At 69.1% G+C, this 57,671-nt stretch carries 45 protein-coding genes (2 of these 45 running past the window's edge); 29 read left to right on the forward strand and 16 right to left on the reverse strand.

What is annotated here, in order from left to right; translation table 11 throughout:
- From KEG57_RS28215 to KEG57_RS28230, 4 genes are all read right to left on the reverse strand, one after another.
- Window positions 1-1,495: the beginning of a DUF4215 domain-containing protein gene (locus KEG57_RS28215; RefSeq protein WP_272425721.1), read on the reverse strand. 1,670 nt of this gene lie to the left of the window's left edge; 1,495 of the gene's 3,165 nt are visible here — the first part of the coding sequence; the start codon lies at window positions 1,493-1,495; its stop codon lies off the left edge, out of view.
- A 220-nt stretch (window positions 1,496-1,715) separates the two neighbouring features.
- A complete protein-coding gene (locus tag KEG57_RS28220; RefSeq protein ID WP_272425722.1) occupies window positions 1,716-2,084 on the reverse strand; it encodes a VOC family protein in 369 nt (122 codons plus the stop codon).
- Between the two features lie 421 nt (window positions 2,085-2,505).
- Entirely contained in the window at window positions 2,506-3,594 is a 1,089-nt protein-coding gene (locus KEG57_RS28225) for an alpha/beta fold hydrolase (protein WP_272425723.1), read from the reverse strand.
- Window positions 3,595-3,712: 118 nt separating this feature from the next.
- Window positions 3,713-4,486: a hypothetical protein gene (locus KEG57_RS28230; RefSeq protein ID WP_272425724.1), complete on the reverse strand. Its 774-nt coding sequence runs from the start codon at window positions 4,484-4,486 to the stop codon at window positions 3,713-3,715.
- Window positions 4,487-4,935: 449 nt separating this feature from the next.
- Between KEG57_RS28230 and KEG57_RS28235 the strand changes: the two genes are divergently transcribed.
- Both KEG57_RS28235 and KEG57_RS28240 read left to right on the forward strand, forming a co-directional pair.
- Window positions 4,936-6,246, forward strand: a complete 1,311-nt coding sequence (locus KEG57_RS28235) for an AAA family ATPase (protein WP_272425725.1) — start codon at window positions 4,936-4,938, stop codon at window positions 6,244-6,246.
- 9 nt (window positions 6,247-6,255) lie between these two features.
- Window positions 6,256-7,971, forward strand: coding sequence for a tetratricopeptide repeat protein (locus KEG57_RS28240; RefSeq protein WP_272425726.1), 1,716 nt, complete (start codon window positions 6,256-6,258; stop codon window positions 7,969-7,971).
- Here the strand turns inward: KEG57_RS28240 and KEG57_RS28245 are convergent.
- Window positions 7,968-8,828 carry a HEPN domain-containing protein gene (locus tag KEG57_RS28245; protein ID WP_272425727.1) on the reverse strand — a complete coding sequence of 287 codons (861 nt, stop codon included), beginning with the start codon at window positions 8,826-8,828 and terminating at the stop codon, window positions 7,968-7,970. The two genes, KEG57_RS28240 and KEG57_RS28245, sit on opposite strands and share 4 nt — an antisense overlap.
- Window positions 8,829-8,959: 131 nt before the next feature.
- On the opposite strand from KEG57_RS28245, the gene KEG57_RS28250 reads away from it, so the two are divergent.
- Window positions 8,960-9,685 carry a hypothetical protein gene (locus KEG57_RS28250; protein WP_272425728.1) on the forward strand — a complete coding sequence of 242 codons (726 nt, stop codon included), beginning with the start codon at window positions 8,960-8,962 and terminating at the stop codon, window positions 9,683-9,685.
- Between the two features lie 131 nt (window positions 9,686-9,816).
- On the opposite strand, the gene KEG57_RS28255 is transcribed toward KEG57_RS28250, so the two are convergent.
- From KEG57_RS28255 to KEG57_RS28265, 3 genes are all read right to left on the reverse strand, one after another.
- Window positions 9,817-11,136: a nucleotide sugar dehydrogenase gene (locus KEG57_RS28255; protein ID WP_272425729.1), complete on the reverse strand. Its 1,320-nt coding sequence runs from the start codon at window positions 11,134-11,136 to the stop codon at window positions 9,817-9,819.
- Window positions 11,133-11,861, reverse strand: coding sequence for a tyrosine-protein phosphatase (locus tag KEG57_RS28260; protein ID WP_272425766.1), 729 nt, complete (start codon window positions 11,859-11,861; stop codon window positions 11,133-11,135). The genes KEG57_RS28255 and KEG57_RS28260 overlap by 4 nt, the downstream gene beginning before the upstream one ends.
- 88 nt (window positions 11,862-11,949) lie before the next feature.
- Complete coding sequence (locus KEG57_RS28265; protein ID WP_272425730.1) at window positions 11,950-12,339, reverse strand: hypothetical protein; 390 nt, start codon at window positions 12,337-12,339, stop codon at window positions 11,950-11,952.
- Window positions 12,340-12,476: 137 nt separating this feature from the next.
- On the opposite strand from KEG57_RS28265, the gene KEG57_RS28270 reads away from it, so the two are divergent.
- The 4 genes from KEG57_RS28270 (at window position 12,477) to KEG57_RS28285 (ending at window position 17,573) form a co-directional block, all read left to right on the forward strand.
- On the forward strand, window positions 12,477-12,884 hold the full coding sequence (locus tag KEG57_RS28270; RefSeq protein WP_272425767.1) for a hypothetical protein: 408 nt from the start codon (window positions 12,477-12,479) through the stop codon (window positions 12,882-12,884).
- Window positions 12,885-13,760: 876 nt separating this feature from the next.
- Window positions 13,761-15,209, forward strand: coding sequence for a hypothetical protein (locus KEG57_RS28275; protein ID WP_272458955.1), 1,449 nt, complete (start codon window positions 13,761-13,763; stop codon window positions 15,207-15,209).
- Window positions 15,210-15,551: 342 nt separating this feature from the next.
- A complete protein-coding gene (locus KEG57_RS28280; protein WP_272425732.1) occupies window positions 15,552-16,724 on the forward strand; it encodes an ArsA family ATPase in 1,173 nt (390 codons plus the stop codon).
- 93 nt (window positions 16,725-16,817) lie between these two features.
- On the forward strand, window positions 16,818-17,573 hold the full coding sequence (locus KEG57_RS28285) for a hypothetical protein (protein WP_272425733.1): 756 nt from the start codon (window positions 16,818-16,820) through the stop codon (window positions 17,571-17,573).
- 40 nt (window positions 17,574-17,613) lie between these two features.
- On the opposite strand, the gene KEG57_RS28290 is transcribed toward KEG57_RS28285, so the two are convergent.
- Both KEG57_RS28290 and KEG57_RS28295 read right to left on the reverse strand, forming a co-directional pair.
- Entirely contained in the window at window positions 17,614-18,186 is a 573-nt protein-coding gene (locus KEG57_RS28290; protein ID WP_272425734.1) for a hypothetical protein, read from the reverse strand.
- Between the two features lie 60 nt (window positions 18,187-18,246).
- A complete protein-coding gene (locus tag KEG57_RS28295; RefSeq protein WP_272425735.1) occupies window positions 18,247-19,248 on the reverse strand; it encodes a COX15/CtaA family protein in 1,002 nt (333 codons plus the stop codon).
- A gap of 92 nt (window positions 19,249-19,340) precedes the next feature.
- On the opposite strand from KEG57_RS28295, the gene KEG57_RS28300 reads away from it, so the two are divergent.
- The 5 genes from KEG57_RS28300 to KEG57_RS28320 all read left to right on the forward strand — a co-directional run bounded on the left by KEG57_RS28300 (window position 19,341) and on the right by KEG57_RS28320 (window position 26,382).
- Window positions 19,341-20,162 (forward strand): MOSC domain-containing protein, encoded by an 822-nt coding sequence (locus KEG57_RS28300; protein WP_272425736.1) that lies wholly within the window; start codon window positions 19,341-19,343, stop codon window positions 20,160-20,162.
- 22 nt (window positions 20,163-20,184) lie between these two features.
- Window positions 20,185-22,389: an NAD(P)/FAD-dependent oxidoreductase gene (locus KEG57_RS28305; RefSeq protein ID WP_272425737.1), complete on the forward strand. Its 2,205-nt coding sequence runs from the start codon at window positions 20,185-20,187 to the stop codon at window positions 22,387-22,389.
- Window positions 22,390-22,481: 92 nt separating this feature from the next.
- Window positions 22,482-22,835 (forward strand): hypothetical protein, encoded by a 354-nt coding sequence (locus KEG57_RS28310; RefSeq protein WP_272458956.1) that lies wholly within the window; start codon window positions 22,482-22,484, stop codon window positions 22,833-22,835.
- A 29-nt stretch (window positions 22,836-22,864) separates the two neighbouring features.
- The gene (locus KEG57_RS28315) at window positions 22,865-24,679 is read left to right on the forward strand and encodes a radical SAM protein (RefSeq protein ID WP_272425739.1); all 1,815 of its coding nucleotides are present in this window, start codon (window positions 22,865-22,867) and stop codon (window positions 24,677-24,679) included.
- Window positions 24,676-26,382 (forward strand): radical SAM protein, encoded by a 1,707-nt coding sequence (locus KEG57_RS28320; protein WP_272425740.1) that lies wholly within the window; start codon window positions 24,676-24,678, stop codon window positions 26,380-26,382. Before KEG57_RS28315 ends, KEG57_RS28320 begins: the two co-directional genes overlap by 4 nt.
- Before the next feature lie 336 nt (window positions 26,383-26,718).
- Here the strand turns inward: KEG57_RS28320 and KEG57_RS28325 are convergent, their stop codons facing one another.
- The gene (locus tag KEG57_RS28325; protein WP_272425741.1) at window positions 26,719-27,432 is read right to left on the reverse strand and encodes a hypothetical protein; all 714 of its coding nucleotides are present in this window, start codon (window positions 27,430-27,432) and stop codon (window positions 26,719-26,721) included.
- 60 nt (window positions 27,433-27,492) lie between these two features.
- On the opposite strand from KEG57_RS28325, the gene KEG57_RS28330 reads away from it, so the two are divergent.
- From KEG57_RS28330 to KEG57_RS28350, 5 genes are all read left to right on the forward strand, one after another.
- Window positions 27,493-28,488 (forward strand): beta-ketoacyl-ACP synthase III, encoded by a 996-nt coding sequence (locus tag KEG57_RS28330; RefSeq protein WP_272425742.1) that lies wholly within the window; start codon window positions 27,493-27,495, stop codon window positions 28,486-28,488.
- A gap of 72 nt (window positions 28,489-28,560) precedes the next feature.
- The gene (locus KEG57_RS28335; protein ID WP_272425743.1) at window positions 28,561-29,631 is read left to right on the forward strand and encodes an amidohydrolase family protein; all 1,071 of its coding nucleotides are present in this window, start codon (window positions 28,561-28,563) and stop codon (window positions 29,629-29,631) included.
- Window positions 29,628-30,287, forward strand: a complete 660-nt coding sequence (locus KEG57_RS28340; protein WP_272425744.1) for a hypothetical protein — start codon at window positions 29,628-29,630, stop codon at window positions 30,285-30,287. The genes KEG57_RS28335 and KEG57_RS28340 overlap by 4 nt, the downstream gene beginning before the upstream one ends.
- Window positions 30,284-30,733, forward strand: a complete 450-nt coding sequence (locus KEG57_RS28345) for a hypothetical protein (RefSeq protein ID WP_272425745.1) — start codon at window positions 30,284-30,286, stop codon at window positions 30,731-30,733. The genes KEG57_RS28340 and KEG57_RS28345 overlap by 4 nt, the downstream gene beginning before the upstream one ends.
- A 3-nt stretch (window positions 30,734-30,736) precedes the next feature.
- The gene (locus KEG57_RS28350; protein WP_272425746.1) at window positions 30,737-33,361 is read left to right on the forward strand and encodes a HEAT repeat domain-containing protein; all 2,625 of its coding nucleotides are present in this window, start codon (window positions 30,737-30,739) and stop codon (window positions 33,359-33,361) included.
- 6 nt (window positions 33,362-33,367) lie between these two features.
- Here the strand turns inward: KEG57_RS28350 and mfd are convergent, their stop codons facing one another.
- The 4 genes from mfd to KEG57_RS28370 form a co-directional block, all read right to left on the reverse strand.
- Window positions 33,368-37,117 carry a transcription-repair coupling factor gene (mfd, locus tag KEG57_RS28355; RefSeq protein ID WP_272425747.1) on the reverse strand — a complete coding sequence of 1,250 codons (3,750 nt, stop codon included), beginning with the start codon at window positions 37,115-37,117 and terminating at the stop codon, window positions 33,368-33,370.
- A 36-nt stretch (window positions 37,118-37,153) separates the two neighbouring features.
- Window positions 37,154-38,137: a tudor domain-containing protein gene (locus KEG57_RS28360; RefSeq protein ID WP_272425748.1), complete on the reverse strand. Its 984-nt coding sequence runs from the start codon at window positions 38,135-38,137 to the stop codon at window positions 37,154-37,156.
- A gap of 111 nt (window positions 38,138-38,248) precedes the next feature.
- Window positions 38,249-38,632, reverse strand: a complete 384-nt coding sequence (locus KEG57_RS28365; protein WP_272425749.1) for a hypothetical protein — start codon at window positions 38,630-38,632, stop codon at window positions 38,249-38,251.
- Between the two features lie 33 nt (window positions 38,633-38,665).
- Window positions 38,666-39,034, reverse strand: coding sequence for a DUF2325 domain-containing protein (locus KEG57_RS28370; protein ID WP_272425750.1), 369 nt, complete (start codon window positions 39,032-39,034; stop codon window positions 38,666-38,668).
- Window positions 39,035-39,374: 340 nt separating this feature from the next.
- Between KEG57_RS28370 and KEG57_RS28375 the strand changes: the two genes are divergently transcribed.
- Window positions 39,375-41,546, forward strand: a complete 2,172-nt coding sequence (locus KEG57_RS28375; RefSeq protein WP_272458957.1) for a PilZ domain-containing protein — start codon at window positions 39,375-39,377, stop codon at window positions 41,544-41,546.
- A 19-nt stretch (window positions 41,547-41,565) separates the two neighbouring features.
- Here KEG57_RS28375 and KEG57_RS28380 read toward each other — a convergent pair whose 3' ends face one another.
- Complete coding sequence (locus KEG57_RS28380; RefSeq protein ID WP_272458958.1) at window positions 41,566-43,152, reverse strand: DUF8728 domain-containing protein; 1,587 nt, start codon at window positions 43,150-43,152, stop codon at window positions 41,566-41,568.
- A gap of 89 nt (window positions 43,153-43,241) precedes the next feature.
- On the opposite strand from KEG57_RS28380, the gene KEG57_RS28385 reads away from it, so the two are divergent.
- From KEG57_RS28385 to KEG57_RS28435, 11 genes are all read left to right on the forward strand, one after another.
- Window positions 43,242-45,053, forward strand: coding sequence for a DUF8728 domain-containing protein (locus KEG57_RS28385; protein WP_272458959.1), 1,812 nt, complete (start codon window positions 43,242-43,244; stop codon window positions 45,051-45,053).
- A gap of 220 nt (window positions 45,054-45,273) precedes the next feature.
- Window positions 45,274-47,082, forward strand: a complete 1,809-nt coding sequence (locus tag KEG57_RS28390; protein ID WP_272425754.1) for a sigma-54-dependent transcriptional regulator — start codon at window positions 45,274-45,276, stop codon at window positions 47,080-47,082.
- Between the two features lie 294 nt (window positions 47,083-47,376).
- Window positions 47,377-48,660 carry a zinc-ribbon domain-containing protein gene (locus KEG57_RS28395; protein ID WP_272425755.1) on the forward strand — a complete coding sequence of 428 codons (1,284 nt, stop codon included), beginning with the start codon at window positions 47,377-47,379 and terminating at the stop codon, window positions 48,658-48,660.
- 158 nt (window positions 48,661-48,818) lie between these two features.
- Window positions 48,819-49,262, forward strand: coding sequence for a thioredoxin family protein (locus KEG57_RS28400; RefSeq protein WP_272425756.1), 444 nt, complete (start codon window positions 48,819-48,821; stop codon window positions 49,260-49,262).
- A gap of 58 nt (window positions 49,263-49,320) precedes the next feature.
- The gene (locus KEG57_RS28405) at window positions 49,321-49,854 is read left to right on the forward strand and encodes a hypothetical protein (protein ID WP_272425757.1); all 534 of its coding nucleotides are present in this window, start codon (window positions 49,321-49,323) and stop codon (window positions 49,852-49,854) included.
- Window positions 49,833-51,938, forward strand: a complete 2,106-nt coding sequence (locus tag KEG57_RS55750) for a DUF3570 domain-containing protein (RefSeq protein ID WP_272425758.1) — start codon at window positions 49,833-49,835, stop codon at window positions 51,936-51,938. The genes KEG57_RS28405 and KEG57_RS55750 overlap by 22 nt, the downstream gene beginning before the upstream one ends.
- Window positions 51,938-52,504 (forward strand): hypothetical protein, encoded by a 567-nt coding sequence (locus KEG57_RS28415; RefSeq protein WP_272425759.1) that lies wholly within the window; start codon window positions 51,938-51,940, stop codon window positions 52,502-52,504. The genes KEG57_RS55750 and KEG57_RS28415 overlap by 1 nt, the downstream gene beginning before the upstream one ends.
- Complete coding sequence (locus tag KEG57_RS28420; protein ID WP_272425760.1) at window positions 52,501-53,067, forward strand: hypothetical protein; 567 nt, start codon at window positions 52,501-52,503, stop codon at window positions 53,065-53,067. Before KEG57_RS28415 ends, KEG57_RS28420 begins: the two co-directional genes overlap by 4 nt.
- A gap of 96 nt (window positions 53,068-53,163) precedes the next feature.
- Window positions 53,164-55,176, forward strand: a complete 2,013-nt coding sequence (locus KEG57_RS28425; protein ID WP_272425761.1) for a serine/threonine protein kinase — start codon at window positions 53,164-53,166, stop codon at window positions 55,174-55,176.
- A gap of 287 nt (window positions 55,177-55,463) precedes the next feature.
- Window positions 55,464-56,489 (forward strand): DUF4215 domain-containing protein, encoded by a 1,026-nt coding sequence (locus tag KEG57_RS28430; RefSeq protein ID WP_272425762.1) that lies wholly within the window; start codon window positions 55,464-55,466, stop codon window positions 56,487-56,489.
- A 17-nt stretch (window positions 56,490-56,506) separates the two neighbouring features.
- Window positions 56,507-57,671 carry the 5' portion of a di-heme oxidoredictase family protein gene (locus KEG57_RS28435; RefSeq protein ID WP_272425763.1) on the forward strand. It continues 311 nt past the right edge of the window, so the window shows 1,165 of its 1,476 coding nt (coding positions 1-1,165); it begins with the start codon at window positions 56,507-56,509; its stop codon lies beyond the right edge, outside the window.

Below are 57,671 nucleotides of genomic sequence, written 5' to 3' on the forward strand. Positions count from 1 at the left end.
ACGAATCGGTCGTGACGTTCAAAAGCCCGAGCACGTCGCCCGCGGCGCTCGAATGGATCGCATGGTACCCGTGCCGCACGTTCACGTACGTCAGCGTCGCCGCCGTCGCGCCCGAGAGCACCCGCACGCCATACCAGTTCTGCGCTGCCGCCACGAGGGCGCGCAGCGTGATGGGCGCGGCCGCCGTCCCGATGGCTTCCAGCGTCCCCCGCACCCGGATCTCGCCGCGCTCCGTGTCCGTGCCCGCCTTCATGATGTCGCCGTTCGAGAAGTTCACCACCACGCCCGGCTCGATCGAGAGCTTCCGGCCCGGCGGCACCGTGATGTCCCCCGCGACGGTATACGGCGAGCCTGCCAAGGTCAGCGTCGTATCGGTCCAGAGCGTCCCGTGATACCCCGGCGTCGCGTCATTCACGTACGGCAGCGCCCCGATATCCTGGCCCGCGTCCCCCGCGAACCTCGACGGCGAATTCGACGTGATCCGCAGGTCCGACAGCGGATTCACGTACAGCGGGTTCTCCGAAAAGCACCCCGGGCCGGGGGTCACATTCGAATAGTTCGTCGTGTTGTCCCAGACGTTCGAATACGTGACGTTCACCGTCGCCGCGCCGCCCGCCCCGTAGATGCCGGTGGTGTTGTCCGTCACGTTCGAGTTCTTGAGGTTCACCGTCGTCGATGCGCCCGAAGACGTGGAGACGGACACGCCGCGGTTCTGCTCGTGGATCGTGGCGCCCGTGATGTTCACCGTCGAGATGGCGTTCGACTCCGCCGACAGGTCGAGCCCGTAAAAGCTATTCCGGACCACGCAGTTGTTGATGGTGTTCACCGCGGCCACGCCCGTCGTCAAGATCCTGATGCCGCGGTTGGTATTGTTATTGATCGTGCAGCCGTTGATCGTCGCTGCGGCGGACTCCGCGATGTCGATGCCGACCGAGCCGCCGGAGACGCTCACGTTCGTGAGCGTCGGCGTGCCGGCGAGGAGGTAGAAGCCATACGTGGTGGCGGTGATCGTGGTATCGGAGACGGCGAGACCCATGCCCGCCGCGCTCGAGGTGATGCCTTGCCTCGCATGAGCGATCGACGCGCCGGAGATGGTGACGGCGCTCGCCGCACCGGCGCGGATGCCAAACCACGTGCCCACGGCCGACCCGCTCTGGGCCATGAACTGCACGGGGGTCGCCGCCGTGCCATTGACGTTGAGTTGCCCCTGCACGATCAGCTCGATGCGGGCCGTGTCGGTGCCGCCGGATTGCCCGTCGCTGCTCGCGAACCGCACGACGGTGCCGGCTTCGATGGTCAACGAGGCGCCGCTCGGCACCGTGACGTCCCCCTGGACGTTGTAGGGGCTGCCCGCAGCGGTCCAGGTCTGGGTGGCGATGGTGCCGCCGGCGATGGTCGTCGCGGCAACCGCTTCGCGTGGGAAAACCAGCGCGACAGTAAGCGCAAGGGCGAGCGCCATGCAATGCAGGGCGCTCGCAAAGGAACGAGGCGACATGATTCGAGGCCCTCCGAGAGGTCTTTGGTTCATGCTCAGCTACCCCGGGCGTCAGCGTGCTCACGGCGCCTCACGGCATCGTCAGCACAGGCCCAGCGTCCGGGAGATGCTCGGCGCGTCCCTGGGTCGCAGTTTTTTTTCGGGGGCCTCGATCTCGCCCGCGGAGGGGGACGGAGCGGAGGAGTAGGGCGGGAATTTTTCGATGGTCCGGGCGCAGCCGTCAGCAGGTCACCTCGAACAGGTGCCCGTTCGCGTCCACGAAGTAGACCCGGCCCGCGCCGCCGAGGGGATCCTCGGTCTTTCCGTTGCGTGGATCGTCCGGCTCGTTGCCGAACGGCAAGCCGCGCGCTTCGAGCCGCTTCACGACCTCGGCGAACCGATGCGCGTCGACCCGAAAGGCAATGTGCTCCGGGTTCACGATCGTCGCCGCATTGAACAGCAGGAACGCCCCGTGCTCCAGGTCGATGCGGTACATGTCATCGTCGGCGCCGTCGACGGTCGGCTCGGGCGCGCCCAGGATCGCGGCCAGGTCTCTGGCCGACGTCTGCGCATCGTGGGCGGCGAGGCCGATGTGATCGATTTTGAGCATTTCAAACCTCCTCGGTCAGCGCACGTCGTTCGGAGTCATGGTCGGGCGAACGTTTTACCACCGAGTCCGGCGTGTGGGGGTGCCTTGGGGCCGCCTCGCCGGGGCGCCGCCCCGGACCCCCGCGGGGGCTATTCGCCCCTCGACCCGAACCAGGGCAAGCCCTGGACCTTTTGTGGGAGAACTGCGCGGTGCGCAGTTCTCCCAGCAGGCCGGTGCAAGACCAGGGACGGCGTTGCCAGTCACGGCGGTCTTGGTTGGCAGGGCCTTCCCTGGTCTTGACCTGGCCTGTTCGATGAACTGCGCATCGCGCAGTTCATCGACCCCGGGTCCAGCGCTTGCGCTGGTCCGGGTGCAGGGGCGGATAGCCCCTGCTGGGGCCTGGGGCAACGCCCCAGCGCAGCGGCATCAGGATGCCTCTGCCTCACGGCGACGGCGGCACGCTCTTCAAGAACGCGACGAGTGCGCTCCGGTAGATGTCGAACGTCTCCACTTGGGGGAGGTGCCCGGCTTCTTCGATCTCGACGAGCTTCGAGCCTGGGATTGCGCGCTGTGCGGCGCGCCCGAGTTCGGGATAGTTTCCGAGGGAGGACGCGAGTTCCTTTGGCGCCCAGGCTTTGCCGAGTGCGGTGCGATCTCGCTGGCCGATGATGAGCAGCGTGGGCACGCGGATGCGCGGGAATTCGTATACCACGGGCTGCGTGAAGATCATTTCGAACGTTGCTGCCGAGCACCATGCGACTGTTCGGTAGTCAGGGGCGCGCGTGAAGCCTGCGATCGGCTCGAGGAGCTTGTCGTAGCTCGGCTCCCATGCGCCCGCGAAGTAGCTCGTCCGCATGTATTCGCGGATCTTCTCGGGCGTCTGCTCGAATTCGTCCGCGAAGGCCTGCCCGACGGGCTTGTATGGCACCACGGTCTTCCAGTCCTCGAGACCGATCGGGTTCACGAGTGCGAGGCCTGCCGTCGCTGCCGGGAACATGAGCGCGTATCGCGTGGCGAGCATGCCGCCCATCGAATGGCCGACGACGAATGCGCGAGGCACGCCGATGGATTCGAGCAGCGCGTGCGTGTTCCTTGCGAGCTCCTGGAAGATGAATGGATAATCGGCTGGCTTCGAGGACTTGCCGAATCCGATTTGATCGGGGGCCACGACACGGTATCCCTCGTCGAGCAGCGCTCGCATCGTGGGCTCCCAGTACGCGGAGACGAAGTTTTTGCCGTGCAGGAGCACCACCGTGGAGCCGTTGGGACGAGCGGGGCTCACGTCCATGTAGCGCATCGCGAGCCAGCGCCCGCGGTACGCCACGGGGAAGGTCTTCACCTCGAACGGGTAGGCGTAGCCCGAGAGCTCTGCGTCGAACGTCTGGCCGGGAGCGGCCGGCTTCGCCGGCGACGAACCACGCGAGCTCGCGGCCGATGCAAGTTGCGAAAGGGAGAGCGCCGCGGCCGGCTGACAAGCGGCCATCACGAGCGCGACGCCCGCGAGGGCCGCACGACGAAACGGGTCGATCATCGGGGCGAGTCTATCACAGGAGCGCTTCTATCTCGGGTACACCGGGTCGATGATGGACGCGCGAAAGGCGTGCGAGCGCGTCCAGGCTTCGACCCGCCCGCGGTGAGGCCAGGTCGAATCAGGTGTCGGAAGCCGGCGCGGGCGGCTGCGCCGGGGTGGCCGTATCCTCGGCCTCGGGGAGCCCGGCGCGGCGGCGGGCGGTGGGTCGCACGCGATCGGCGAGCGCGGGCCGCCGGGCCAGCGTGAAGAGGCCTGCCAGCGTATCCGCGACGCCGGGATACACGCTTCCCCAGCGAGCCATGTGCTCGTCTTTTGCGTTTTGCGTGAGCTGCGCCTCGCGCTTCTCGCGCTCGACGTCCTGGAGGGCTGTGCGGAGTGCGGCCGCGGCGATTGCGAGGTCGTCGGCGGCGGCGAGCGGGGTGAGCGTCAGGCTCTTGATCTTGGGCTGCTCGGTCAGCGGGCGCTCGCGCAGGAGTTTTTCGGCTTGGCCGGCGAGGCCGAGGAGGTGCTGCGGATCCTCGGGGAGGGCGCTGCTGAGGCCATACGCGTCGGCGACGGCGGGGCCATAGCTGCGGGTCACGATCTCGCGCAGGGAGGAATAAACATTTTTCAGCTCGGCGCCGCGCTCGTCGCGTGCGGTGCGATAGCCATCGTCGTCGGCGAGCTCGGCGGCGTGGGCGCGATCGGCCGCTTCGAGCGATTCGACGTAACGGCCGAGCGTATCACCGATGGCCGCGATGAAATCGGCGACGGTGACCTTTTCGGGTGCGCCCTTGGGAAAGAGGAGCGCTTCGAGCTCCGCGGCGGCGTCCGGGCCGTGCACGGTGGCCGCGCTCTGCACGGCGCGGGCGATGGCTGCACGATCGGCAACCATCTTGGAGACTTTGCTCATGGTACCTCCTTGTCGAAGGTGGCCGGTGTAACACGGGAGGGGTAGGCAGGGGAACAGGTTTCAGAATGAAAGAGGAGGGGGGGCGTACGTTTGGGGAGCGGGGGGGCGCCGGGGGAAGGCGCGCCGGGCGAGCCGGGACGTGGGTTTCAGGCGGGGAAGGGCGCGGCAGGGGGCAAGGGAGGGGAGGTGTCGTCGGTGAGGCGCGGAGGGGGCGGGAGGGGATGGGGGTTCGGGTTTGGTGGAGGCGTGCTGGCGGCGACGGCGGAGGGGTCGCGGGTTGGGAGGGGCGGGGCGGAGCGCTCGCGGAGGGGATGTCACGGTGGTATAGCCGGGACGGCTGTTCGGGGAGCCGTCTGTGCCGGCCCCCGGCGCGGTCCGGCGTCCTGCGACGTTGGCTTGGCCGAAGCCGAGGCATGCCGACAGAATGATCCTGTGGAAGGAAGGTCCTCATGCCGCCCAGCCGAGTGAACGCCGCGTGGCTTCAGCCGATCAGCACGGATCCTGGGCTGCTCGTGAACCGCGAGGAGGAGCTCGACGACCTCGTGCGGCGGCTCGACGAGCTCCGCGAGGCGCAGCTCCGCGACGCGCACTTCCTGATCACGGGAGCGCGGGGCGTTGGGAAATCGATCTTCACGCGGGCGGCGCTGGCTCGCTTCGAGCAGAAGTTCCCCGACCATGCCGTCTGCCTCACGGTGGACAGTCGCGGCCTTCGTTACAGGCCCTTCCTGAACCGGTTCGCGAACGCGCTCGTCGAGGGGATCAAGCCGCGCGCGGAGAGGTTCAAGCGCCTGGGTATCGCCCGCGTCCTCGAGCAGCTCGCGCTCTTCGCGAACCATAGCCAGATCAACCGCACGCAGACGGATACGATCAGTCGGCGGTACGGCGCCGACGCGACGCTCGGCGCGGATCTGCTGCTCAAGCTCCAGAGCAAGCTCACCTGGGAAGAGACACGGAGCGTCGGGCAGACGGTCCAGCTCTCGTTGACGGTGACCGACGAGCTGCTCCACGCGGCGATCACGGCGACCCTGGAGCGCCTCGCCGAGGACGATTCGCGCTGGATGGTCGTCGTCTTCTTCGACGACCTCGACCAGGCGCTCCCCACGGACCACGAGGAGGACGTGGCGATGCTCTTCCGCCACGTCCTCGATCTTCGGCCCTGCATCTCCCTCGTGCACTTCCGGACGGAGGCCCTCGTGGAGAACGTCGCTCGGGAGGCGACCGAGAAGATCGACCTGAAGCCGCTCACGTCCGAGGTGCTCTTCGAGCTCGTTCGCCGGCGGCTCGAAGCGGCGACCGAGACGGTGAGAAAGCAGTTTCCGCTGGACACCGACTGGTCCGCCGTCCACCGCCTCGCCGCTTGCACCGGTAACCCCCTGGTTTTCCTCAAGTGGGTGCACGGCCTCATGCGCTCGCAGCTTTGGCCGCCGCTCGAGAGCTGGAAGGATCCCGGGAACCTCGCCCGCCTCGTCTTCACCGCGGATCCCTTCAATGGCGCGGACCCGGAGCTCGTGCGCCGTCTGGCCGAGACCGTGGATCGCTGCGATGGAGGGCGGCCTCAGGCGACGCTCCTGCGAGAGGACCTCCTCCGCGGGTGTGCCAAGACGGACCCAGGAAAGGCGCCCGGCCTGACGGAGCAGGAGACCGACGACCTCGTGAAGCTCCAGGTGCTGCTCCCGAAGCACCGCTTCCAGCCGACCTTGGGGTACCGCATGCAGCCGGTGCTCGATCTGCTGCGCCCGAGCGTGCGCGACAAGCTCTGAGTCCGAGACATGCGCGCTCTGCACCTTATCGGCCTGCGGACGGCCACTGGCAAGAAGGTCCGTCTCTACCCCGCTGACACCTTTCCGCTCTTTTTGCCGTCGTGGCTCGTCGAGAGTGATCGCGAGATTCTGCTCGCGTTCTACCAGCAGATTCTCGCCGAGGACACACTGCGCCGCGTCGAGGTCGAGTGGTATCGCAGCATCGTCGACGCGGACCGCGAGTATCTGCGCAACCTCCGCGAGCGCCACGGATCCGACGAATACCTCGTCGTCGTGAAGGTGCGGCGCCCTGACGTCGATCTGAACGACGTCCTCGCGCAGCCGGAGCTCCAGGGTTTTCAGCATGTGGCCATTGCGAGCGACTTTCCCGTGGCCAATGAGAGCCTGGGGAAGCTCGGCGAGATCACGCGTCTCGTGCAGACGACGGCGGAGGAGATCTACGAGGAGATGGTCCGCGAGCTTGGGCTGCGCTCGGATGGGATCGAGCTCGTGGAGCCTCTCGTCCAGACGCTGCTCAATCCGATCCTCGTCATCGAGACGTACAACGCGTTGCTCGATGTCCATGCGGAGAACGTGGCGAGCGAAAACCAGCGGGATGCCATCTACCGGCGTATTCTCGGCCGGCTTCTCGACACCATGCCGGGAGGCGAAGTTGTGGGCCTGGTTGTCTTGGCGCTGCGCGGAGAGAACGGGTTCGCCGCGGCTATTGAAGAGCCCGAGCGCACGAACGTACTCGCGTCGCTCCGCGGCCGGATGCTTGTGCGCGACCGGCAGATCATCCGCTGGGCAAGGTTCCTGTCGGAGGAGTTCGTGCGTGAGCTGCTGCGCGAGCGCGTTCAGCGGCTCGCGTACCCGAAGGCAAGGCCGGCCCGTGGCGCACGACGCGTCATGAAGTGGCTAGATCTGGCGGCCCAGCCCGTCGCGGAGGATCGCTTGCGTGCCGATGTCTCCGCGATCTTCGGATGGCTCAACGAAGGGCAGCTCGGCCGAGCACGCACGGAGCTCCAAGCGCTGGAAAGCCGCCTCGACGAACCGGGCTTGACGATGCTGACCCGGACCTACTACTGGCTCGCCGTGGCGCGCATGCTTGAGCTGGAAGGACGGTGGGCTGACGCCGAGCCGGTCTTCCGCGAGGCGCTCCGGCTTCAAGAAGAGGCAGGTGTCGATGCGGCCCTTCGCGGCGTCACCCTTGGCGCGCTCGCGCGGAGCCTGCGCGACAGTGGTCGATGGTCCGGGGCCGAGCCCCTCTTCCGCGAGGCGCTCCGGCTCCAAGGAGAGGGAGGAGCCACCGCCATCACGCGCGGCATCATCCTCCACGAGTTCGCGTGCGGCCTGCGCGACAATGGTCGCTGGACCGAGGCCGAGCCGCTCTTCCGCGAGACGCTCCGGCTTAAAGAAAAGGGAGGTGATACCGCCACCAGCCGTGGCAGCACCCTGCACCACCTCGCGCGCGGTCTGCGCGACAACGGACGCTGGGTCGAAGCAGAGCCGATGTTCCAGGAAGCGTTGCGACTGAAGCGAGAAGGCGCGGCCTCGCCAAAGAGCCAGGCGATGACGCTCCGCGCGTACGCCCGGGGGCTCCGAGCACACGGTCGGCACGAAGAAGCCGCCCAGTTCGAAGCGGAGGCCGACCTCCTCGACGAAGCTGGAACGCGTGTCGTCGAGACCTCAGCCCAAGCGACAGCGCGCGACGCGGCGGGGTCCGACGAGTCCGGCGGCGATTAGCTGCCGCCCGCCGACGCTCGTAGACCGGCCAATTTCTCCTGACACACCCGCTCCACCACGGCCGCGAGCGCCCGCACCCGCTCGCCCAGGGTGGCGAGTTCCTCCGCCGTGACGCGATAACTCTTGTCGTACCGCGCGTCGATGTATGCGCGTCGGAGGAGCTCGAAGAGATGCTTGTCCTCGGGCGTCGTCCGCGGAAGCGCCCCGCGCAAATCCGGGTGCAGCGGCGCGACCTCGTCGTCGAGCTCCTCCAGGTTGTGGGACTTCCGCTTGTACCCCGTGTACACGAGGCTCACGGCCACGTAGAGCCGCTCTGCGGCCTGGTGGAGCAGAAAGGCCGCGTGCGCATTGAGCCCGTTGCCGCAGAAAAACTCGAAGCCTTTCAAGAATCCCGTGGCGCTCTCGAACCAATACGAAAAATTCCGCTCCGCCCTCTCGGCTCGCTCCTTGGGCGTCGCCTCTTTGGGCTTCGTGAGCGCGTGGCGCCGCGAATCGTACAGGAGTACGCCCTCGTTCCGGATGTCACCGAAGAAGTAGTTCCCAGCGCGGATCTCGCGATTCACGTACTTGATGTCGTGGGCGATCAACGTGATCGGCGCCTCGCCCGACACCTCCCGCGCCTTCGTCCCGAGCTCGGACCAGAGTGCCGTGTCCTCGGCGAGCTTCGGGCTCTCCACGATCGCGAGCAGGTCGTAATCGCTGAAGTAGCCGTGCTCCGGATCCTCCACCCAGTCGCCGCGGGCGTGGCTGCCGAAGAGGATCAGCATGTCGAGCGGCGCCCCGGCCCGAAGGATCTCGGTGATCGCGCGGAGCTCCTCCTGCTTGCGAGCGGGCAGGTGGTCGAGCGAGGTCTTCATGGAGCTCCGAGGGGCGCGAGGTGCGGCAAGCTTTGCCGGGTTCGTCCCGGAAACGCAAGCTCCACGGCGCTCCCCGCCGACGTCTTTGCGTGCTTGACCTCTCTCGCCAGTTTCTCCAAGCTCGCCGGCCCATGACCTGGCGCCGTGCCCTCGTTCCCCTCCACGTGCTCGTCACGCTCTCCGCGGGCGCCTTCGGTTGCGCTTCGGGCGCGCCCGCGCCTCAGCCATCGGGCGCGCCCGCGCCTCAGCCATCGGGCGGGCCTGTCGCCTCTGCATCCGCCGAAGAGCCTGTCGTCTCTGCATCCGTCGAAGAGGAAGATTGGGCGCGCGCGGATACGCCGGTGCCGCCCGAAAAGGGCTGCCCCGCCGCGCCGCCCACGGAGAAGGGCGCCTGCGGTTCCGCCGCTCGGCTCTGTACGTATGCCTCGTCCCTGGGGTGCGGGGACGTATACGATTGCCACCTCGGGAAGTGGGTGGCTTCACGCTTGCCGTGCACGGACGCGCATCGGGACGGCGCTTGCGCCCCGGAGCCGAAGCGGGACCACCCTCCGAAGACGCCGATCGAGAAAAGCCCTATTTGCCTCTATTCCGGGCCCACGGCGTGCAGCTACCACGTCGACGCGCCGCCGCAGCCGTGCAGCGGCGTGCCCCGGGAGGCGCCGCCGCTCAAGTTCGTGTGGCGCTGCGAAAAATTGACCTCCGGCGGATGTGGAGCTGGTTTCGCCGAAGGCGAGCGCTGCGCGCCCGAAGGCGCGTCCTGCGGGACGACCTGCTGCGGGACGAGCGCGGTTTGCTCGGGTGGGAAGTGGCACGTCACAGAGCACGGCTGCCCGCCGCAAGCGCCCGGAGGGCGCTAGATGGTCTAGCAGCCTGTGGACTTATCTGCTGCGCGCCCCGAATCGTTGGTCGACATCGCTCGAAATCCTTCAGGATTCCTCGCTCCGTCGCCCTAGCTTCGGGGCGCTCGCGACGATAATTCCACAGGCTGCTAGAGCCGCACGACCTTCGACTTGTCCCCCTCGACCTTCCGGAGCGCATCCCGCGTATCGACCACGAGCTTCGCCTCTTTGAGAAGCCGCCCATAATCGACCGACGCGTGATCCGTCACGATCACCACCGCATCGTATTCGCCATACGCCACGGTGCTCGGCTCCGACCGCATCACGATGCCACCTTCATCGCATTCGGGCACGTACGGATCGTGATACCGCACCTCGGCCCCGAGCTCCTGCAGCTGATGAATGATGTCGAACGCCGGCGACTCGCGGTAATCGGCCACGTCGCGCTTGTACGCGACCCCGCTCACCAGGATCTTCGATCCATTCGCCGCCTTCCGCTCCCCATTGAGCGCCTGCTGCACGAGGTGCACCACGTATTCGGGCATCGCGCTGTTGATCGTGTCGGCGAGCTCGATGAACCGCGCCTGATACTTCAACGTCCGCATCCGCCACGACAGATACAGCGGGTCGATCGGGATGCAATGCCCGCCGAGGCCCGGGCCCGGGAAGAAGGGCATGAAGCCGAACGGTTTTGTGGCTGCCGCCCGGATGACCTCCCAGACGTCGATGCCGAGCTTCCGGCTCATCAGCGCGACCTCGTTCACGAGGCCGATGTTCACCGCGCGGAACGTGTTCTCGAGCAGCTTTACCATCTCGGCCGCGTCCGTGCTCGAAACCGGCACCACCGTCTCGATGATCTTGCTGTAGAGCGCCATCGCGACTTCGAGGCAGCCAGGCGTCGCGCCGCCGAGCACCTTCGGCGTGTTGCGCGTGCCGTACGTCTTGTTGCCCGGATCCACGCGCTCGGGGCTGAACGCGATGAAGACGTCCTTGCCGAGCTCGTACTTGCCCGCCGTGAGCTTCGGGACCAGGACCTCGCGCGTCGTGCCGGGGTACGTCGTCGACTCCAGCACGATCAGCATGTTCGGGTGCTGGTGCTCCGCGATCTCCTCGCTCGCCGACAGGATGAAGCGCATGTCGGGGTCTTTGGTCTTGTTGAGCGGCGTCGGGACGCAGACCACGATCGCGTCGGCCGAGCCGAGGATGTCGGGGTCGGTCGTGGCGCGCAGCCGGCCCGCCGCGACGTGCGGCGCGAGCGCCGAGGACGGGATGTCCCCGATGTACGACTCGCCGAGGCCGAGCAACCGAACCTTCTCGCGATCCTTGTCGTAGCCGGTGACGGAGAAGCCGGCCTGGGCGAACTCCACGACGAGCGGCAGCCCGACGTAGCCGATGCCCACGACGACGATGTGCGCGCTACGATCCTCGATCTTCTTGAGAAGCTCCTGCACGATGCGTGTCCCTTTCACGAGTCGACCCGGCCTTCCAGGATGGAAAGCGGTCCTTCAATCAGCATGTCGCGTGCCTCCGCCGCGCCGAGCGCCCGGTGGAGGTGGTCGATGCCCGCGGCGACGTCCTCGACGTCCCGCGGGCCATGGGCGTCGCTGCACGCCGCGTAGTAGTACCCGTCTTCCAAGAGCGCCTCCGCGCACTTGCGCGTCGCCCGGCCGTACTTGCCAACGAGCGAGGCGACGTCGAGCAGAAGGACGACGCCGCCGTCGAGCAGCGGATCGAGCACGGTGCGGTCGTCCCAGACGGGCTCGTACCGCTCGGGGTGCGCGAGGACGGGGCGGAGCTTTTTCTTGCGGCGGAGGTCGGCGAAGCGGGACGCGAGGCGCGCGGGGAAGGCGCGCGGGGAGAGCTCGACCAGGACGGCGCGTTCGCCGGGGTAGGGGAGCGCTTCGCCGCGCATGAGGCGCTCGTAGACGACGTCGTCGAAGAAGTGCTCCGAGGAGAGCGCGAGCTCGGGCAAGCCGGGCGCGTCCGCGAGGGCCTTGCGCGTGGCCTCGTAGGCGCGCGCGAGGTCGCTCTTCGTGTTGTCGAACATCCCGGGGCGCATGTGCGGCGTGGCGACGACCTTGCCGAACCCCGCGCCCGCGAGGCCTGTGAGCAGGGCGCGGCTGTCCGCGACGGTCCGGACGCCGTCGTCGATGCCGACCACCCAGTGGCAGTGCAGGTCGATGTAACCCGTCATCACGCGCCGCGCGAACCTAGCAGTTTTTCAGCGGGGTGCGCGGCCTTCGGCGCGCCGCCGCGGACGGCGTGGCGAGGAGGTCGGGTTTTTACAGGGCGCGTGTGATGATCTTGGCGATGTCGAGATCCCTGAGGCAGCCGTCGGAGCCCTTGCCGAACACACACGCGAGGGTGACGACGCCGTCCTTCAGGCCGACGGAAGCGGCGCCCTCTTTCAGGTTCGTGACGACGATGCGCTGCACGCCCTCGCGGACGGCCTCCTTGCCGAGGTCGTCGACGCAGATGACCCGGAAGGCGTTGGCGAGCAGGCGGACGCCGAGGTGCTGGACGTTCTTCAGCGCGGCCTCGTCGGTCTCGAAGGTCGGCCAGTCGACATCCACGACGACGGGCGCGCCAGCGGCCTCCTGGATGTCTTTTTGCTCGCCCGGAAGCCAGGACTCCTTCGCTTCCTTGATGAGCCGTTTCTCGATGAGTCCCATGGAAAACTGCCTCCGTTCCAACGCGTGACGATCACGCCGGGGGTGGAGCATACAGGAACGGGATCTCGCCGGAAAGTGGACCCCGCGGGCGCGTCCGGGCGAGCATTTGCGGCGAAGGAGGTTCTCTCTTGTCGAGGATGGATCCCAACGAGGCCCCGCCGCCGTCGCTCGGAGCCGAGCGCCGCAGGCGGAGGAGCGACGACCCAATCACGGCGCTGCACTACCAGCTTTCGGTCGCGCGCAGCGAGGGGAAGCTCGAGGCCCTCGTGCTCGTCGACGATCGGGGCTGCCTCGTCGCAGGCGCCGGCTCGTGGCCCGTGTGCGAGGAGCTCGCCGCCTACGCGCCCCTGCTCGCCGAGCCAGGCCTGCCCACGACCGCAGCCGTCGGCACGCGGATCGCCGATCTCTCGCGCGAGGTCCTCGTGAGCACACTGCCGCTCGGCGCGGCCGAGGCGCTGCTCGCGGTTCGTGGGGGCGGAGACGATCGGTCGGCGTTCGTCGCCCGCGCGGCCGCAGGGTGCCGGCGGATCTTGCGGGCGGCCTGAGCTGGGGGGCGCCCGCTCCCGCTCCCGCTCGCGCGAGCCTTCAGGTCATCGGCGCAATTCTTCTTCGCTCGGCTTGGTGAGACGAACGTGGTGGGCATTGTTGGCCACCACGGGGCGAAGGATTGGTCCCCCCGATGTCGATGGTCGACCAACAACCGGTCATGTGAACCACAACCCCAGCGTGTAGATCGGAAAGGTGTGTCCTACCCTATCCGAAGAGACTTGCGCGCTTGCCTTGGGTGTTGCAATAGGGACCGTCAAGAAACCGCCTGCTCCTGCTCGGGGCATTCGCCACGCTTGCTCGCATAGCGCCACGCTTGCTCGAGCATAGCGCCATGCTTGCTCGAGTAGCGCCGCGCTCGCTCGAGTAGCGCAATGCTTGCTCAAGCGTAGCCGGAGGGGAAGACGCTTCGTCGGCCGCGCTCGGTGGGGCCCTGTCCGAGGCCCCGCAAAGGCGAGCCGAGCTCGGGGGGACCGAGCGCCAAAGGAGAAGTGTCCTCCCCCTCTGGGGGCCAATTCAAAATCAGGCGCAATGGTGCCGGCCATGACCTCCCACCTCCCATATCGATTGTCGTGGGGACGCGCGCGGCGATTGGCGCCGCTGTCAACGGCCCGTCGCTTCCATTCCCTCGAGGCTCGCGATCGCAGGCAATAAGGCCCTGAATCTGCTCCGGACGTCATTCCAACGAGGCGGCATAAAGCGTGCTAATGTGCTGATGAGGCTTGGCACGAAAAGCCGGGCCGGGGAGGACCACGAAGGTAACGCGGGGCCAGGAGCGCAAGAGCGAATGAATCATAACCTGAAGCCCGCTCGAGCTCATTGCAGACGCGATGAGGAGCGGCTCGAGGTTTTACCGCAACGATACAGGAGCACTTATGAGGACGATAGCTTCGAAGTTGAGTGTACTGGTCATGGTGTGCGGCATGGCGCTGGGGTGCTCTTCCGAGCCGACACCGGGCAACAACATTGATGACACCAATACCAACGCGACGAACCAAGCCATCGTCGAGGGGCAGGTAAAGGACGTCGGCGCAGACTACACCGAGCTCGGTTTCGGCGGTAAGGGCACGCTCGCGAAGACAGCAGAGGTGGTCATCTCCAAGATTACCGCCGACGGGAAACTCGAGGCGATCGCCGAGGCGACGGTCGACGCGGCCGGCAAGTACTCCGCGGAGGTCCCGGTGGGCGCCGAGCTGCTCATCGTGCAGGCCGTCACCGCGTCGGGCGAGGTGCTCGCCTCCTCGTTCCTCGAGGCGGCGGCGGATACCAAGGGCGAGATCGTGACCGCGGCGCCTCTCACGATCGAGAGTTCGGTCGAGGCCGCGGTGGCCATCGCCCTCGCCGCCAAAGGCAACCTCGAGGCTCTGGTCGCGGCGCAGCTCCACGCGTTCGTCAACGGGGACCTGGCCGCGGAGCTCGTCGCTCAGATCCAGGCGGGCCTCAGCGCCGAGGCGGCGATCAGCGCGATGGCCGAGGCCACGCTGGCGGCGGAGAAGGCGCAGCTCCAGGCGTTCGCGAACGCGGGCATCGACATCACGGCGGAGGCGATGGCGGAAATCACGTACCACGCCGCCGCAGCCCTGAACGCGGCGCTGGACGCCGGGGCGTCGGCCGCCGAGGCGGCGGCGGAGTTCCAGGCGGAGCTCCAGGCCGCCCTGGAGGCCAAGCTCGGGATCTCGGCGGAGCTCTACGCGCAGGCGCAGGCGGCGGCGAGCATGGTGTTTCAGGCCACGCTCAGTGTGGCGCTCGAGGCGAGCGCGAACGTCGATGCGCTCCTCTTCGCGACCGTCCACGCGGCCGCGGAGGTGGAGGCGCAGGCGACCGCGCAGGCGGTGCTCACGCTGGTGGAGCTGAGCGGCGCAGCGCAGGCCACGATCGACATGTTCGTCGGGATCTGCACGAAGTTCACGGCCGACGTGGCCGCGGCGGCCGACGTGGAGGCGATCGTCAAGGCGAAGGCCGATTTCTTGGCGAAGCTCAACGGCACCGCGCAGGTCGAGGGCGCGCTCGCGGCCCTGATCTCCACGAAGGCCGAGGCGCAGGCGGCGCTGCTCGCGACCGTCGAAGCCGTGCTCGTCGCGAGCGCGACGCTCGACCTGGATCTGAAGGCGGCGCTCGAGGCGTACGTGGTGGCCGCCGCCAAGGGCGCGGGGTCCGCGGAGGCCACCGCCGCGATGGAGGCCGTGATCAAGGCGTTCGCGAAGTTCGACGCCGCGGTCGATGCGCTCGCGCCGGCCCTCGACGCGGCCGTGGCCACCGCCTCCGAGGCGGAGGTCGTGACCCAGGTTCTCGCTACGGCGGAGGCCTCGCTCCAGAAGCCGTGAGCTGAAACCGGCTGTCGCTGACCTGGACGGGGACCCGATGACCGGGTCCCCATCCTTGGTCGTCCCTCACCGCGCTGAAGAACGCCGACGCCGCGCCCGCCGCGGCTGGGTGCCCATCCGGACGTCGGTAAGCGCTGCACGAGCCCGCTCTACCCCTCTTCGTCGATGATCGTTCCCCCTGCGTCCGTGACGTGGACCCCATCATGATCAACCAAATTCAACAGGATCCGCGGGGTTGACGACCCCGGGTCAGGACGACCGGAACCCTATCCGCACCCGCACACCCGCTCTCGCTCCCGCACCCGCTCCCGCTTCCGCCCCCATCGTGCTAAAGGGCCGGCCGTGGCAGCCTCGGAAACAAGTTCGTCCACGCCCGGCGGGCTCGGCAAGCTCCTCGATTCCCGGCGGGTTCTCCTCGTCGTCGGTTGCGGCGGGGTCGGCAAGACGACCACGACGGCTGCCCTCGGCCTCGCCGCGGCGCGCCGAGGCAAGCGCGTCCTCTGCCTGACGATCGACCCGGCGCGGCGGCTCTCGCAGAGCCTCGGCATCGAGGAGATGAAGACCGAGGCGCAGACGATCGATCCAGCCCTCTTCGCGCAAGCCGGCGTGCCCGTCACGGGGTCGATGACCGTGATGATGCTGGACACGAAGAGCACGTTCGACTCGCTCGTCATGGAGCTCGCGCCCTCCGCCGAGCAGCGCGATCGCATCCTGAACAACGTGCTCTACAAGTACATCTCCACGTCGCTCGCCGGTACCCAGGAGTACATGGCGATGGAGAAGCTCTACGCGACGAAGGGCGATCCGAGCTACGACCTCATCCTGCTCGACACGCCGCCGACGCCGAACGCGCTCGACTTCCTCGACGCGCCGGAGCGGCTCGTCGGCGCGATCGACAGCGCCGCGACGCGGTGGCTCGTGCAGGCCGTGCAGAGCTCGGGGAAGTTCTCGCTCAACGTGCTCGCGAAGAGCGCGGCCGCGATCGTGCGCGGCATCGGCAAGGTGTCGGGCAGCGGGTTTCTGGAGCAGATGGCGGCGTTCATCGCGGAGATCAACTCGGTTTTCGGCGGGTGGAGGAAGCGCGCGGACGCGGTGAGCGCAGCGCTGCGTGGGCCCGATGTGGCGTACGTGCTCGTGACGACGCCGGACCCGCTCGCGGTGCGCGAGGTGATGTTCTTCGCGGATCGGCTGCGCGAGCAGGACATGCGGCGCGACGCGTTCGTGGTGAACCGCGTGCATCCGACGTACGGGCGCGTGCCGGACGCGGCGGAGGTGGAGGGGGCGCTCGCGCGGAGTGCGATCTCGCTCGGGCCGGATGCTCCGACGCGGCTCCGGCGCGCGGCGGAGGACGAGAGCCGCATGGGCAAGCTCGACGCGCTGCATCTCGTGGGGCTCGAGGCGGCGCTGGAGGACGAGGCGTCAGGCGGAAGCTTGCTCGCGCACGTGCCGGCGTTCCCGTACGACATCCACGATCTGGAGCGGCTCTCGCGGATCGCCGAGGTCCTCGCACCGTAGGGCACGACCCTCATCCCCGTTCCGCCCAGCGCGTCCTCGTGGCATGGTCGGGGTATGGAGCGAGACGGCAAGGCAGCCGGGGGGTTGTTCCGTTTGCGTACGCGATGGGCGTTTCTTTCGTTGTTCGGCGCGCCGCTCGTGCTCGCGTGGATCTCGGGCGCGGCCGGGTGCACCGAGGAGACGGCTCTCGAGCCGCGCCCTGGCTTCCCCGGCGATAGCTGCACGAAGACCGACGATTGCGCGGTGCCGCTGCGCTGCATCGGCCTCGTCTGCGTCGAGCCGGGCGGATCGGGGGACGGCGGCGTCGTCGAGCCGGACGGCGGCTTCGGCCCCGGCCCCGGGCCGAGCGCCGCCGACGGGCCCTGGAGCCAGTGCGACGAGTGCCTGGAGGGGGCGTGCGGGCAGGCCGAGAAGGCGTGCGGGCCCGAGTGCCGCAGCATCGAGGCGTGCATCGAGACCTTGTGCGCGAACTTGAGCGCCACAGGATCGCCGGACGAAGGCGCGTGCTTGGTGTACTGCCAGGACCGCTTTCCCGGCGGGAAAGCGCAGCACCTCGCGGTCGTGAACTGCGCGCAGGACGTGATGTGCTCGCCGCCCTGTGCGTTTTACCCGCAGGACTACGATCTCTGCCGGACGTTCATGAACAACGGCGATTGCACGGGCTACATGAAGGCGTGCGACGCCGATGCGCGGTGCACGACGTACCGCGATTGCGTGAAGTTCTGCGGGACGATCGCGGACTGCACCGCCTGCGACGACGCGGCGGACGCGACCGAGGGGCGGAAGCTGCTCGAAGCCTACGAGCAGTGCGTCGCGGGAGAATGCCTCACGGAGTCGTGGATCAAGTGAGCGGGGAGGGGGCCGAGGGGCCCCCTCTCGCCGTGTTGGTTCAGGGGCAGTTCGGGTTCGCGGCCTCGACGACGGCGCAGTACTCGGGCGCGCCGTCGCTCATGCAGATCGTCTTGCACGTCTGGCAGAAGACGCAGGAGTCGAGGGCCTCGAACTTGTTGAGGGCCGCCTGGGGCGTGGCGAGGTCCTGCGCACACTTGATCGTGCAGCAGCCGCCGTCGCCGCTGAGCGGGCAGTTGTCGTAGGAGCAGTCGGCGAGGGCCTTGCAGTCCGCATCGGCGGTACAGGCGTCCGCGAGCGCCTTGCACTCGTTCACGTACGCGCCCGTGGTGTTGCTCGTGCAGTCGCTGCAGACCGAGTAGCTGCCGCTGCCGCCGCTGCCGGATGAGCTCGAGGAACCGCCACCAGCGCCGCCCGAGCCGCCGCTGCCCGAGGAGCTCGACGACCCGCCGCCGGCGCCGCCCGCGCCGCCGGTGCCCGAGGAGCTCGAGGACGAACCATTGCCCGAGCCGCCCGAGCCGCCTGAGCCGCCCGTGTCGTCACTGCACCCCACCACGGTCACGAACAAAGAGCCGAGCGCCGCGAGCCCGAGCGCATACAAACCAAGCCTCATCGTCTGTCTCCCTTTCCAAGCGTGAGCCACGCGCCGTTCGCGCGCTGGAATGGGGACATCCTACCGCGGAGGCGTCTCTTTCGGGCGTGCGAACTCGTCCGGGGCGCCGTACCACGGCAGCGGCGTGGTCGATCCCGAAGCCTCGGACGACGCGGACGCGGGTGCTTCGCCGAGTGACCACGCCGTGAGCACGACGAGCGCCATCCACACGAGATCGGCGAGCAAGAGGTGCACGAGCTGCATCGCCACGGGCGCGAGGAGGAAGAGGTTCAGAAAGCCCGCGCCGATCTGCACGATCACGAGCGCAGACAGGAGCCGCGCATGCTTGAGCAGGCTCGGGCGTTGCGACGCGACGAACCCCGTCGCGAAGAGCAAATACGCCGCGACCACGCCGGCCACGATCGGGTGGTAGACGCGCAGCTGCACGAAGACGTGCGCGGCCTGCGACACGTCCGCGGCGAGGCCTTCGCTCAGGGTCTTCGCGGGGAAGAGCGTGTCGCCGAGGGCCGCGATCGCGCCCGTCACGCCGACGAGCAGCACGCCGAGGAGGCCGCCGCCGAGCACGTACGTCGGCGTGCCCGAGGATCCACGCCGCGGCAAGGGGCCGCCCGACGCCCAGAGCACGGTGAGCGTCATCGACGCGACGAGGAGGAAGGTGTTGATGAGGTGCGCGCTCATCCAGTAGCCACGCGCGATCGACGCGTCGCCCGCGACCCGCTCGAAGAGGACGATGCCCGCGCCGACGGCCGCCTCCGTCACCATGAAGAACATCGACCAGGCCGCGCCGAACCGCACCGCATGCCGGCGCGGGAAGGCGCGGAAGGCCCACACGAGCTGGAGCAAGGTGAGCAGGAAGGCGATCCCCGAGGTCACCCGGTGCGTGAACTCGATCAGGGTTTTTACGGTGGGCGCGCGGGGAATGACCTCGCCGTTGCAGGTGGGCCAGTGGCTCCCGCAGCCTGCGCCGGAGCTGGTGGCGCGGACGTAGGCGCCCCAGAGAATGACGCCGAGGGTGACGGCGAGCGTCGCCCACGCAACACGGCGAAACCGACCTTGCGACATGCCCCCCGTTCTAGGGCCGGCGAGGCGTTCAGGCGAGCGCCTTTCATCCTCTCGACGCGCGGGCGGGGCCGCTTTATGCCTCCCAGGCCCCCATGAGCACCATCACCCTGAGCGGACTCTTCGTGTACCCCGTCAAGGGCGCGCGCGGCATCGCCCTCGACCGGGCTCGGGCACAGAGCCTCGGCATCGAGCACGACCGACGGTTCATGATCGTCGACCCGGACGGCGAGTTCCTCACACAGCGGGAGCTGCCGCAAATGGCGCTCATCGAGACGGCGATCGAGGGCGACACGCTCGTCCTCCACGCGAAGGACCACGGGTCGCTTCGCCTGCCGCTCCGTCCCGAAGGGCCCACGGATCGGCGCGTCCGGGTCTGGAGCGACAAATGCCGCGCCGTCTTCGTCGGCGACGAGGTCGCCGCGTACCTGAGCGACTACCTCGGCCGGCGCGCGGAGCTCGTGTACATGCCCGAGGACGCCGCGCGTCGCGTGGACGGTCGCTACGTGAGCCGCAAGGAGCGTGTCGCCTTTGCCGATGGCTTTCCGTATCTGCTCGCCTCGGAGGGCTCGCTCGCGGACCTGAACGCGCGCCTGCGCGACGCCGTGCCGATGGATCGGTTCCGGCCGAACCTCGTGGTCCGCGGCGCGCCGCCCTGGGCCGAGGACGCGTGGACGAGCCTGTCCATCGGCTCGGTGGTCTTCCACCTGCGCAAGCCGTGCAGCCGCTGCAACGTGATCACCGTGGACCAGGCGACGGGTGTGCGCGGCAAGGATCCGCTGGCGACGCTGGCGACGTTCCGGGCGCGGGCGAACCGCGTGTATTTCGGCTGGAACATGGTCGCCGAAGGGGAGGGCGAGATCCGCGTGGGCGACGCCGTGACCCTGGGTGCGCGCTCGTACGACGAGGCCGGCTGAGGCGCCGAGGAAACGAAGCAGCATGCAGAGCACGTCATCGTGGGATGCGATCGTGATCGGCGGCGGGCCTGCGGGTTCGTCCGTCGCGACCTACCTCGGCCGGGAAGGGCGGCGGGTTCTTCTGCTCGAACGGGAGCGTTTTCCGCGCGAGCACATCGGCGAGTCGCTCTTGCCGGGCGTCTTGCCGTACCTCGACGCGCTCGGCGCGCGTGAGGCCGTGGAGAGCGCGGGCTTCGAGCGCAAGGAGGGACAAACCTTCGTCTGGGGCCGCGATCGCACGCCGTGGGAGATCGACTTCCGCGAGCTCGACGTGCACCCGTATGCGTACTTCGTGGATCGTGGGCGCTTCGACGAGATCCTCCTGCGCAACGCTTCGATGTCGGGGGCCACGGTGCGCGAGGGTCATGCGGTGACGCGCGTGATCTTCGAGAAGGGTCGCGCCGTCGGCGTGCGCGTGCGGGGGCCGGGCGGAGAGGAGCGCGACGAGCGGGCGCGGTTCGTCGTGGACGCGTCGGGGCAGAGTGCGCTCGTGGCGCGGAACGCGGATCTGCGGCGGGTCGTGCGAGGCCTCAAGAACGTGGCGGTCTGGGCCTACTGGGAGGGGGCCGAGCGCCTGCCGGGGCACAAGCACACGCACATCCTGACGACGAGCGTGCCCGAGGGCTGGATCTGGGTGATCCCGCTGGGCAAGCGGACGAGCGTGGGGGTCGTGACCTCGGCGGCGACACGCGCGGAGCGGGAGAAGCTCGGGGCCAAGGCCTGGTACGAAGAGGTGCTGCGCGCGTCGGAGGCGGCGTGGCCGCTGCTCGCGAACGCGCGGCGCGTGACGGACGTGACGGGGGCGAAGGACTGGTCGTACCGCGCGCGTCGCCTCTCCGGGCCGGGGATCCTGCTCGCGGGGGACGCGGCCTGCTTCATCGATCCGATCCTCTCGACGGGCGTGCACCTCGCGATGACGAGCGGCTTCTGGGCCGCGGCGTGTGTGCACAGCGCGCTCGACGAGCCACGTCACGAGCCGTTCTTGCGCCGCTTCTACGAGGAGACGTACGGCGCGACCTACCGGGAGCTGCTCACGCAGGTGAAGGCTTTTTACAAGGCCGCGGGGCGCCGGGACTCGATCTTTTGGACGTCAAAACAAATCCTGCGCGTCGGCGAGGCCGTCGCGCCGGAGCTCGCGTTCCTGTTCATCACGGCGGGCCTCTTGCGGAACGCCGCGGTGGACGCGCCGCACGATCCGGCCGCGCAGGTCCGCGCAGAGCTCGGCGAGCGTGCGCGGATCCCGGCCGAAGAACCGAAAAAACCGTTCTCGCCGGAGCTTCCGTCGGCGCGTTCGCGTTCGCGGATCGTGTCGCCGCCGCTCGTGTGGCGGGTCGGAGAGGGCGGGGCGGCGCAGCTCGTGAGCGTGCGGGCCGAGGGGCTGCGGCTCCGGCTCGTGCGGCACGAGCCACGCAGCATCACGGATCGGCCGCGGAAGAGTTATTTCGTGCTCGATCTGGTCGACGCCGGCCGGCAGCCGCTCGGGCTCGTGCTCATCGAGGAAGGTCGCGCGGCGGGCGAGGCGTTCGCGGGGGTCGCGCCGCGTCGGGCAGGTCGGCTGCTCGTCACGCTCGTGCCGTACCCGGTGCGTCCCCACGATCCCGCGGTCCTCGCCAAGCTCGAACAGACGCTCGTGGGCCTCGTCGCGGCCGCGGACGATCCCGCGGAACCTTTGCTCCTGCGCCGCGTGCGTGCGCGGCTCCGGAAGGCGCTCCGCGCGCCCGGTGCGCTGCCGGCCGAGATTACGGCGACGCCTTCCCGCGCCTTCCGCGGCGGCGGCGTGGCCGAGCCGCCGATGACCCTCGTCTTCCGCGCGAAACAACCGGAAAACCCCGTTCCGCGCGTCTACCTCCTCCTCGAAGCGCGCTTGCCGCCGGAGCTCGTGGACATCCCGATCCTGCGCACGCGCTTCTGCGACGTCTGGCTCCGGCCCGAGCGCGCGCGGGATGGCCGCCTCCTCGCCGAGGTGCCCGAGGTCCGAAGCCTCGTCGAAAGCGCCTGCGCCGCGATCTGGGACGCGACGCGGCCGGCGCCGACGCTCCCCGCGGCCTTCACGGCTGCCGAGGCGGCGCTCCGCGCGCTCACGCCGGCGGGCTACACGTTCGAGATCTCGGGACGGCTCGGGGTCTCGGAGGATGGAGAGGCTCTCCCTTCGGCGACCGGCACCACGGACGACGCTCCGACCGGCTGATTTTCCTGCACGGATGCGGCTGTCCCGAGCGTGCAAACTGGCGCGGGCTGGTTCAGCTTCGGCGTATGGCGATCACGTGCAGGGACGAAGCGATGCGCTGGGTGCATCGGTATGCGATCGGCGGCGCGGCCTTCGCGGCCCTCCCGCTGCCGATCTCCACGACAGCGGGCCTCGCCGCCCTCGAGGTCCACATGATCAACTTCATCGGCGGCGTCTACGACGAGCCCGTGAGCAACCTGAAGAGCATCGCCGCGGGCGGCAGCTTCGAGGTCATGGGCGCGGGCCTCAAGTTCGTGGCCACGCGCGTCGCCGCTTTCGTCCCCGGCCCGGCTGGATTCGTGGTCCGGGCGGGTATCGCCGCCGTCGTGATCGAGTCCCTCGGACATGCGATCACCGCTTATTTCGAGCGCAAGCACCCCGGCAAGCTCTTTTCGGCCGCGGTCTAGGGCCTCCTTCGTACTAAGATCGCGCCGTCGTGAAGGCGCTGATCAAAGTCGGCTACGCGTGCAACGAGAACTGCACGTTCTGCCACACGGCCGACATCCGCCACCTCGACGACACCACCGAGCGCGTCGACTGGAAGATCGACCGCGCCAAGCGCATCGGCGCCTCCATGGTCGTCCTCTCCGGCGGCGAACCCACGATGCGGCCCGAGCTCTCGCGCTGGGCGCGCCGCATCGCCGCGCACGGCCTCGATTTTGGCCTCGTCACGAACGGGCTCATGCTCTCGTACCGGAACGTCGTCGACGAGCTCGTGGGCGAGTGCCGCCTCCGCTACGTCTACATGTCCCTGCACGGCGGCGAGCCCAAGGTGCACGGCTCCGTCGTCCGCGCCGACACCTTTCACAAGGCCCTGCAGGCCATCGAAAACCTGCACGGTCGCATCCCCGATCTCACGATCAACTGCGTCGTCACCACGGCGAACCTGAAGCACCTGAAGGGCCTCGTCGATCGGCTGCTCCCGTTCCCGGACCTCTGCATCAAGTTCTCGATGACGCAGCCGAAGGGCGCGGCGAACCGGGCCTTCGACGTCATCGTGCCCGACGTCTCGGCTTGCGCGGCGCGCGTGAAGGAGGCGATCGAGTACGGGCTTTCGCGGCGGCCCGAGCGCGGCCCGCGGTTCGCGCACGACGGCCTTCCGTTTTGCCTGCTTCCCGGCCTCGAACACCTCTACGACGACCTCAAGACGCACCGCTATTCGACGATGATCGAGGCCGACGAGGACGACTACGTGCCCGTCGACGACGTGGCGAAGATCCAGCCCGAGGAGGTCTGCGGCGACTGCGCGCTCCGCGGCGCGTGCCCGGGCCTCTATCGCGGCTACCACGAGATCCACGGCGCGAGCGCGCTCCGACCCGTCACGGATCGTCCCCGGGCGAACTCGTACAACTTCGTCCCCGAACGCGATCTCGCGCGCCCGCCCGGCGCGCCCTGCCCGGTCCGCGGAGATGGCACGAGTCCGTACGATCGCGGCCGCACCTTGTTTTTACGCCTCAAGGACCGCATGCGCCTCTTCCGCACCGAGACGCGTGACTTCTCCGACGAGGAGCTGCTCGCGACGAAGGAGAGCGCGGGCCAGATCTACCTCGATGTCTCGACCAAGCTCGCGCCGGACGACTTCGCGAAGGACTTACGGAAGTTGCGCCCCGCAGCCGAGTGCGAAGCGTGCCCCGAGCGTCCTCGCTGCACCGGCGCATGGGAACCCGTGCCCGCGGACGTCTTCACGCGCGACGACCGCGCCGTGCTGGATCTCCTCGCGCATCTCTCGGGTCGTGTCCTCGATCTCGGCTGCGGCGAAGGCCCGTACCTCGAAGCGCTCGCGCGTCGTGCAGCGGAAGGGCACATCACGTACGTCGGGGTCGATCCCGATCCGCAACGGCTCGCCGTCCTCGCGTCGCGTCACCCGTTCGCGCGGTTCGTGGAGGGCCGCGCGGAAGATCTCGGCGCGGAGCTCGGCACGTTCGACCACGTGCTCGCGCTCCGCAGCGTGAACCACCTCGAAGATCCGGCGCGCGCGTTCGGCGCGGCGATCGCGCGGCTCCGCCCCGGCGGCACGCTCACGCTCGTGGACAACGTCGCCTTCGGCCTCGTCCGCAGCCGCGCGCACGCCGCGCGCGCAGAGAGCGCGCCCGGAAACCGCTTCGAGCATTACCGCAACGACGACGCGGCCCGGACCGCGCGGCGCCTCGAAGGCAAACCCTTGCGCCTCCTCGAGCGCCGCGACGTCGGCCGCGAGACCAGCAATCAGTGGATGTTGCGCTACGAGCGCACGGGAGAAATGCCGTCGTGACTGCTTCCGCTTCGTCCCCCCGCAGGCTCCCCGTCCTCTCGGCTGACGCCGTCGAGACGTCCTTCGCCGACTTCCAGAACGAGGCCTTGCTCGGCGACGCGGAGGATGCTGGCAAGACGCTCGCGCACGAGGCGGCCGCGCACGAGAAGCGCAACTGGGTGCGCCTCTCCTACGATTGCAACAACCACTGCACGTTTTGCCTCGATTCGAATGCGCACGACGGCACGATGCGAGCGACGCAGGACATCAAGGTGCAGATCGTCGAGGGCCGGCGGCGCGGCGCCGATCGGCTGATCCTCTCGGGCGGCGAGCCCACGATGCACCCGAACTTCCTCGACTTCGTCAAGCTCGGGCGCCTCGCCGGCTACCGGAAGATCCAGACCGTGACGAACGGCCGCATGTTCCGTTACCCCGAGTTCCTCGAGAAGGCCGCGGACAACGGCCTGCACGAGATCACCTTTTCGCTACACGGCCACACGGCGAAGCTGCACGACGCGCTCGTCGGCACGCCCGGCGCGTTCGTCGAGGAGGTCGCGGGGCTCAAGGCCGCGCTCGCGTCAGCGCGCTTCATCGTCAACGTCGACATCGTCATCAACAAGCAGAACGTCCGGCACCTGCCGGAGATGCTGGAGACGTTCATCGGCTGGGGCGTGAAGGAGTTCGACCTGCTCCACGTGATCCCCTTCGGAAACGCCTGGAGCGACGCGCGGCATCACCTCTTCTACGACCTCGACGGGAACCTCGAGTATCTCCAGAAGGCGTTCGCCTACGCGCGCAGGCCCGACATCCACATCTGGCTGAACCGCTTCCCGCCGCCCTACGCCGAAGGTTTTGAGGATCTGATCCAGGATCCGTACAAGCTCAATGACGAGGTCCGCGGCCGGCGCGAGGAGTTCGATCGATACCTCTCGCTCGGCAAGAAGCTCATGTGCCGCGAGCCCGAGAGGTGCAAATACTGCTACCTGCAGAGCCTCTGCGACACGCTCGACGAGGTGATCGACGTGCGCAAGGCCGACGAGGTCGACGTGCTGCGTTACGCCGGCGAGCCGCCACGCGCGGGCAAGCTGCCGGAAGCGTACGCAGCGCGGATCGTGGCGGCGAACCTGGAAGAGGCTTCAGCGCTCGCGGCGAAGGTGGCGCCGGGGACGATCGAGCTCGAACTCGCGTCATACGACGGTTTGTCCAGTGCGCTCTCGCCGGAGGGGCTCGTCTTCGGCAAGAAGCTAGCGGCTTGTTACACGGGCGATCCCGCCGCGATCGAGCCGCTGCTCGGGATCGCCGGCGCCTTCGAGGTCCGTGTCTTCCTCACGAAGGCAACAGAGCCCGTGATCCGCAGGCTCGATCCCCCGCCGAAGGCGCTCGTGCTCGTCCAGCAAAACTACGACCTCGTCTCGGACGCCCACACGAACGACGTCGACACGAAATCGTTTTTCGCGACGTACCCCCACCCGATTGCCGTGGAAAACGTGCCCGCGTGCGTCGTGGGCCGGCCCGTGCGGCCAGCGGCGCGGACGTTGGATCTCGCGATGCTCGGCACGGACGCGCGCATCGACATGACGGCGTTCACGAAGCGGTACGTGGCCGACGGGTTCTACACGAAGGCACTCCGCTGCAAGGACTGTCGCGAGAACGCCTCGTGTCGGGGCGTGCACGTGAACTGGGTTCGCGCCCACGGGTTCGAGGCGCTCACGCCGATTGGATAGACATCTGGGAGGCGCTTCGCCGGGGCGCTGCCCCGGACCCCGCGGGGGCTGTTCGCCCCTCGACCCGAACCAGGGCAAGCCCTGGACTCGGGTTGGAAGAACTGCGCTCCGCGCCGTTCTTCCACGGGCCGGTGGCAAGACCAGGGACAGCGTTGCCCATAGAAATGTCAGCGCGGCTGTCTTGGTCGGCAGGGTCGTGGTTGGTCTTGACTCGGCCTGTTCGATGAACTGCGCATCGCGCAGTTCATCGACCCTGAGTCCAGCGCTTGCGCTGGTCCGGGTCCCGGGGCGGATAGCCCCGGGTGGGGCCTGGGGCAACGCCCCAGCGCAGCGGCTTCAGGGAACGAGCGTGCAGCCGGTGAGCACACCCGCGAGCATCTCGCCGCGGGGCTGGCCTTCCCAGCCGCTTTCCCAGTGGAACGTCGGGCTCTTGAGCTTGCCTTCCACCGTGTACTTGCACTTCACGCTGAAGCGCGTGGTCGGCAGGTTGCCCGAGAGCGCGGGCTCGCTCCAGAGACCGGCCGCGACGAACTGTACGTTGTCCGTCGAGGTGTAGGGCCGGAGCGTCTTCTTGTCGTCGCCCGGATCGCCCTTGCCCCAGACCTTCGTCGGCGTCTCGAAGCTGCAGTGCCTGCCTGCGACCTCGTCCGTCGCCGCGCAGTTGAGCTCGCGTTTGTCGCCTGCCACCAGCGTGATCTCGACGTCCACGGTCTGGCCGGGCTTCCACGTGGGCCCGCGCGGACCGCCGCCGCCGCGCTCTTGACCGAGCAGCGCGAAGCCTGCTGCCAGCGTGCCCACGACGACCACGAAGAGCACCATGCTCTTGCCGAGCGACGCCGAGCTCGGCGGCTGCGCGCGCCTCGGCGTGGCCTTGCCGGCCTTCGGCTTCTTCGTGGGCGCCTTCGCGGGCGCGGCCTTCGCGGGTGCAGACGCCTTTGCTTCGGCCTTTGCTTCGGCCTTCGGCGCATCTGCCTTCGCTTCGGCCTCGGGCTCGCTTTCGCCCTCGCCCTCGACCTCGTCTTTGTCCTCGTCCGGTTCTTTCTCGGCCATGGCGCGCGGACTCTACCTTCCTCCGCCCCGCTTCTCAAACCTTCTGTTACCCTCCGCGCCATGAGAGCGAGCTCCCCGCGCGCCCGGATTCTCGGCACTGGTCGCTACTTGCCTGCCCGTGTCGTCACGAACGACGAGATCGCCGCGCGCGCAGCGACCTCGGATGCATGGCTCAAGGAGCAGGTTGGCGTCGAGCGCCGTCACATCGCGGCCGAGGGCGAGACGACGAGCGACATGGCCACCGCTGCCGCGCGCGCGGCGCTCGATGCGGCGGGGCTCTCGCCCGCGGATCTCGACCTCATCATCGTGGCGACCGGGAGCGGCGACAGCCCCATGCCGGCCACCGCGGCCACGGTGCAGCAGAAGCTGGGCACCGAGCTCGTCCCTTCCTTCGATCTCGCGGCCTCGCACGCGGGCTTCCTCTACGCGCTTGCCGTCGCCGAGCAGTCGATCGCCTCGGGCGCGACGCGGACGGCGCTCGTCGTTGGCGCGGACATGCTCTCGCGCCGCGTGGATCCCGAGGATCGCACGACGGCGGCGCTCTTCGGCGACGGCGCGGGCGCGGTGATCGTCGGCGCGGCGGGCGAAGACGGCCGCGGCATCCTCTCGATGCGGCTCGGCGCGGACGGCACGATGGCCTCGCTGCTCACGATCCCGGGCGGCGGCACGGGCGAGCCGATGACCCCGGAGCGGCTCGCGGCGAAGCGGAACAAGGTGCAGATGGACGGGCACGACCTCTTCCAGGTCAGCGTGAAGAAGCTCCAGGTCACGAGCATGGAGGCGCTGAAGGCGGCGGGCCTGCTCTCGGACAAACTCGACTGGGTGATCCCGCAGCAGGCGAACCGCCGGATCGTGGATCGCATCGCCGAGCGGCTCGGGTATTCGCGGGGCAAGTTCATCGAGAACCTTGCCGAGGTGGGCAACACGGGCGCGGGCTCGATTCCGATCGCGCTTGACGAGGCCGTGCGGGATGGCCGCGTGAAACCCGGGCAAAACGTGCTCCTCTGTGCGCTCGGGGCTGGTGTCACGTGGGCGGCCTCCATCGTGCGCATGTGAACGTGGGTTCGGAAAAACCGCAGGATCGCGGGCATCCTTGACGCGGCGAGGTTTCTGGAATCCATTGCGCCCGTGAAATCGCGCCGCATCCGGGCTCGGTGGACCCCGCTCGCGATCGCCTCGGCCGTCTCGCTGGCCGCGCTCGCCTCGCTCGACATTGGCTGCGGCGCGCCGCCGCGTGGTGTCGACTGGAATGGCAAGCGTTTGCCGGTCGTCGACATGCACCTGCACCCGGGCGACTGGGATCACGTTCCCGAGGACACGCGAAAATTCCTGGCCTCGCGCTTCCCATTCCCGATCGGGCTCGACGCTGAGGCGGCGGCGAAGGGCTCCCTTCTGCCGGAGAGCATCCTCGGCGAGATCGACGACGCGGGCATCTGGGGCGCGGGCCTCTTCGCCATCTATGCCCCGCGTACCGTGGGAATCGCCTCGAACGAGCTCGTCGCCGAGGATCTCACGTTCGCCCCGGATCGTTTCTTCGGCCTCGCGTCTTTGCGGGTCGACCGGTGGACGACGGATCGCGACGCGGAGCTCGAACAATTGAAAAGCACGCTCTCGCGGCCGGGGTTCGTCGGGATCAAGATCGCCCACGCGCACCAGCATTTCCGCATGGACGATCCCGCGTTTTTTTCGATTTACGAGGTCTCGGCCTCGATGGGCAAACCGCTCTACCTGCACACGGGGACGAGCCCGTTCCCCGGCACGGCGCAGGAGCCGGCCTACACGGATCCGACGTATCTGGAGACGGCGATCCAGCAATTCTCCGGCGCGAAATTCATCCTTGGGCACCTCGGCTACGATTTCATCGAGAAGCGCCACGCAGGCCTGGATACGTGCATTCGGCTCGCCAAGACGTACCCCAACGTGTTTCTCGAACCGTCGGCGCTGGGCTCCGCCTCGTCGGATCCGACGGGCGAAAACCTGAAGGAAGCGATGCGCCGCATGCGGGAGGCCGGGATCACGGACCGAATCATCCATGGCAGCGACGGGCCGCAAAGCCCGGGGTTCGTGAAAGGGTACCTCGAACGAACGGTCGCCGCGATGAAGGAGACGGGATACACGGAGCAAGAAGCGGCCGACGTCCTTTCGGGGAACTTTGCGCGCGTGTTTGGCGTGACGATTCCCGCGGAGGCGGCCGAATGAAAATGCCGATTGCCATCGCGCTGGGTGCTGCGATCCTCGGCGCCTCCGAGGCCGCCGCCGCGGAGCCGAGGACCCCGTTCCCCGAGCACGCCGCGCTCGACGCCGTGGGCGGTAGCCCCGCGAAAGGGGCGTACGTCCTGTCGGCGCAGGGCGGCTGGCCGTTTTCGTTCCTGCGCGCGCAGGTGGGTTTGTCGAACCGGATCACGCTGCAAAGCGAGCTCGAATCGGTCGTTGGTCGCCGGTATCGGCCGATGCTGGGAATCGGCGTGCGCCTCGCGGACGGAACACACCTGCGCCTGACGGGCGAATTCCTCGCCGGCTGGCTTTTCCAGCGCAGCGAGGAGTACCGGCGCGGCCCGAACGGCGAGCTCAGGTTCCGCCTGGCCATTCCGGTGCGCCGGTTCGTCCCGTACCTCGTGCTCGGCACGCGCCACGCCTTCCTGCCGGATCTTCTGACGATCGAGCGCGCCTCGGGCACGGAAACGAGTTGGTCCGTGCGGCACGAGTGGACGCCGTGGGCGACGCTCGGGCTCGGGTTTGCGATTTCGCGCGGGATCGGGCTCGATCTGGGAATCAATTACGGCTGGGTGGGCGCGCCGGACACGATCGCGCTGCCGGGCGTGCACCTGGGCTTGCATTTCGGAGGGGATCGATGAGCCGCGCGCACCTCGCGTTTGCCGGAGCCTTCGTGTTCGCGTTTGCCGGATGCATCAACGAGGAGACGCGCCTGTACGAGATCGAGCTCGACGGGCAGGTCGCCGTGCCAAACGGCGCGCCGAGCGCGGGCAAAGTGCACCTCGAATTCCACGTGGCGAGGTCGTTCGGCGAAGGGGAGCTCGAACACCCGCTCGGCGCCTTCGAGACGCGCACGGCCCTCGGCGTGGGGGCGGTGCGCGAGACGGTGCTTTATCCGCTCGACGAGGGCGACGGGCTCGTCGTGTACGGATGGCTCGATAGCGACGGCGATGGCGTCCTTTGCGCGCCCGGACAAACCGAGGAGCCCGCGGGGCTCGTGAAGGTCGCGGGGTTCCCAGCGCATACGCTTTCGTTTTCGCTCACGCTCCGCGCGCCGTGTGTGGGGCCGGAATCGTTGTATCCTTGAGGAATGTCCGACGTCCCCAAGCCGAAGCGTGACGTGCTCGATCCCGCGCTGGCCGCGCGCTTCGCCTGGCGCATTGCGCCGCCCCCCGAGCCGTCGCCTCCGCAGGCCGACGCCCCTCCGGCGCCGGACCTCGACCCGACGGCATCGGAAGCCCTCGCCGAGCACGCAGCGCGCGCTTGCGAGGAGCTTGCGAAGGACGTGCGCAAGGCGTGGGCGCTCGCGTCACCGCCCGCGCAGGCGGCCGCCACGAAGCGGCTTTTGCGCTTCGCGCGGCGAATCGGCTTCGAGATCCTCGGTATGTCCCAGCATCCCCTGGAGGCCGTTCGCTTGCTTCGGCTCGTCGCACGTCACATCGAGGCCGCGCCGATCCGCACGAGCGACATGTTCCAGCTCGCGTGGCTGCCCCTGCCGGATCGCCACCCCGAGATGATCGAGCTGATCGTCGAGGCCGCGCGCACCGGCGACAAGAACCTCGCGTTCGTCCTCGATCGCACCGTGGCCGAAACGGAGCTCGAAGGACGTTACCCCGGGCTTGGTGCGCGGCTCGCGGAGATCGCCGACACGGCGCAGTCCTGGGACGTCCGCGCGCTCGCGATCCGATGGCTCTCGCTCGACGAGTTCCCAGCGGCGATCCCCACGCTGCGTCGCGCGCTGCGGACGCGCCACGCGCGCCTTCGGTATTACGCGCTCTTCATCCTCGCGCAGATGAAGGGATGGGCGGAGCGCGAAGAGGACGTCCTCTGGTTGCTCGAGGACGCCGTGCGCCATCCGCTCGACGGCGGCCACGGGACGAGCGGATTCGAGCGCATCGACGATTACGAGGAGGCGCTCATCGATGTGCTTCGGGGAGCGCGCTCGCCGGAAGGGTGGAAGCCACTCGAGATCATCCTGGAGGGCGGCGGTGCGCACATCTTCCGGAGGCGCCCCGGGCTCGACGCCGACTGGGCGCTCAAGGCGCTCGCCGCAGGGTATCCGGAGCGGGCGGTCCATCGGATCGATCGTGAGCTTGCCGATTCGAGCGGCCTTCGTCGGTACGCCGCCATCAGCACGCTCGCGCTCTTGCCGGAGGAGCTCGCGCGCCCGCGCCTCATCGAGGCGGCGGGGTGCTCCGAGCACGACCTCGTCGAGCGCGCGAAGACGATCTGGTTCGAACGGTTCGGGGGCGCGCTGCCGGTCTCGCCTCTCGCCGGCGTGCCCGTGTTCCTGCTCGAAGGGCCGCCGAGCGAGCGGCTCTTCGCGTGCCTGACCGTGCTGCGCGGCGCCTCGCAGGAGGCGCGCTTCGTGATGGTGGACGCGCTGCTCGCCGAGGCGCCCGAGGGAAGCGCTACGCCCGAGCAGCTCTCACCGTCCCAGCGTGAAGCGCTCGCCCTGCTTCTCTTCACGTTGCGCATGTCCGGCACGCTCTACAAGCACCCGACGCTGGGCAACCTGGGGGAGGCCGACTGGGCCAAGCTCTTGCTCCGGCGCTTCGGCGCGCTTGCGTTCGAGGGGCTCGCGAGCCTCGCGGAGCCACCTGCCCTCGCGGGGGTCGCGCGCGGCTGGCTCGATGCGCTCACCAGCGCGGCGCGGAAAGGGCTGCTCGACCCGGCGCAACGCGAGCGGCTGCAGGGCATCGCGCGCGCGGCGCTCGCGTCGCCCGTGTGGGACAATTCGCCCGCGCCGCTCCTCGCGCTCTCGGTCGTGGGGGCGCCGGAGGAGTGCGTGGAGCAGCTCTGGTCGATCCTGACCGCGCCGGAGGACGCCACGGATCCACGGAACGAGGGGTCGCGGTCGAACGCGGATGCGTCGCGGTGGGCGTCGATCGTGCTGCGCGGGGTGGCCGAGACCCCGGGGTTCGGCGCGCGGATCGCAGCGGCGGCGGCGGAGGCGTTCCAAGAGAGGCGCTTCGATCTCTACGATCGGCTGATGTACCTCGGATCGGAACGAAAGGCGCCGGAGGTGCTGGACGTTGCGAGGGCCACCCTGTCCACCTATGACGGCGATCCCGAGGCCCACGGTTCGGTGTGTCGCGCCGCGCATGTGCTCGTGCAGGCCAAACACCTCGAGGATGCGTGGATCCTGTCCGCGCTCGCGCAGCCGGAGGCGCCTCTGTTCAAGGTCGCCGCGAGTCTCATCCGCCAATCGTCGCCCGCGCCGATGCTCGAAGCGCTCACGCGCGCGCTCGTCTCGACCGCGCGAAGTGGCGCCGCGGCGGCCGAGGCGGCCAAGGTGCTGGTTTTGCAGGAGGTCCTCGCGGGGGACGATGCGCGGCTCGCGGGGATCCTGGAGCGCGCCCCGGACCGCGAGCGCGCCGCGCTCTGCGGCGCGCTCATCGACGCCAAGGTGCCGCTCGCGAGCTACCGGCATCACGTCGCAGCGTGCCTGCTCTCGTCCGATCTCCGGGTCACCCGGGAGCTCCACGATCCCTTGTGGCTCCGGAAGCCGGAGGGCATGGAGGCGTTATTCGAAGAGCTCCTGCCGCGGGTGCAGGTAGAGGACACGCGCGACTTCATCTGCCATCTCCTCCGCGCCCCGAACGAGGCCGCGAAGTACTGGGTCGACGGGGACGAGGACGAAGAGGACGAAGAAGACGAAGACGACTGGGACGAGGACGACGAGGACGACGGCGACGAAGACGCCTCGTCCTGACGCTGGTTACGCCCCCGCCTTCATGCACGAAGCGAGCTCGGCGAGCAGTTTGTCCGTCGCTTCGAGCCCGCTCGCGAACTGCTCCGTATCTCGCGTTCTCCGCGACAAACGCATGTCCGGCGACAGCTTGTACGGCGATCCCTTCGGCTGCACGAGCTTCATCACCTTCGCTGGATCGAGCGGCGTGTCGTCGCGCAGGTGCAAGGTCACGCCCTTCGCCGTCGCCTCGCACGCGAGCGCGCGGAGCTTTCGGAGCTCGGTCTTGAGGCTCATCAGGTGCACGAGCCTTCGCGCTTCGATCGGCGGTGAGCCGAAACGATCCTCCATCTCGTTCGCGAGATCCTGCACCTCGTCCGGGCTCGATGCGCTCGCGAGCCGCTTGTAGAAGGACAGCCGCACGCCGACGTCGGACACGTATTCCTCGGGCAAGAGCGCGTCCGCGTCGAAGGCGAGCTCGGGGTCGACTTCGTGCACCACGGGGTCGCCGCGCAGCTCGTGCACGGCCTCGTCGAGCATCTGGCAGAAGAGCTCGAAGCCGACCTGCGCCACGTTGCCGCTCTGCTCGGCGCCGAGGATGTCGCCCGAGCCACGCAGCTCCAGGTCGAGCGACGCGATCTGGAAGCCCGAGCCGAGCTCGGTGTGACGCTCGAGCGCCTCGATGCGCGAGCGTGACTCGTCGGTCATCGCGTTCGCCGGCGGCACGACGAGGTAGCAGTACGCGCGCTCCTTCGAGCGGCCCACGCGGCCGCGGAGCTGGTAGAGCTGCGAGAGGCCGAACATGTCGGCCCGATCGACGATCATCGTGTTCGCGCGCGGGATGTCGAGGCCGCTCTCGATGATCGCGGTCGAGCAGAGGATGTCGTAACGACCCTCCACGAAGTCGAGCATCGCCTGCTCCAGCGCGGTCTCGCTCATCTGCCCGTGCGCGATGGTGATACGCGCCGAGGGCACGAGCTCCTGGAGCCGCGCGGCCCGCTCGTAGAGGCCCTCGACGCGGTTGTACACGTAAAACACCTGCCCGCCGCGGCCGAGCTCGCGCTCGACGGCTTCGCGTAGGACGTTTTCGTCATGGCGCGTGACGATGGTCCGGATCGCGCGGCGCTCTGCGGGCGGCGTGGTGATGATGGACATGTCGCGCAGGCCCGTGACGGCCATCTGGAGCGTGCGCGGGATCGGCGTCGCCGTGAGCGTGAGGACGTCGACGTTCGCCTTCAGCGCCTTGATGCGCTCCTTGTGCGTCACGCCAAACCGCTGCTCCTCGTCCACCACGAGCAGGCCGAGCTTCTTGAAGTGGACATCCTTGGAGAGCAAACGATGTGTGCCGATGACGACGTCGACCTTGCCATCGCGCAGGCCGCGCGCGACCTCGTCCTGCTCCTTGTTCGACTGGAAGCGCGACATGGCCCGGACCTCGAGCGCGTACGGGCTCATGCGGGCCTTGAAGTTCAGGTAGTGCTGCTGCGCGAGCACGGTCGTCGGGCAGAGGACGGCGACCTGGCGTCCCGAGGCGGCGACGCGGAACGCCGCGCGGATCGCGACCTCGGTCTTGCCGAAGCCGACATCGCCGCAGACGAGCCGATCCATCGGGCGCGTGGCTTCGAGATCGCCCGAGACCTCGGCGATCGCGCGGGCTTGATCGGGCGTCTCGTCGAAGGGGAACGTCGCCTCGAACGCGGCGTAGTCGTCGTCGGGCGAAGCCGTGGGCTCGCCGATGGCGCTCCTGCGCTCGGCGTAGAGGCGGAGCAGCTCGTCCGCCATCTTGCGTAGGCTCTTCTCGACTTTTGCCTTCGTCTTGGCAAACGTTTGTCCGCCGAGCCGATCGAGCTTGGGCGTGCCCTCGCCGCCCTGGAACTTCTGAATCTGGTTGAGGCGATAGACGGGCAGGTAGAGTTTGTCGCCGCCCGCGTACTCGACCGTGATGAGGTCGACGACCATGCCGCCGACCTGCTTGTGCACGAGCCCCTGGTAGCGGCCGATGCCGTGATCGGCGTGCACCACGTAATCGCCGACGGAGAGGTTGCGCAGATCCTCGAGGAAGGGGCGCGCCGTGGCCTTCGAGTCCTTGCCGCCCTGCGCGGCGCGGCGATGCGCGCGGGCGCCGAAGATCTCTTCCTCAGTGACGAGCGCGACGAGCTCGGCCGGCGCGACGACGCCCCGCGCGAGCCCGCCTCGCACGACGAGCGCGGTGCGCGTGGCCTCAGGCTCTTGTTCGTCGAGGATCGAGGGATCGAACGCGCCGAGGCGGGCACGGACGCGGACGCCCTGGTGGCGGAGGAGCGTGACGAGGCGCTCGACCTGCGTCTCCGCGCGCGCCGCGACGAGGACCCGCATGCCGTGCTCCTGCCAGGCGAGGATGCGGCGCACGAGCGGATCGAGCGCGCCCGTCTTGCCGCGGGACGCACGCGCGGCCTTGATGGCGCGTTCGAGGTCGCCTTGATCGAAGGTCGCAAGCGTTGGCGCATCCTCGGGCGCGACCTCGAATCGTTCGAGGGAAGCCGGATCCGGCGCGTCGCCCGCGATGCCGGTCCGATGGAGCGCGACGTGCGTGCGGCCCTGGATCCACGAGGCGATGCCACCTTCGGCCTCGTAGAACGCGTCGAGCGGGAAGTGAGCGTCGCGCGACTTGTGGGCGAGATCGGCCATGGCGCGGCCGAGCTCGTCGCGCAGGGAGCGCGTGATCGCCGCGGGATCTTCGAGCACGACGATCGCGTCGTCGGGGAGGTACGAGGCGAGCGGCGCGAGATCGAGGTACGCCGGGAGAAACCCTTCGGCCCCGAAGAACGTGCGGCCGCTCGTGACGTCGTCGACGAGGGCGCGGGCCTTCACCGACGGCAGATCGACCGCATCGCAAGCGGCCCGCACACGCTCGCGGGCGCGGGCCTCGTTCTCGGGCGTGAGCACGGCCTCGCGCGCCTGCGGGAGCCAGACTTCTCTGATGTCGGCGATCGTCTTCTGTCCTTCGGGATCAAACGATTTGATCCCCATGACGAGGTCGCCGTAAAACTCGATGCGCGCGGGAAAACTCGCGTTCGGCGGCCAGACGTCGAGGAGAGCGCCACGCACGGCGAAGGTGCCGGGGTCCTCGACGAGGGGGCTTCGGACGTAGCCGGCCTGCGCGAGCCTGCGGATCAAGGCGTCGCGCTCGATCTCCTGCTCGGTGACGACGAGCTCGGCGTGCTCGAGGACCTCGGCCTCTGGGACGACCTTGCGGGCAAGGGCCGAGACGGGACAGACGAGCGCGCGCCACGGCAGATCCACGGCGAGGTGGAAGAGCGCCGCGAGGCGGGCCTCGGCGCCGCGGCGATCGGGGTTCACGTCGGCGTAGGGGCTCGACTCGTTCGGCGGGAAGAGCAGGACCTCGCCGAGCGTGGTTTTCCCGGCGTCGGGCTCCTCGGCGTCGGCGCCGGCGAGCAAAAACGATGCGTCGGCGTGGAGGGCGCGGGCGGCTTCGAGATCTGCGGTGACGGCGATGATCTTGCGGCGCGTGGCTTTCGCGAGCGCGCGAAGGACGAGCGCGGTGGCGCCGCCCGCGACGGAGACGACGTGGATCGTGGGGCCCTTGGGGCCGAGGACGCGCGCGGCGAGATCACGCGAGGTGGTGATCGGCCGATCGAGCGGGAGCTCGTACGAGGGGAGGGGTTCGACCGGCACTACCTCGGGGCGATCGAGCTCGACGTCGAGCGCTGAAACGCCGGCGATCTCGCCGAGCGAAGCGCGGAGCTCGGCGCCTCTGGTTGCCTTTTCGGTCGCGGGCATCGTTCGCCGCGGGGTGTAGCACGAAGCGTGCAGGGACTACGGCGCCGAGATGTACTGCTCGGCCACCCAATACTGCTCGCCGTTGCTCATCGTGACGAAGTACTGACCTTGCGCGATTTGCGCGACCGTCCCCGGGTACTTGTTTCCGTCCGACCACGCGACGAGCACGGTCGATCCGACGCCCGGCTTCGACAGGCTCTTGCCGAACGAATCGAGCGCATGGCCGAGCTTGTCGAACCCGTTCTTCAGCGCGCCTTCGACGGCCCTGGCCGCATCCGCAGCCTCTTGCTCCAGGCTCTTCGGCTGTTGCGTGGGAGCAGGCGTGGGAGCGGCAGCGGGAGCGGGCTCGGGAGCGGCAGCGGGCTCGGGAGCGGGAGCGGGCTCGGGAGCGGCAGCGGGCTCGGGAGCGGGAGCGGGAGCGGGCTCGGGAGCGGCAGCGGGCGCGGCAGCGGACGCGGGTTCGTTTGTCGGGGCGGCCGGGGGCTCGGCCGGCTGTGCGAAGGCCGTGGCTTGCGTGCCGATCAGCGTGGCGAGCGTGGGAATGGGCCGACGCTCACCGCCGCGGTGCAGGCGCAAGAGCTCATGCTCGACCGCACACACGTACGCGACGAACGTCTGCATGTCGCGGGACATGGCGGCGTTCCAGTGGAACGCGATCTGCGTGTATCGGAAGAGATCCAGGTCTTGTCGCGCGAGCGTGGACGAGAGGCCCGCGTGCATGATCTGCGCGGAGAGCTCGACGTACTCCTCGAACGAGAGCGCGGGGGCGGGGCCCTTGGCGCGGCCGAGCCCGGCCTGGTAGGCCGGGACGAACCGCACGGCGACGGCGCCGCCGAGCGCGGGATCCTCGAGCCGCGCGAGCCAGCCCGCATGCGCGGCGAGCCAGTCCTCGCGCGAGACGTTCTTCGATTGCACGACGCGCGCGCACGCGTCGGCGTCGTCGGGGTGATCCGCGCAGAGGGCGCGAAGCTCGGCGTATTGCTCCAGCGAGAGGCCGGCGATGGGCGCGAGGGGATCCATGCGCGCCGAGGGAAGCCGGGGTGCGGCGAGGGGTCAAGCGGAAGCAAAGCCTCGTCGAGGTGACAGACCGGCGCTCGCAATGGTCACGCGGTCACCGCAATCGCACGAGGCTCAATTCAACGTCTCGCCGCCACCGTCCCCGCGTCCCGCCCCGAAAATCGCCTCCCAGTTCGCCCTGTACGCATCCGTCGCCACCTGCGCCGGGCCGGAGCGCGGCGGTTCCGGGGGCCTCGGGCTCTTCACGAGCACTTCCACGTCGTAGAGCCGCTCGTGCTCCTTGCGCGGCGACAGCTTCACGACGTCGCCGTGCACCGGCGCGCCCTCGCGCATGTTGCGAATCGCGCCGAGCTCCACGTTGCCCTCGCGTAGGCGGAGCACGTTGTAGCCCTGCCCGTCGGACATCGGGCTGTGGATCATCACCACGTCCTCGGCCTTCGGCTCCGGCGCGTCGCTCGTGGCCAAGGGCCGCTCGGGCGGATCGGGCTCGTCACTCACCAGGCAAGCTTGTCACGTTTCAGGCGGATCGGCTCACGCCCCGAGCAGCGCCGCTTCGTAGCCCGAGCTCATCGAGCCGTCCGCGTGGAACAGGCCCTGCGCCGTCGCCTGGTCGATGGCCTCGAGCAAGCGCGCGAAGCGGGCGATGCCGCTCTTGCGCAGGAGAAGCGTCCCGCGGCCGCGCTGGCGGGCGAGCTTGCGCGCGAGCTGGACGGCGCCGTGGCTGTTCGTCTCCGTCACGATCACGATGAGCTGGCAGCGCTCCACGAGCCCCTCGAGCGACTGCGCCCCGCGGCCTCGCACGTCGCCGCGGTGGTATTCGAGCTCGTGCCCGGCCGCCTTCGCGAGCCGCTCCAGCTGCACCTCGTAACGCTCGACTCCCCCGATCCAACCAATGCGCATGGGGCCTCCTCGACGGCCAAACCCGCGAGCACATCCATGCCGCCGGTGGCCGACTGTCCGCTATAACGGATATTTAAGGTGCCGTAGCGGAACTGTCCAGGCCTTTCCGTCGTCATCACGGAAAATAGTCCGTGATGGCGGAGCCTGGACCCGACCCCTGCGTCCCCTCGGGGGCGCCGGTTTCGTCCGCTCCTCCGGACAACCCCCGCCGGGGCCGTTTCTTCCCCGACCCGCAAACTTGGCCCTCGTCCTCGCGGTGACTTAGTCGGGGCGAAAGCGAGGGAGCCGCGCGGCGCGCGGCGGGGACGGGTCTGTCCGTCTCCACCTTTTGGAGGACGTCATGAGCATGCGAGAGGACTCCGGCGAAAGCCCGAACGGCCGGGCAAACACGACGGCCACGAGCGCAACGCCCGGGACGCCGGATCGGCGCGCGGGCCACCACCGGGTTCATTTCGAGGCGCTGGTGGCCGTGGGCGAGGCCAAGGGGAGCGGCGGCTTCGAAGCCGAGTCGATCGACGTCTCGCCCGAAGGCATGCGCCTGCGCACGGCCTACCTCCCGCAGATCGGCGACCGGCTCGTATGCCGGTTCGAAGGCGACGCCGGCGAGGTGGTCGCCGACGGAGAGGTGACCTGGCGCCGCGAAGCGCCGCGCGGAGGCGAGTTCGGCCTGCGCTTCGTGGGCTTCGACAGCCCCGACGCCGAGGCGACGCTGCGCAGCCTGTGCCAGGAGCTCGGCGGTTCGGTCGAGGGGAACAGCGGGCTCGGCCCGATGGGGATCCCCGGGACGCGTGTGCGGCTGCACATCGACGGGCTCGGCTCGCCGATGAAGGCGCGGGTACGAGAAGCGGCGGGCGGTGAGGTGCTCGTCGGATCGAACCTGGAGTTCCTCAAGGTGGGTCGGTCGCTCGAGCTCGAGGACATGGACCACGGCGACAAACGCAGCGCGATGGTCGACGCCGTGAAGGTGGAAGTCGATCCGTCGACGAAGGTGCCGCAGCTCGTGGTGTCGCTCCGGTTCGGCGAGGCGAAGGAGTCGAAGAAGGCGGCCGCGCCGGCAAAGGAGCCGGAGAAGGCCGCGGCGACGAAGGCGCCGGAAAAGGAGACGAGCAAGGAAGCGTCGTCCCTCGGGCTCGGCGCGCTCATCAAGCGCACGACGCCCGGCGTGGGTCCAGCCCCGGCCGGGAAGACCGAGGTGAGCGCAGGAGGCGAGTCGAAGGAGAAGGAGGCGCGCTCCGAGCTCCTGTCGTCGCCGGCCGTGCCCTCGCGCGCGCGCACGCAGGAGATGCGATCGATGCCGCCTGCCACGCGGCCGAGCGCGTCGGCCGATGCAGCGTCGCTGCGCACGGGCGACGAGGAGGAGAGCGACGAGGCGGCCGAGGCGAACGATCCGTCGCTGGATTCGCCCGCGGTCGGCGGCGCGAAGAAGGATTTTGGTGCGGCGCTGCGCGGCGCGACCGAGAAGGCGAAGGGCGCGACGAAGGCGGCGTTCAGCGCGATCGGTCCGGCGGTGGGCGGGATCGGAGAGCGCGCAAAGGGCGCAATGTCGGGGCTGTTCGCGGCGATCCGGAAGCGGCGCGGCGAGGAGGCAGCCGAGGCGACGGAAGGTCAAGCGATGCGGCGGACGACCGCAGCGCCGCCGACGGGCGCGCTGCGCGCAGCCGGCAAGAAGCTCGTGCGCGACAAGGAAGAGACGGAGACGACCGAGGCGGCGCCGAAGGCTCGATCGAGCCGGAAAGCGGCGCTGATGGGAAGCGCGCTCGGGCTCGCGGCAGTGCTCGTCGTGGTCGGCGGGATCCGGCTGCTCGGGGCGTCGCGCGCGGCGCCGGTCGATCCGCAAGGGCTGGAGGCGAACGCGGCAGGATCGGCCGCAGCGCTGCCCGCGCCGACGGCGGTGAACACGGCGGCGGGCGATCCGAATACGGTGCCGAGCGTGAACGTGCCGCTCTTCGGAGCGACGCCGCTCTCGACGACGGAGCCGGTGCCGGCGATGCCGACGCAGCCCGATGGAACGATCGCGCAGACGCCGCCGGCCGCGCCGGAGGGCGACGCCGCGCAGGCCGGCGCCGCGGACGACGGGGAAGGCGAGGGCGATTCGGAAGCAGCGGAGACGCAAGGCGACGGCAAGCAGTTCGGCAAGGGCAACGTGCGGAGCCCGATCGTGCTGAAGCTGAAGATGGACGGGGAGATCGAGACGGTGAACGGCGCGGCGGGTGCGATGGGCTTCACGGTCTCGCTGCCCGGCCGGCGCGCGCTCTCGTCGGCGACGGAGCTCGCCCGCAAGGACAAGCGCATCGCCTCGGTCAACGTGGTGAACAACCCCGCCGGCGCGGAGATCAGCCTGCAGTTCAAGGACGGCGTGCCGGCCTACGTCGCGAAGGCGAAGGGCGATCGGCTCGTCATCTCGCTCGGCACCGACGCGAAGAAGACGGTGGCGAAGGCGGGCGACAAGAAGAAGAAGGGCGCGCTGAAGAAGAAGGTCGCCGAGAAGAAGAAGACGACCAAGAAGCCCTGAGCGAACAAGGTTCTAGAGGTCAGCGCGGCGCCGGACGGGTTTCGGCGCCGCTTTTTCTTTCGTAGATGCACCAGGCTCCGCCGCCGCGGAGCTTGATCGACTCGGCCACGACGAACTGCGTGCGGAGCTCGCTGCTCGCGTGGAGCGCGCGGGACGAGGGAACCGTTGGGCTCTTGCAGTCGACCGTCGAGGAGATGATCACCACGTAGCGGGGGTTCCGCGCGAAGATCGCGTCGACGTAGCCCGCGCCCGTCTTGTTCGTGTAGCCGCCCGGGAGGCGCGCGATCTCGGGCGCGAGCAGGCCAAGCATGTCCACGATGGGGAAGCCCGTCGCGTAGCCGACGTACCCGATGTCGGCGATGGCCACGGGCCCGGGTTTTTCGTGCGACGAGAGCCACGCCGCGGTGCGGCCGGCGGCGTCGTCCCAGAACGCTTTGTCCTTGTCGAGGATGTCGCGCTGCGCCGCCCGGAGCGAGCCCATGCGCGCGGCGCCGGCGACGATCCCGAACAGCACGACCGCGAGCGCTGCCGCGCGCTCCTTGCGTTCGGCGATGGTGCGCGCAGCGGCGTCGACGAGCAGGAAGGCGAAGGGCTCGGCGGGCGCGAGGAAGCGGTAGTAGGGCATCCAGTCGCCACCGACGAAGAGCACGTAGAGGGCGAAGGTGACGGCGATGGACGCGATGGCGATCCCGTCCCGTCGCTTGCGGACGAAGAAGATCGCGATCGCGGCGACCCCGAGCCAGATCGCGGGACCCGTGTGCATCACGTACCGCCGGAGGTACTCGACGCCGCCGTGGAGCTGCTGGTTCATGTCGCCCGTCTTCGCGGTGAGCGTGTTGGGGAAGAATCCGCCGTAGTAGAGGCGGCGGAACGCGAGGTGCGCGATCACGGGGACGGCGAACGTGGCGAGGCGCGTGAGGCTCCGGCGAGAGAAGGGTCGATCCGGATGCCAGACGTAGAGCAGGAGCAAGAAGAGCGGCGCCTCGGGGCGCGTGAGGGCCGCGAGCGCGAAGAGCGGGCCCGACCAGGGGAAGACGTTCGCGTCGTCGTGCTCCTCGACGAGGAAACGATCGGTGCCGAGCAGGATGAGCAGGAGGAAGAGCGGCGACTCGAGGCCGAAGACGGCGTAGCCCGACTGGAGGAAGCTCGACGCGCAGAGCCAGGTCGCGAGGCAGGGCGACCATCCGAGCGGCGTGAGCCTCTGCGCGATGCGGTAGACGGGGACGAGTGCGGCGCACGCGCAGACGACGCCGAGGACCTTCGCCGTGATCTCGGGGCGCGCGCCGAGCGTCGCGAAGACGCCGAGCAGCACGGTCCAGAGGAAGTTCGTGTACCCCTCGACGCGCTCGCCGAGGTTGTAGACGAGCCCGTGGCCCTCCGCGAAGTTCCGCGCGTAGCGGAAGGAGATGAAGGCGTCGTCGATCGTGAAGCTCGCGACGCGGTAGGCGTTCGCGATGACGAGCACCATCGGCAAGACGAGTCCGATCACGAGGTGCGCACGGGGAGAGAGCGGCGCGCCGCCGAGCCAGGCGCGGAGGGAGGCGAGCACGCTCGGCGGGGGGGCCTCGGGCAAGGCGGCGACAGTGCCGTTTTCGCGGGTCGACATCGCGGAGCGGCCCATACCTGGCCTTCGTCGCGGCGGAAAGCACGGCGACGCTTGCCAACACCGGGCCCTACGGTGTTATGGCCGTTGCCGTGAAGAGGACGTCCGAGGGGCAGGAACGAGGAAGCGACGCGGACGCGGAAGTCGACGCGGACGCGGGTGCGGAAGCAGAAGCGGAAGCCGAGGCGGAGGCGGAAACCGACGCGGACGCGGAAGTCGACGCGGACACGGAAGAACCGGAATCCGACGACGATCCCGACGAGCCCGATCCCGACGCGGCCGATCCCCCCTGGAAACGCCCGCCCGCGGCGACGTTTCGCGATTGGGTCGCCGGCGCGCCGCTTCCGCGGTCCGTGCACCTCGTCCTCGGCCTCGTTCTTCCGGCGATCGTGATGCTTGCGAACGCGTGGCGCGTCCTCTTGTTCACCATCGACGACGCGTACATCTCCTATCGCTACGCGCGGAACCTCGCGCATGGCCTCGGCCTCGTCTACAACGCGGGCGAGCGCATCGAGGGGTACACGAACTTTCTCTGGACCGTGATCCTCGCCGGCGCGATCAAGATCGGCCTCGATCCCGACGTCACGGCGAAGGTCCTCGGCGCGGGCTCCGCCGTCGGCGCGCTCGTGATGATGTACCGCCTCTCCGATCGGCTGCGGCCCTTCGCGGCGGCGCCTTGCCTCGCGACGTGGCTCGCCGCGACCACCGTCGTCTTCTCGGGGTACGCGGTTTTCGGCCTCGAGACCGCGTTCTTCGTCTTCCTCCTGCTCGCGGGCACGTGGCTCTTCCTTCGCGAGATCGATCCCGAGGAGAAGAGTTCGTCCAAGGCGACGTTCCGCTTCCCCTGGTCGGGCCTCGTCTTTGGCCTCGCCGGCATCACGCGGCCCGAGGCGCCTGCGTTCGTCGGGCTGCTCATGCTCGTGCTCCTGTTCGGGCGTGATGCGTTCGGCACGAACAACGCCGTGGCCCGCGTCGTCACCGCGCCGGGCGGCTTCTTCGGCAAGCAGAACCTCCTGCGCGGCGCGGCGTTCGTCCTGCCCGTCGGCACGCACCTCGCCTTCCGCCGCGCGTACTACGGCTCGTTCGTGCCGAACACGTTCTCGGCGAAGACGGGCAACTGGTCGGCGCAGATCGACGGCGGCGCCGACTACGTCCGGAACTACGTCAACCACGCCGGCCCCGTGCTCTACCTCGGGATCTTCGCGGTCGCGATGGGCCTCGTGTGGCGCCGCCGCGATCTGCTCGCGGCCTCCGCGATCGCGATCTTCGTGCTCGTTTACGTCGTCCTCGTCGGCGGCGACTGGATGCCGTTCTTCCGCTTCATGGCGCCCTTCGAGCCGTTCGCGTTCCTGCTCATCTGCGTCTCGACGCGCGCGATCGTCGACCGCAAGAGCCGCGTCGCGAACCTCGCGCTTGCCGCGTTCCTGACCATCGCTTTCTCCTTGCGGGTCGGGAACATGCAGAGCGCGCAGCGGCAGATCATCGAGAAGGAGGAGCGCTTCTGGACGATGGCCGCGGGCGGCACGGCGAAGTGGTTCCTCGAGAACGGCCAGCCCGGCGAGATCGCGATCGGCGACATCGGGTACGTCGGGTACGCGACGGACTACCCCATCCTCGATCTGCTGGGCCTCGTCGATCCGGTCATCAGCAAGCTCGAGGGCGGCTACACGCGCAAGCTCGGCCCCGGCTTCCTCGATCGCTTCTTCGACAAGCGCCCGCCTTACTTCCTGCTCATCTCCTCGAACATCGATTGCAAGCACCCGTCGGTCCCGGGGTCGCAGGTGATCTACCGCGATCGACGCTTCCTGCCGGCCTACGAAATCGCGGGCAAAGTGCCGCTCGACGCGGGCTTTGCTTGGTGCATCTATCGTCGCAAAGAGACGCCCGGCGCGCGGACGCCCTGAGGCATTCCGTACGAGCGTCCAGGCCGTACCTGACACGCACCTCGGGGTATCGCGATACCCAAACGAGGGGGATCCTGAATTGATCCCGGTGGGTGGCGTGAGCGAACCTCTTCGCTAGAGTTCCTTCACCGAAAGCGTGGAGGCGCCGCGTAGATCGCGCGGAGAACCTCCGGGGAGGAAAAGCTTGGGAGCGAGCGCTTCAGTGCATGCGAGGGGATCGATGCTCCGCGCGCACCGGGCGGCCGGGCACCATACGGGGCGTGTCTTGCTCGTCGAGGACGAGCCCGATCAGGCTGCGATCCTGGAGGCCGTGCTCCGGCACGAAGGGCTGGACGTCCTCGTCGCTTCGAGCGGCGAGCAGGCCCTCGAGATCCAGCATCGGACGCCCGCCGATGTGCTCGTGACCGATCTCAACCTCCCCGGGATGACCGGCATGGATCTCATGCGTCGACTCACGCCTCCGACGGAGGACGAGACGACCAAGGCAGCCACGCCCGCGCCCGCGGTCGTGGTCGTGACGGGGTCGGGATCGGTGTCGAGCGCGGTCGACGCGCTGAAGCTCGGCGCGGCCGACTACCTGCAAAAACCGCTCGATCCAGCGCGGCTCGTGTCGCTCGTGCGCGAACTCTTGTCCTCGGACAACGTTCGCGAGGCCGAGGGCGAGGACGACGACGCTGCTGCCGGGCCGCTCGTGTTCGAGGGCATGGTGGGCGGCTCGCGCGGCATGCGCGAGGTCTTCGCCCGGATCGACCGGGTCGCTTCGACGATGGCGCCGGTGCTCATCGTGGGCGAGAGCGGCACGGGCAAGGAGCTCGTGGCGCGCGCGATCCACAACCGCAGCCCGCGCAAGAACGGCCCGTTCATCCCCGTGCACACGGGCGCGATCCCGCGCGAGCTCATCGGCAGCGAGCTCTTCGGTCACGAGAAGGGCTCCTTCACCGGCGCCTTCTCCTCGGCCGAGGGCAAGTTCGAGGCGGCGACGGGCGGCACCGTGTTCCTCGACGAGGTCGGCACGATGGACAGCGCCGTGCAGGTGAGCCTCTTGCGCGTGCTCGAGACCTACCGCTTCACGCGCGTCGGTGGCCGCAAGGAGATCGAGGCCGACGTCCGGATCGTCGCGGCGACGAACAAGGACCTGCTCGATCTCGTGGACGAGAACGTCTTCCGCGAGGACCTCTACTACCGCCTCAACGTCTTCACGATCACGCTGCCCCCGCTGCGCGAGCGTGTGGAGGACATCCTGCCGATCGCCGAGCGCTTCCTCGTGAAGTTCGCGAAGCGCTACGGCACGCCCGCGCGTCGTTTCTCCGAGGGCGCGATCAACAGGCTCTACCTGCACGACTGGCCGGGCAACGTGCGCGAGCTCCGGAACGTCGTCGAGCAGACGGCCCTCTTCGCCGCGGGCGAGCTCGTCGGGCCCGAAGAGGTCCAGATCGGCCAGGGCCGCATCGAGCGGCGCACGGGCCGTCGCTCGCATCACGATCTCCAGGTCCAGACGAGCCCACCGCACCCGGAGCCGGAGCACCACGCGCCGCCTGCGCCGATCACGACCACGCCGCCGCCGGCGATCACCGAGGCCGAGGGGCGCGAGTCTCCGCCTTCGCTCGCCGAGCCGCCGCCGGCGTCGGCGTCGGCTTCGTTTGCCCAGACGCCGCTTCGCCCGTCGACGCCGCCCGCGCACGATCTCGAGCCGCGCGAGGGCGGCGATCGTGGCGAGCACCCGCTCGTCCTGCGTTTGCCCGTGGGCACGCGCCTCGCCGACGCCGAGCGCAAGTTGATCCTGCTGACGCTCGAGGCCGTGCGTGGCAACAAGCAGCGCGCGGCGCGCGTGCTCGGCATCAGCCGGCGTGGCCTCTACTCGAAGCTCCAGGCGTACGGCGAGCACGTGGGCAGCCACGAGGCCCCCGAGACGCAGGAAGCCGAGAGCCCGCAGGACAACGCTGAGGAAGCGCCTGCGCCCGCCTCGGAAGAAGCGCCGAGTGTTCCCAGCGCCGCGACCGATCTCGACGCGAGCCGCTGTCTCTCCTGATCCCTTCCTCGATGATCTCGCGTGAACCGACCCGGCGGCGAGGCGCTTCGCCGGCCGGGTTCGTCCGCTTTCTTGCGATCCCGCTTCCCGACGGGGGCCGCTTTCGACACGCTGGCAAGCGCTTTTTTGGGTCGGGCCCCAAGAAATTGCACGTGGAGACGAATTTTTGGCAAATTCGAGTCTTCCTCGTGGCTGATACGTCAGGAAAGGTCCGAAACGACAGGGCGCCCTGGTAAAGTCTTCGACCGAAGACCGACTCCAGGTAAACAGTCGACCCTCCGAACCAGACGCGACATGAAGATCACCTGCCAATCTTGCCAGTCGAAGTACACGGTTTCGGACGAGAAGGTCCAAGGCAAGACCGTCAAGATCAAGTGCCGTAAGTGCGGCGCGACGATCCTCGTCAACAGCAGCGGCGCGACCACGACAAACGCCGATGCCGCCTCGGCCGCGGGCGCCGAAGAGGCGGCGACGGACGGCGGGTCGTACCAAATCAACGTGGCCGAAGGCGATCAGCGAACGATGTCGCTGCAAGAGATCGTCCAGGCCTACAACAGCTCCGTCATCACCGCAGACACGTACGTCTGGGCCGATGGCATGGGCGACTGGCAGCCCCTCGGCCAGGTGCAGGCGATCGTGGACGCGCTCAACGCGGCCGCGCAAGGCGCGAGCGCGCCGCAGCCTGCGCCCGAGCCCGCGCGAGCCGCCGTCAAGAAGGACGGGGCGCGCGGCGGAGCACGCGATCTCTTCGGCTCCGACGGCGCCTCCGACGTGTCGACGAGCGCCTCCGGCATCGGCGGCTCCTCGCCCCGCGCGGCGGCCGCGCCCGTGCGCATCGGTGCCGGCAAGGAAGAGCAGTCCGCGCTCTTCTCGCTCAGCGCGCTGACGAACCGCGCAGGCCAGTCGGCCTCCGCCGCGAGCAGCCTCAGCAGCCTCGGCGCGCTCGCGTCGACGCCGTCGAAGTCGACGAACTCCGACGACTCCGGCCTCATCGACCTGAAGGCGCTCGCCGCAGGCGCGGCCTCGCCTCCGGCCGCGAGCGCAGCGGCGAGCTTGCTCGGCGACTCCGGCGGCCTGTTCGAGCTCGCGGCGCCGCCCGTCACGGCGCCCGCTGCCGCTCCGATCCCGATCCCCGAAGATACCAAGCCGCAGAAGAACCGCACGCCGCTCTTCATCGGCCTCGGCGCCCTCGTCGCGGTCGGCGCGATCGTCGGCGCGTTCATGGTCATGAAGGGTGGGGAGCCACCGGCGGAGCAGACGACGGCGCAGTCGGCCGCGCCTGCGAACACGCCGCCTCCGCTCGAGACCGCGCCGCCCGTGCCGACGCCTTCGGTCGCCGAGACCGAAGCGCCCGCGGCCAGCGCGTCCGCGGTCGCCAAGGGCGGCGGGACGACGAAGACGGGCGGCGGGACGACGAAGACGGGTGGCGGCGCGACGACGAAGGCCGGCACCGCGCCCACGACCGGCGGCGGCACGGCGCCCGCGTCCACCGCGAAGACCGCGCCGAAGCCGAGCTCCTGCGGCTGCGCGCCCGGCGATCTCATGTGCGCCATGCGCTGCTCTGCCAAGGGCAAGTGAACCTCCCGGGAGGGGGCTCCCGACGCTGGATCTCGCGGAGCCCCACCCAACGACCCCTCGTTCGTCCTTCCAAACTCTCGCGCCCTCCACGCGCGTTTGTCCTCGTTGCATGGGCATGCCTCGCCGCGTGCGCCGCGCGCGCGCCTGAGCCTGAGCCCATGCCCGTCGTGGCGATCTCCGGCGACGCGCCTGCGGTCGTCGCGGTCGGCGATGCGGGGCCGAGCGAAACGACGCCGTCGTCGCGTCCCAGGCCGCTCGTGTGGGAGACGGACGAAACACGGGCCCGCGCCCGCGCCGCGCGGGAGGGCTTGCCTCTGCTCGTGTTCCTCTCGGCCGACTGGTCCGCGGCTTCGATCGCGATGGCCCGCGAGGTTTGGTCCGATCCGCGCGTCCTGCTCCAGCGCACGCCAATCGTGGCGCTGCGCCTCGATCTTTCGGCCGACACGCCGGACACCGAGCTTCGGCTCGCGCACTACGGTCCGCGCACCCTGCCGACGACGATCGTGTTCGACGCGGAGGGGCACGAGGTCGCGCGCCTCTCGGGCCTGTGCACCGTGGAGGAGGTCCTCGCGGCGATCGGGAGAGCCGCGGCCGATCCCTGACAGGAGAGCTTGTCCCTCTTTCGCGGGCCCGGGTATGATGGCGAGCCTGCCCGGTAACATGCTCGATCGCTCATCCATCCTCCTTCTCGCCGCGCTTGCGGCGCTCCCCATGGCGATCGCCGGATGCGCCACCGAGGAGATCCCGCCTTATGGCGATCCGGCAGAGGTCGTGGGAGGCGCGGGGGCTTCCTCGTCCTCCGGCGGAGTGACCTGCACGGGCGATTCCATGTGCGCCGTGAGCTTCGTGGACGACGTGGCCCCGATCCTCGAGGCCAAGGGCAAGTGCGCGGACGCCCAGTGTCACGGCATGGGCGCGGGCACGATCTCGCTGACCGCGGGCAACGCGAAGACGCTCCGCACCGAGCTCCTCGGGCTCACCGTGGCGAACGGGCCCTACATCGCGTGTGAGGCGGCGGAAAACTCGAAGATGCTCTGCAACCTTCGTGTCGAGATGGGGGTCACGAAGCCGCCGAACTGCGGCTCGCTCATGCCGAAGGTCGATCCCGACGACACCGTCGACGACGTGCGGCTCAACCAGACCGAGTACACGACCATCGAGGAGTGGATCAAGTGCGGCGCGCCCGACAACTGATCCGCGCGTTCCTGCTGCCGGCGGCCGTTTTCGCGCTCGTCGGGCTCACGGACGCCGGGCCCTCGTACGCGGGGGACAAGGACGCTGATGGACTCGTCGCGGTCGCCGAGGCGATGAACGAGTTTGTCGAGGGCAAGTACGACAAGGCCCTCAGCAGGCTCGATGCGGCGTTCAAGGCGTGCAAAGGCAAGGCCTGCGAGCCGAGCGTGCGCGCCGAGATCCAGATGGCGATCGGCGTCATCCAGGGCGCGGGCAAGAAGAAGCTCGACGCGGCGAAGAAGGCGTTCGAGTCCGCCCTCAAGGAAGACGCGAACGTCAAGCTCGACAAGCAGTGGGCGACGAAGGAGCTGGAAAAAACCTTCGCCGAGGCACGGGGGGTGCTCGGTCCTTCGCGCCCGCCGCCCACGAAGCAGCAGACGGCGTCGGTCACTACGGCGCAGGCGGCGCTCGCCCAGAAGGACTGGAGCGGGTGCATGCAGACGCTCATCGCCGAGATGGCGACGTCGAGCGAGTTCGCCGCGGGCAAGCTGTTGCTCGCGAAGTGCCAGGACGCCGGCGGCCTCTTGCTCGAAGCCGCGGCGGACGCGCAGATCGCGGCGAAGTACGCCGAGGAAGAGAACAACGCGGCCGTCGGGGAAGAAGCGAAGGCGCTCCTCGAAAAACTCCAGATCGACACGCCCACGATCACGCTGCAGATCCCGAGCTCGTGGAGCGAGGTCGAGGTCAAGATCGACGGCGTCGTCGTCCCGGCCGACAAGGTCAAGCAGCCGATCCCGCACAACCCTGGCAAGGCCACGATCGAGGCCAAGGGCAAGCGCGGAAAATTCCCCGCGCAGTACAAGACGACCGAGGCCTTCGATCGCGGCGAGCAGATCACCGTGAACGTCGATCAGGGCGGCGCGGGCGGCAACAACAGCGCCGTCTTCCAGTGCATGCAGGCCGCGCGCACGCCGGCCGACATGCAGCGCTGTATCGACACCGGCGGCAAGGGCCGCGGCTTCACGCTGAAGGCCGGCGTCGAGACGATGTTCTACACCGACACGCTGAACACCACGGTCGTGTCGCCCGCCGCGTACATCTCCGGCGAGAACCCGACTGCGGGCTGGCAGGTCGGCGGCAGCTTCATCGTCGACGTCGTCAGCACCGCGTCGCCCGACATCGTGGCCACGGCGTCGCGGCGGTGGAACGAGCGGCGTTACGCGGGATCCCTCTCGGGTGACTTCAAGGTCGGCCCCGCGAAGGTCGGCTTGAACGGCGCGGTCTCGGTCGAGCCGGACTACCTCGCGCGCAGCGTGGGCGTCGCGGTGAGCACCGACCTCAAGAGCAAGATGGTCACGCCGACGCTCGCCTACAACGTCGGCTTCGACGCCTTGAGCCGCGCGGGCACGCCGTTCGAGGTCTTCCGCGAGGACATCCTGCGGCACACGATCGACGCGGGCGTCTCGCTCGTCATCGATCCGAGCACGGTCGTCGTCTTGGGTGGCACGGCGGAGCTCGTCTTCGGCGACACCTCGAAGCCGTACCGCCACATCCCGATGTTCTCGCAGGCGATCGCTTCGCGCATCCCGCTCGGCGCGACGCGCCAGGTCGTCAGCCAGAACCGTTTGCCCTTCGCGCCGCTCGAGCAGCTCCCCACCGAGCGCAGCCGTTTCGCGCTCGTCGGGCGTGCGGCCAAGCGCTTCGAGAAGGTCACGATTCGCGGCGACGAACGTCTCTACGTCGACACGTGGGGACAGATGGCGAGCACCACGGACGCGCGTTTCTTCCTCGACGTCAACGACGACCTGCGCCTCGGCAGCCACCTGCGCTTCAACGTCCAGTCGTCGGTCGACTTCTGGCAACGCGCCTACGTCGCCACGCAGAGCGCGACAGGGTGGAGCGTCCCCGAGTACCGCACGAGTGATCGCGAGCTCGGCGCGCTCATGGGCTTCACGCTCGGCGCCAACGCGAGGTACGCGCTCGCCCGCGTGCTCTCGGCGCAGCTCCAGGTCGAGGGCCTCTACAACCAGTACTTCGACCACATCTACGTCTTCAACCGGTTCGGCCTGTTCACCGCCGTGACCCTGGAGCTGGAGGTCGATTGATGGTCCCCGTATCGAGCGGGCGGTTCGTCGCCGCGCTCTCGTTCGCCGTCGCCCTGTCCTCCCTCGGCGCCGTTGGTTGCAACGGCAACGACCCCATCCCGCAGGAGGTCATCGACGGTTTGCCCGCGGAAACGGGGTCGCCGAGCGCGCTGCACCGGCCCGGTCAGCCATGTTTGTCCTGCCACTCGACGTACGGGGACGCCGCGCCTGCGTTCGCGATCGCCGGCACCGTGTACAAGGAGACCGCGATGGGCGCCCTCGCGGCGGCGCCCAACGTGAAGGTCGAGATCTTCGACTCGGCGGGGCCTTCGCGCTTCGCGTGCACGAACACGGCCGGCAACTTCTACATCGAGAAGGACAAATGGGCCGACCTCACCTTCCCGCTCAAGGTGAGGGCCGGCCAGCGCAGCATGAACTCGATCATCGGCCGCGAGGGCTCGTGCGCCGCGTGCCACAAGCTGCCCTCGGACGACAGGCCCGGGAATGGCGCCGGCAAAGACTCGGCCGGCGTGGTGCTCGTCGATGACGGAGACACGGATCCCATCTGTGGTGGAGGTACGCCGTGAAGCGGAACGTGCGTGAACGGCTCCGGGCGGCGCTCGGCCGGCGCTCCCTCGCGGCGCTCGGCGTCCTCGCGACGGGGCTCTTCGGCCTCGGCTTCGGGGCTTCGAGCTGCGTGGGCGAGGCGGGGCTCGAGGCGTACGGGTGTCCGAACCCGGCCGTCTTCACGGCGAGCGTCTCGCCGTATCTCGAGCGCCGCTGCGGCACCCTCGACTGCCACGGCCAGCCGACGCGCCCGATGCGCATCTATGGCCAGCTCGGCCTGCGCCATCCGGCGGAGAACAACGTCTCCGGCGGCGCGGCGACGACGCAGCTCGAGCTCGAATCGAACTACGCGTCCGTGTGCAACCTCGATCCCGCGGCCATGCAGCAGGTCGTCGACGATCTCGGCTCCACGGCCGACAAGCTCCTGCTCGTCAACAAGGCGCGAGGGCTCGAGCGGCACAAGGGCGGCAAGATCGTGAACGAGCAGGATCCTGGGGATCTTTGCATCCTCGGCTGGCTCGGCTTCAAGGACGCCGCCACCGTGGCGGCCTCCTGCACGGCGGCGATCGAACCCTTGAAGTAGGGGATCCCGCGAAGCGATCGCGCGAAGTACCACCCGAGGCCCGAGACGTGCCAGAATGGCCCCGCGGCTTTCCTCGACGCCGCCACGATCCGAAACATGCGACCTGACGAAATTCGCCCGGGCGGCCTCGTGGCCGGGAAGTACCGCATCCGGACCATTCTCGGCCGGGGGCACGGGGTCCTCGTCGAGGCCTTCAACACCGAGTTCGACCAGCGGGTCGCGATCCGCCTCCTCCTTGCCGGCCAGACCGACGACAAGGAGCTCGAGCGTTTCCGGCGCGAGGCCCGCACGCTCGCCAAGCTCGAATCCGAGCACGTCGCGCGCATCATCGACGTCGGCACGCAGCAGGACGGCACGTTTTACCTCGTCCGGCAGTTCCTCGAAGGCACCGACCTCGCCACGCACGTCAAGACGCGCGGCCCCTTGCCTTTGCAGGAGGCCTGCTTGCTCATCCTGCAGGCGGCGGAAGCCGTCGCCGAGACGCACGGGCACGGCATCATCTTCCGCGAGCTCCAGCCGCAGCACCTCTTCGTGACCACGCGCGTCGGCGGCGCGCCTTTCCTCAAGGTCATCGACTTCGGCACCGCAAAGCTCATGCGCGACGTCGCCGCGCCGATGGCGGGCGAGATGACGGCCACGACGATGCTCGGCCTCTCGCCTTATTCCTCGCCGGAGATCGTACGGAAAGCGAAGAGCATCGACGTGCGGGCCGACGTCTGGTCGCTCGGCGCGATCCTCTACTTCCTGCTCACGGCGCGCCCGCCCTTCGAGGGCGAGATGGCGATGCTGATGCTCCAGATCACGAAGGAAGAGCCGCGCCCCGTGACGCAGCTCCGCCGCGATCTGCCGCCCGAAATCGATCAGATCCTCGGCTGGGCGCTGGCCAAGGACGTCGACGGCCGCTTCGCCAACGTGCACGGCTTCGCGCATGCGCTCCGGCCGTACGTGACGGCCGAGGGGCAGGTGATCATCGATCGCATCGGCGCGATCACCCACGCGGCCAAGCAACGCAAGAAGACCGGCTCCGTCCCGCCGCCGCCCTTGCCCACGCCCGCGCCGCCTCCGCGCGGTTCCGCGGCGGGCCAGGCGGCCGACATCGAGGACGAGGAATCCGTCACGCGCATCCAGAGCTCGGCGGCCGCGCTTGGCGAGATGGAACGGACCATGTTCCTCGCCGGTGATTTCGTCCCGCAGCCGCCCGGCCCGCCCAAGGACGCGAAGTCGGGAACGCCGGGCACGGTTCCTTTCCCGAATCCCCCCGGCGGAGGCCCCGTCTTCGGGGGCGCGGCGAGCGGGATGGGGCCCTCGGTGCTCGGGCCTTCGGGCGCTCCCGATGCGGGGTCGCGCCCGGGCCAGAATGCGTGGGCCGCGGGGCGCGCCGATCCGGCGACGCCGTCCGGGGCCGTGATCGCGCCGCCGGGTACGGGGCCCGTGGGGGTCGTCGAGCCAAACCCGTTCGCGCCGAAGAAGGATCGACGCATCCTTTTTGGCGGCCTCGCGGCCGCGGCCGTGCTCGTACCCGTGATCCTCGTGCTCCTGCTCGTCGGGGGCGACAAGAAGGACGGGGAGGGGACCACGGCGGACAGCGCGGGGCCGGTGGCCGTCGCGCCGCCGCAGACGACGACGGCCGCGCAGGCGGCCACGGCGCCGCCGCCGGCCACGACCGAGACCACGCCTCCGCCGGCGGAGGATCCCGTCGCGGTGAACACGCCTCCGGCTGGTGATCCGAATCCCGGCAAGCCGGCCTCGGGCGGCAATGCAGGCGGTGGCACTGCGCCTTTTGGCACGACGCCGAACAGCGGCGCGACCCCGAAACCCACGGCGACGGCCACGAGCACGGCGAAGGCGCCTCCCACGGCGACGGCCACGGCGACGCCGACGGCTGCGCCTGCGGGCGGCGGCAACGGCACGCTCGTCGCGGTCGCGGTTGGCGGCACGTGTGCGTTTTCGGTGAACGGTGCCTCCAAGGGCACCACGTCGACGCTCAAGCTCTCGCTCTCGCCGGGCACCTATTCGGTGAGCTGCAAGCCTGCGAGCGGCGCTACGAAATCGAGGAGCGTGGCCATCAAGAGCGGCGAGACCGCGATGGCGATGTTCAAGCTCCAGTGAAGTCGGGCGGCGCAGCCGCGATTGGCGCGCTGCCCGCCCATTGCACGAACACGCGCGTCCCCGGCCCTCGTCGGCTGCCTCACGACGCATTGCGGTAAATCCATATTTATGCCGCGTGCTCGGGCTCCTTTGGACTGCGAATGAATGTACGCCATCCCGTTCGGCGAGCGCTTCCGGAACGGGGTTTTCGCGACATTTATGTGTTGACCCACCGAACCGCCCTTGTTTAAATAGCCGGCTGGTCCATCGCGTGACGGCGTCGTGGGGAGAAGCATCGGGAGTGGAGCATGCGTAATAGCTTTATCAAATCGATCCTCGTACCTTTGACTGCGCTTGGCCTGGCGGCGTTTTTCGCCCAGGCATGCAGCGGCGGAGACAACTCGAACTCGGGCGGCGGCCCCGCTGGCTGTATTCCTGGATCCACCGCCGCGTGCATCTGCGCCGGCGGGCTCGAGGGCGTGCAAGTCTGCAACGCGGCCGGCAATGGCTACGAGGCCTGTGATTGCGGGGCGAGCGGCCCCGGCGGCGGCGGCGGCAACGGCGGCGGCGGCTCCGTGACGTGCGTGGAAGGCGGCTCCACGGCGGTCGTCTGCGGCAATGGCACCATCGATCCGGGCGAGGAGTGTGACGACGGCAACTGCGTGCCCGACGACGAGTGCTCGGACAAGTGCAAGAACCCGTTCTGCGGTGACAAGATCGTCCAGTCGGGCGAGGACTGTGACGACGGCCAGAACGAGGTCGGCGACACGTGCCCCAACGACTGCAAGCTCCCGGACGGCGGCCCCGACGCCCCGGTCGATCCCTGCGCCGGCAAGCTCATCTTCAACGACTTCACCGCGGCGCCGATCGCCTCGCAGTGGAGCTACATGGGCAGCCTCGGTTACGAGGCCGGCACGAAGATGTGCCAGGCCATCGGCGCGGCGGGCGTCTGCGACTACGAGCAGCTCGCCGAGATCTTCAACAACCCGGCCGCGCACCCGGTCGACGTTACGAAGATCACCACGAAGGTTCCGGTCGGCGGCATGATCACGGCGTGGGTCAATCGCACCACGATGACGACCGTTGGCGGCACGACCTATCCGGTGGGCGCGGGCGGCCGCTGCAACAACTGGACGTACATGACGAACCACATCGACGACGGCGAGTTCGTGACCGTCACGAACACGGCCGGCACGATCGCGGGCGCGTTCACGCTCGATGCGAACCCGGGCTTCAGCGGCGATCCCGCGGACGGCTTCGCCGGCCCCGGCCTCGATTGCGGCGGCGTGCAGCGCTACATCCCGTGCTGCTTCCCCGTCTGCCAGAAACCCTGACGAATGGAAAACGGGTCATGAGCGCCTTCCGCTGTTTCGGATTCGCGCTCGTCCTCCCCCTGGCGGCCGGCCTTTTGGCCGCCGGGGGCGAGGAGCCCATTCCCTGGCCCCACGGAGACGCCCCTTCCTCCGCCGATCTCGACGAGGGTGTCGGCGCCGCCCTCTCGCTCGCCACGCTCGAGCGCGTCGAGGAGTTCCTCGAGGCCGCCGAGAAGGGCGAGGATCGCGAGCACATCTTCGCGCTGCAGACGAACATCGATCTCGGCGCCTACGATCTCGAGCGGCTCTTCGCGTTCGGCGATGCGCTCTTCGCGCACGAGTTCCGCGGCGAGGACGGCTTTGGGGATCGACCTTTGCCCGGGCTCTCCCGCGTGCATTCGGGCGTGCGCGGCGGGCTCGACACGTATTCGTGCGCCGGTTGCCACTCCGTCGGCGGGCCGGACGGCGCGGGCGCTCCCACGCAGAACGCATTCCTCCTCGGCGACGGCGACCGGGCTTCCTCGGCGAACCAGCGAAACGCGCCGCACGTGCTCGGCCTCGGGTTCGTCCAGGCCCTCGGCGCCGAGATGACCTTCGAGCTCGGACAAACCCGAACCAACGCGCTGGCCAAGGCCGCGGATACCGGCGCCGACGTGACCGTGTCGCTCGAATCGAAGGGCGTCTCGTTCGGCAGCCTCACGGCGTATCCGGACGGCTCGCTCGATACGTCGGCGGTCGCCGGCGTGGATCGGGATCTCGTGGTCAAACCCTTCGGCTGGAAGGGCGAGATCGCGCGGCTCCGGCGCTTCACCGAGGACGCCGCGCGGATTCATTTCGGCGTCCAGTCGCACGTGCTCGCGCTCGGGTGGCAAGTCGAGCCGGACGTGCCGCACCTCGGCGCGGGGCCGAACTGGTGGGATCCAGATAACGACGGCGTGCAACGCGAGATCGAGGAGGGGATCCTAACGGCGACCGCGGTGTACATGGCGATGCTGGAGACGCCGGTGATCCTGCCGCCGCACGATCCGGGCCTGCGCGCGCGCTGGTCGAACGGCATGGCCGTGTTCGAGGAAGTTGGCTGCGCGAGTTGCCATCATCCGGAGCTGCCGCTCGCGAATGTGCGATGGGACGAGTGGCCCGATACGACGGGGGGTCCTCCGGTCGAGCTGAATTTGATGCGCGACGGCGAAAAGCCGCGCGGTA

It is taken from the genome of Polyangium jinanense, assembly GCF_028435365.1.

Bases quoted from the DNA above. Each gene is read 5' to 3' on its own strand.
- KEG57_RS28345 (WP_272425745.1), top strand. From the start codon at position 30,284: ATGAGCCGCGCGCACCTCGCGTTTGCCGGAGCCTTCGTGTTCGCGTTT.
- KEG57_RS28240 (WP_272425726.1), top strand. From the start codon at position 6,256: ATGCGCGCTCTGCACCTTATCGGCCTGCGGACGGCCACTGGCAAGAAG.
- KEG57_RS28220 (WP_272425722.1), bottom strand. From the start codon at position 2,084: ATGCTCAAAATCGATCACATCGGCCTCGCCGCCCACGATGCGCAGACG.
- KEG57_RS28330 (WP_272425742.1), top strand. From the start codon at position 27,493: ATGAGAGCGAGCTCCCCGCGCGCCCGGATTCTCGGCACTGGTCGCTAC.
- KEG57_RS28430 (WP_272425762.1), top strand. From the start codon at position 55,464: ATGCGTAATAGCTTTATCAAATCGATCCTCGTACCTTTGACTGCGCTT.
- KEG57_RS28395 (WP_272425755.1), top strand. From the start codon at position 47,377: ATGAAGATCACCTGCCAATCTTGCCAGTCGAAGTACACGGTTTCGGAC.
- KEG57_RS28235 (WP_272425725.1), top strand. From the start codon at position 4,936: ATGCCGCCCAGCCGAGTGAACGCCGCGTGGCTTCAGCCGATCAGCACG.
- KEG57_RS28425 (WP_272425761.1), top strand. From the start codon at position 53,164: ATGCGACCTGACGAAATTCGCCCGGGCGGCCTCGTGGCCGGGAAGTAC.
- KEG57_RS28415 (WP_272425759.1), top strand. From the start codon at position 51,938: ATGGTCCCCGTATCGAGCGGGCGGTTCGTCGCCGCGCTCTCGTTCGCC.
- KEG57_RS28325 (WP_272425741.1), bottom strand. From the start codon at position 27,432: ATGGCCGAGAAAGAACCGGACGAGGACAAAGACGAGGTCGAGGGCGAG.
- KEG57_RS28260 (WP_272425766.1), bottom strand. From the start codon at position 11,861: ATGACGGGTTACATCGACCTGCACTGCCACTGGGTGGTCGGCATCGAC.
- KEG57_RS28250 (WP_272425728.1), top strand. From the start codon at position 8,960: ATGACCTGGCGCCGTGCCCTCGTTCCCCTCCACGTGCTCGTCACGCTC.
- KEG57_RS28300 (WP_272425736.1), top strand. From the start codon at position 19,341: ATGAGCACCATCACCCTGAGCGGACTCTTCGTGTACCCCGTCAAGGGC.
- KEG57_RS28290 (WP_272425734.1), bottom strand. From the start codon at position 18,186: ATGAGGCTTGGTTTGTATGCGCTCGGGCTCGCGGCGCTCGGCTCTTTG.
- KEG57_RS28390 (WP_272425754.1), top strand. From the start codon at position 45,274: ATGCTCCGCGCGCACCGGGCGGCCGGGCACCATACGGGGCGTGTCTTG.
- KEG57_RS28370 (WP_272425750.1), bottom strand. From the start codon at position 39,034: ATGCGCATTGGTTGGATCGGGGGAGTCGAGCGTTACGAGGTGCAGCTG.
- KEG57_RS28245 (WP_272425727.1), bottom strand. From the start codon at position 8,828: ATGAAGACCTCGCTCGACCACCTGCCCGCTCGCAAGCAGGAGGAGCTC.
- KEG57_RS28405 (WP_272425757.1), top strand. From the start codon at position 49,321: ATGCTCGATCGCTCATCCATCCTCCTTCTCGCCGCGCTTGCGGCGCTC.
- KEG57_RS28375 (WP_272458957.1), top strand. From the start codon at position 39,375: ATGAGCATGCGAGAGGACTCCGGCGAAAGCCCGAACGGCCGGGCAAAC.
- KEG57_RS28270 (WP_272425767.1), top strand. From the start codon at position 12,477: ATGGATCCCAACGAGGCCCCGCCGCCGTCGCTCGGAGCCGAGCGCCGC.
- KEG57_RS28225 (WP_272425723.1), bottom strand. From the start codon at position 3,594: ATGATCGACCCGTTTCGTCGTGCGGCCCTCGCGGGCGTCGCGCTCGTG.
- KEG57_RS28310 (WP_272458956.1), top strand. From the start codon at position 22,482: ATGCGCTGGGTGCATCGGTATGCGATCGGCGGCGCGGCCTTCGCGGCC.
- KEG57_RS28230 (WP_272425724.1), bottom strand. From the start codon at position 4,486: ATGAGCAAAGTCTCCAAGATGGTTGCCGATCGTGCAGCCATCGCCCGC.
- KEG57_RS28305 (WP_272425737.1), top strand. From the start codon at position 20,185: ATGCAGAGCACGTCATCGTGGGATGCGATCGTGATCGGCGGCGGGCCT.
- KEG57_RS28400 (WP_272425756.1), top strand. From the start codon at position 48,819: ATGCCCGTCGTGGCGATCTCCGGCGACGCGCCTGCGGTCGTCGCGGTC.
- KEG57_RS28295 (WP_272425735.1), bottom strand. From the start codon at position 19,248: ATGTCGCAAGGTCGGTTTCGCCGTGTTGCGTGGGCGACGCTCGCCGTC.
- KEG57_RS28350 (WP_272425746.1), top strand. From the start codon at position 30,737: ATGTCCGACGTCCCCAAGCCGAAGCGTGACGTGCTCGATCCCGCGCTG.
- KEG57_RS28265 (WP_272425730.1), bottom strand. From the start codon at position 12,339: ATGGGACTCATCGAGAAACGGCTCATCAAGGAAGCGAAGGAGTCCTGG.
- mfd (WP_272425747.1), bottom strand. From the start codon at position 37,117: ATGCCCGCGACCGAAAAGGCAACCAGAGGCGCCGAGCTCCGCGCTTCG.
- KEG57_RS28340 (WP_272425744.1), top strand. From the start codon at position 29,628: ATGAAAATGCCGATTGCCATCGCGCTGGGTGCTGCGATCCTCGGCGCC.
- KEG57_RS28275 (WP_272458955.1), top strand. From the start codon at position 13,761: ATGAGGACGATAGCTTCGAAGTTGAGTGTACTGGTCATGGTGTGCGGC.
- KEG57_RS28360 (WP_272425748.1), bottom strand. From the start codon at position 38,137: ATGGATCCCCTCGCGCCCATCGCCGGCCTCTCGCTGGAGCAATACGCC.
- KEG57_RS28380 (WP_272458958.1), bottom strand. From the start codon at position 43,152: ATGTCGACCCGCGAAAACGGCACTGTCGCCGCCTTGCCCGAGGCCCCC.